This window comes from Parvibaculum sp. (assembly GCF_030694575.1).
Lineage (GTDB): Bacteria > Pseudomonadota > Alphaproteobacteria > Parvibaculales > Parvibaculaceae > Parvibaculum.
In genome coordinates, this window is the sequence record NZ_JAUYUS010000052.1 from 1 (window position 1) to 56,250 (window position 56,250).

54 protein-coding genes and 2 pseudogenes (1 of these 56 only partly in view) are annotated in these 56,250 nt (G+C 61.6%); 9 read left to right on the forward strand and 47 right to left on the reverse strand.

The genetic code is table 11. The annotated features are described in order from the left end of the window. Positions 1-307 precede the first annotated feature (307 nt). Positions 308-1,849, forward strand: a complete 1,542-nt coding sequence (locus Q8S60_RS07720; RefSeq protein WP_305278536.1) for an FAD-dependent oxidoreductase — start codon at positions 308-310, stop codon at positions 1,847-1,849. A gap of 11 nt (positions 1,850-1,860) precedes the next feature. Further along, the gene (locus Q8S60_RS07725; RefSeq protein WP_305278537.1) at positions 1,861-2,385 is read left to right on the forward strand and encodes a hypothetical protein; all 525 of its coding nucleotides are present in this window, start codon (positions 1,861-1,863) and stop codon (positions 2,383-2,385) included. Between the two features lie 240 nt (positions 2,386-2,625). On the opposite strand, the gene mtgA is transcribed toward Q8S60_RS07725, so the two are convergent. Beyond that, a complete protein-coding gene (mtgA, locus tag Q8S60_RS07730; protein WP_305278582.1) occupies positions 2,626-3,357 on the reverse strand; it encodes a monofunctional biosynthetic peptidoglycan transglycosylase in 732 nt (243 codons plus the stop codon). Between the two features lie 150 nt (positions 3,358-3,507). Here mtgA and Q8S60_RS07735 point away from each other — a divergent pair, with 150 nt between their 5' ends. After that, positions 3,508-3,741: a YMGG-like glycine zipper-containing protein gene (locus Q8S60_RS07735; protein ID WP_305278538.1), complete on the forward strand. Its 234-nt coding sequence runs from the start codon at positions 3,508-3,510 to the stop codon at positions 3,739-3,741. A gap of 56 nt (positions 3,742-3,797) precedes the next feature. Here Q8S60_RS07735 and mtnC read toward each other — a convergent pair whose 3' ends face one another. Genes mtnC through mtnB form a run of 3 tightly spaced genes read right to left on the reverse strand, consistent with a single transcriptional unit; the run spans position 3,798 to position 5,679 of the window. Then, complete coding sequence (gene mtnC / locus Q8S60_RS07740; protein WP_305278539.1) at positions 3,798-4,505, reverse strand: acireductone synthase; 708 nt, start codon at positions 4,503-4,505, stop codon at positions 3,798-3,800. Next, positions 4,502-5,056 (reverse strand): acireductone dioxygenase, encoded by a 555-nt coding sequence (locus tag Q8S60_RS07745; protein WP_305278541.1) that lies wholly within the window; start codon positions 5,054-5,056, stop codon positions 4,502-4,504. The genes mtnC and Q8S60_RS07745 overlap by 4 nt, the downstream gene beginning before the upstream one ends. Next, a complete protein-coding gene (gene mtnB / locus Q8S60_RS07750; RefSeq protein ID WP_305278543.1) occupies positions 5,053-5,679 on the reverse strand; it encodes a methylthioribulose 1-phosphate dehydratase in 627 nt (208 codons plus the stop codon). Before mtnB ends, Q8S60_RS07745 begins: the two co-directional genes overlap by 4 nt. Positions 5,680-5,931: 252 nt before the next feature. Between mtnB and Q8S60_RS07755 the strand changes: the two genes are divergently transcribed. Next, on the forward strand, positions 5,932-6,975 hold the full coding sequence (locus Q8S60_RS07755; RefSeq protein ID WP_305278544.1) for a winged helix DNA-binding protein: 1,044 nt from the start codon (positions 5,932-5,934) through the stop codon (positions 6,973-6,975). A 404-nt stretch (positions 6,976-7,379) separates the two neighbouring features. On the opposite strand, the gene Q8S60_RS07760 is transcribed toward Q8S60_RS07755, so the two are convergent. The 18 genes from Q8S60_RS07760 to Q8S60_RS07845 form a co-directional block, all read right to left on the reverse strand. Next, complete coding sequence (locus tag Q8S60_RS07760) at positions 7,380-10,220, reverse strand: response regulator (RefSeq protein ID WP_012110760.1); 2,841 nt, start codon at positions 10,218-10,220, stop codon at positions 7,380-7,382. Between the two features lie 355 nt (positions 10,221-10,575). Next, a complete protein-coding gene (locus Q8S60_RS07765) occupies positions 10,576-14,955 on the reverse strand; it encodes an NACHT domain-containing NTPase (protein WP_012110759.1) in 4,380 nt (1,459 codons plus the stop codon). Beyond that, on the reverse strand, positions 14,942-18,880 hold the full coding sequence (locus tag Q8S60_RS07770) for a hypothetical protein (protein WP_012110758.1): 3,939 nt from the start codon (positions 18,878-18,880) through the stop codon (positions 14,942-14,944). The genes Q8S60_RS07765 and Q8S60_RS07770 overlap by 14 nt, the downstream gene beginning before the upstream one ends. Further along, a complete protein-coding gene (locus tag Q8S60_RS07775; protein WP_041536555.1) occupies positions 18,873-19,955 on the reverse strand; it encodes a nucleotidyl transferase AbiEii/AbiGii toxin family protein in 1,083 nt (360 codons plus the stop codon). The genes Q8S60_RS07770 and Q8S60_RS07775 overlap by 8 nt, the downstream gene beginning before the upstream one ends. Next, positions 19,955-20,587, reverse strand: coding sequence for a DUF6088 family protein (locus Q8S60_RS07780; RefSeq protein ID WP_245545109.1), 633 nt, complete (start codon positions 20,585-20,587; stop codon positions 19,955-19,957). The genes Q8S60_RS07775 and Q8S60_RS07780 overlap by 1 nt, the downstream gene beginning before the upstream one ends. A 565-nt stretch (positions 20,588-21,152) precedes the next feature. Then, positions 21,153-21,464: a DUF736 domain-containing protein gene (locus Q8S60_RS07785; protein WP_012110755.1), complete on the reverse strand. Its 312-nt coding sequence runs from the start codon at positions 21,462-21,464 to the stop codon at positions 21,153-21,155. A gap of 1 nt (position 21,465) precedes the next feature. Next, positions 21,466-21,774, reverse strand: coding sequence for a DUF2274 domain-containing protein (locus Q8S60_RS07790; RefSeq protein ID WP_012110754.1), 309 nt, complete (start codon positions 21,772-21,774; stop codon positions 21,466-21,468). 5 nt (positions 21,775-21,779) lie between these two features. Then, the gene (locus Q8S60_RS07795) at positions 21,780-23,075 is read right to left on the reverse strand and encodes a TrbI/VirB10 family protein (protein WP_012110753.1); all 1,296 of its coding nucleotides are present in this window, start codon (positions 23,073-23,075) and stop codon (positions 21,780-21,782) included. Positions 23,076-23,084: 9 nt separating this feature from the next. Further along, positions 23,085-24,104: a P-type conjugative transfer protein TrbG gene (gene trbG, locus Q8S60_RS07800; RefSeq protein WP_012110752.1), complete on the reverse strand. Its 1,020-nt coding sequence runs from the start codon at positions 24,102-24,104 to the stop codon at positions 23,085-23,087. A 14-nt stretch (positions 24,105-24,118) separates the two neighbouring features. Then, a complete protein-coding gene (gene trbF, locus Q8S60_RS07805; protein WP_012110751.1) occupies positions 24,119-24,817 on the reverse strand; it encodes a conjugal transfer protein TrbF in 699 nt (232 codons plus the stop codon). Further along, positions 24,817-25,980: a P-type conjugative transfer protein TrbL gene (trbL, locus tag Q8S60_RS07810; RefSeq protein WP_012110750.1), complete on the reverse strand. Its 1,164-nt coding sequence runs from the start codon at positions 25,978-25,980 to the stop codon at positions 24,817-24,819. The genes trbF and trbL overlap by 1 nt, the downstream gene beginning before the upstream one ends. Before the next feature lie 32 nt (positions 25,981-26,012). Beyond that, complete coding sequence (trbJ, locus tag Q8S60_RS07815) at positions 26,013-26,738, reverse strand: P-type conjugative transfer protein TrbJ (protein WP_012110749.1); 726 nt, start codon at positions 26,736-26,738, stop codon at positions 26,013-26,015. 14 nt (positions 26,739-26,752) lie between these two features. Then, on the reverse strand, positions 26,753-29,179 hold the full coding sequence (gene trbE / locus Q8S60_RS07820) for a conjugal transfer protein TrbE (RefSeq protein ID WP_012110748.1): 2,427 nt from the start codon (positions 29,177-29,179) through the stop codon (positions 26,753-26,755). Next, positions 29,173-29,436 carry a VirB3 family type IV secretion system protein gene (locus tag Q8S60_RS07825; RefSeq protein WP_012110747.1) on the reverse strand — a complete coding sequence of 88 codons (264 nt, stop codon included), beginning with the start codon at positions 29,434-29,436 and terminating at the stop codon, positions 29,173-29,175. The genes trbE and Q8S60_RS07825 overlap by 7 nt, the downstream gene beginning before the upstream one ends. After that, the gene (locus Q8S60_RS07830; protein ID WP_245545271.1) at positions 29,433-29,699 is read right to left on the reverse strand and encodes a TrbC/VirB2 family protein; all 267 of its coding nucleotides are present in this window, start codon (positions 29,697-29,699) and stop codon (positions 29,433-29,435) included. Before Q8S60_RS07830 ends, Q8S60_RS07825 begins: the two co-directional genes overlap by 4 nt. Positions 29,700-29,773: 74 nt before the next feature. Next, positions 29,774-30,751 (reverse strand): P-type conjugative transfer ATPase TrbB, encoded by a 978-nt coding sequence (gene trbB, locus Q8S60_RS07835; RefSeq protein WP_012110745.1) that lies wholly within the window; start codon positions 30,749-30,751, stop codon positions 29,774-29,776. Continuing rightward, positions 30,748-31,167, reverse strand: coding sequence for a CopG family transcriptional regulator (locus Q8S60_RS07840; RefSeq protein WP_012110744.1), 420 nt, complete (start codon positions 31,165-31,167; stop codon positions 30,748-30,750). The genes trbB and Q8S60_RS07840 overlap by 4 nt, the downstream gene beginning before the upstream one ends. Positions 31,168-31,178: 11 nt before the next feature. Further along, positions 31,179-33,242, reverse strand: coding sequence for a conjugal transfer protein TraG (locus Q8S60_RS07845; RefSeq protein ID WP_012110743.1), 2,064 nt, complete (start codon positions 33,240-33,242; stop codon positions 31,179-31,181). 270 nt (positions 33,243-33,512) lie between these two features. On the opposite strand from Q8S60_RS07845, the gene Q8S60_RS07850 reads away from it, so the two are divergent. Beyond that, positions 33,513-33,959, forward strand: coding sequence for a hypothetical protein (locus Q8S60_RS07850; protein WP_012110742.1), 447 nt, complete (start codon positions 33,513-33,515; stop codon positions 33,957-33,959). 102 nt (positions 33,960-34,061) lie between these two features. Here Q8S60_RS07850 and Q8S60_RS07855 read toward each other — a convergent pair whose 3' ends face one another. The 7 genes from Q8S60_RS07855 to Q8S60_RS07885 form a co-directional block, all read right to left on the reverse strand. Continuing rightward, on the reverse strand, positions 34,062-35,360 hold the full coding sequence (locus tag Q8S60_RS07855; RefSeq protein ID WP_012110741.1) for a DUF2235 domain-containing protein: 1,299 nt from the start codon (positions 35,358-35,360) through the stop codon (positions 34,062-34,064). Between the two features lie 74 nt (positions 35,361-35,434). Next, the gene (gene nucC / locus Q8S60_RS07860) at positions 35,435-36,160 is read right to left on the reverse strand and encodes a CBASS effector endonuclease NucC (protein ID WP_012110740.1); all 726 of its coding nucleotides are present in this window, start codon (positions 36,158-36,160) and stop codon (positions 35,435-35,437) included. 31 nt (positions 36,161-36,191) lie between these two features. Continuing rightward, positions 36,192-37,088 carry a CBASS oligonucleotide cyclase gene (locus Q8S60_RS07865; RefSeq protein WP_012110739.1) on the reverse strand — a complete coding sequence of 299 codons (897 nt, stop codon included), beginning with the start codon at positions 37,086-37,088 and terminating at the stop codon, positions 36,192-36,194. Further along, on the reverse strand, positions 37,088-37,588 hold the full coding sequence (locus Q8S60_RS07870) for a hypothetical protein (protein WP_012110738.1): 501 nt from the start codon (positions 37,586-37,588) through the stop codon (positions 37,088-37,090). Before Q8S60_RS07870 ends, Q8S60_RS07865 begins: the two co-directional genes overlap by 1 nt. After that, positions 37,585-38,061 carry a hypothetical protein gene (locus tag Q8S60_RS07875; RefSeq protein WP_012110737.1) on the reverse strand — a complete coding sequence of 159 codons (477 nt, stop codon included), beginning with the start codon at positions 38,059-38,061 and terminating at the stop codon, positions 37,585-37,587. The genes Q8S60_RS07870 and Q8S60_RS07875 overlap by 4 nt, the downstream gene beginning before the upstream one ends. Further along, positions 38,058-38,981, reverse strand: coding sequence for an AAA family ATPase (locus tag Q8S60_RS07880; RefSeq protein WP_012110736.1), 924 nt, complete (start codon positions 38,979-38,981; stop codon positions 38,058-38,060). Before Q8S60_RS07880 ends, Q8S60_RS07875 begins: the two co-directional genes overlap by 4 nt. Positions 38,982-39,067: 86 nt before the next feature. Continuing rightward, on the reverse strand, positions 39,068-39,289 hold the full coding sequence (locus Q8S60_RS07885; protein WP_012110735.1) for a DUF2188 domain-containing protein: 222 nt from the start codon (positions 39,287-39,289) through the stop codon (positions 39,068-39,070). Between the two features lie 162 nt (positions 39,290-39,451). Here Q8S60_RS07885 and Q8S60_RS07890 point away from each other — a divergent pair, with 162 nt between their 5' ends. Genes Q8S60_RS07890 through Q8S60_RS07900 form a run of 3 tightly spaced genes read left to right on the forward strand, consistent with a single transcriptional unit; the run spans position 39,452 to position 41,745 of the window. Then, entirely contained in the window at positions 39,452-39,805 is a 354-nt protein-coding gene (locus tag Q8S60_RS07890) for a helix-turn-helix transcriptional regulator (protein WP_012110734.1), read from the forward strand. After that, positions 39,802-40,323, forward strand: a complete 522-nt coding sequence (locus tag Q8S60_RS07895) for an ImmA/IrrE family metallo-endopeptidase (protein ID WP_012110733.1) — start codon at positions 39,802-39,804, stop codon at positions 40,321-40,323. The genes Q8S60_RS07890 and Q8S60_RS07895 overlap by 4 nt, the downstream gene beginning before the upstream one ends. Before the next feature lie 15 nt (positions 40,324-40,338). Continuing rightward, a complete protein-coding gene (locus Q8S60_RS07900) occupies positions 40,339-41,745 on the forward strand; it encodes an exonuclease domain-containing protein (protein ID WP_012110732.1) in 1,407 nt (468 codons plus the stop codon). A 203-nt stretch (positions 41,746-41,948) separates the two neighbouring features. Here the strand turns inward: Q8S60_RS07900 and rlxS are convergent, their stop codons facing one another. The 11 genes from rlxS to Q8S60_RS07955 all read right to left on the reverse strand — a co-directional run bounded on the left by rlxS (position 41,949) and on the right by Q8S60_RS07955 (position 51,085). After that, a complete protein-coding gene (gene rlxS, locus Q8S60_RS07905; protein WP_012110731.1) occupies positions 41,949-43,934 on the reverse strand; it encodes a relaxase/mobilization nuclease RlxS in 1,986 nt (661 codons plus the stop codon). Between the two features lie 256 nt (positions 43,935-44,190). Further along, positions 44,191-44,862, reverse strand: coding sequence for a lytic transglycosylase domain-containing protein (locus Q8S60_RS07910; RefSeq protein ID WP_083762675.1), 672 nt, complete (start codon positions 44,860-44,862; stop codon positions 44,191-44,193). A 71-nt stretch (positions 44,863-44,933) separates the two neighbouring features. After that, positions 44,934-45,512 carry a S26 family signal peptidase gene (locus Q8S60_RS07915; protein WP_012110729.1) on the reverse strand — a complete coding sequence of 193 codons (579 nt, stop codon included), beginning with the start codon at positions 45,510-45,512 and terminating at the stop codon, positions 44,934-44,936. Further along, positions 45,505-45,732 carry an AlpA family transcriptional regulator gene (locus tag Q8S60_RS07920; protein ID WP_041535925.1) on the reverse strand — a complete coding sequence of 76 codons (228 nt, stop codon included), beginning with the start codon at positions 45,730-45,732 and terminating at the stop codon, positions 45,505-45,507. Before Q8S60_RS07920 ends, Q8S60_RS07915 begins: the two co-directional genes overlap by 8 nt. 181 nt (positions 45,733-45,913) lie before the next feature. Continuing rightward, positions 45,914-46,237 carry a DUF736 family protein gene (locus Q8S60_RS07925; protein WP_012110727.1) on the reverse strand — a complete coding sequence of 108 codons (324 nt, stop codon included), beginning with the start codon at positions 46,235-46,237 and terminating at the stop codon, positions 45,914-45,916. A gap of 640 nt (positions 46,238-46,877) precedes the next feature. After that, positions 46,878-48,608, reverse strand: coding sequence for a ParB/RepB/Spo0J family partition protein (locus tag Q8S60_RS07930; RefSeq protein WP_012110726.1), 1,731 nt, complete (start codon positions 48,606-48,608; stop codon positions 46,878-46,880). After that, positions 48,580-49,098, reverse strand: a complete 519-nt coding sequence (locus Q8S60_RS07935; RefSeq protein WP_012110725.1) for a hypothetical protein — start codon at positions 49,096-49,098, stop codon at positions 48,580-48,582. The genes Q8S60_RS07930 and Q8S60_RS07935 overlap by 29 nt, the downstream gene beginning before the upstream one ends. A 12-nt stretch (positions 49,099-49,110) precedes the next feature. After that, on the reverse strand, positions 49,111-49,308 hold the full coding sequence (locus Q8S60_RS07940; protein WP_041535924.1) for a hypothetical protein: 198 nt from the start codon (positions 49,306-49,308) through the stop codon (positions 49,111-49,113). Further along, positions 49,305-50,240 (reverse strand): ArdC family protein, encoded by a 936-nt coding sequence (locus tag Q8S60_RS07945; RefSeq protein ID WP_012110724.1) that lies wholly within the window; start codon positions 50,238-50,240, stop codon positions 49,305-49,307. The genes Q8S60_RS07940 and Q8S60_RS07945 overlap by 4 nt, the downstream gene beginning before the upstream one ends. A gap of 236 nt (positions 50,241-50,476) precedes the next feature. Beyond that, on the reverse strand, positions 50,477-50,719 hold the full coding sequence (locus Q8S60_RS07950; protein ID WP_012110723.1) for a helix-turn-helix domain-containing protein: 243 nt from the start codon (positions 50,717-50,719) through the stop codon (positions 50,477-50,479). A gap of 147 nt (positions 50,720-50,866) precedes the next feature. Further along, positions 50,867-51,085, reverse strand: a complete 219-nt coding sequence (locus Q8S60_RS07955; protein WP_012110722.1) for a helix-turn-helix domain-containing protein — start codon at positions 51,083-51,085, stop codon at positions 50,867-50,869. A gap of 86 nt (positions 51,086-51,171) precedes the next feature. On the opposite strand from Q8S60_RS07955, the gene Q8S60_RS07960 reads away from it, so the two are divergent. Then, entirely contained in the window at positions 51,172-51,447 is a 276-nt protein-coding gene (locus tag Q8S60_RS07960; RefSeq protein ID WP_012110721.1) for a DNA -binding domain-containing protein, read from the forward strand. 6 nt (positions 51,448-51,453) lie between these two features. On the opposite strand, the gene Q8S60_RS07965 is transcribed toward Q8S60_RS07960, so the two are convergent. From Q8S60_RS07965 to Q8S60_RS07990, 7 genes and pseudogenes are all read right to left on the reverse strand, one after another. Further along, complete coding sequence (locus tag Q8S60_RS07965) at positions 51,454-52,041, reverse strand: DUF2285 domain-containing protein (protein WP_041536549.1); 588 nt, start codon at positions 52,039-52,041, stop codon at positions 51,454-51,456. Positions 52,042-52,050: 9 nt separating this feature from the next. Then, positions 52,051-52,380, reverse strand: a pseudogene (locus tag Q8S60_RS18960) (transcriptional regulator domain-containing protein); the annotation flags it as partial. Then, positions 52,278-52,640, reverse strand: coding sequence for a biopolymer transporter ExbD (locus tag Q8S60_RS07970; RefSeq protein ID WP_012110719.1), 363 nt, complete (start codon positions 52,638-52,640; stop codon positions 52,278-52,280). The gene Q8S60_RS07970 and the pseudogene Q8S60_RS18960, both read right to left, overlap by 103 nt. 4 nt (positions 52,641-52,644) lie before the next feature. Beyond that, positions 52,645-52,872: pseudogene (locus Q8S60_RS07975) on the reverse strand (ExbD/TolR family protein); the annotation flags it as partial. 175 nt (positions 52,873-53,047) lie between these two features. Then, positions 53,048-54,247: an acyl-CoA dehydrogenase family protein gene (locus Q8S60_RS07980; RefSeq protein WP_012110718.1), complete on the reverse strand. Its 1,200-nt coding sequence runs from the start codon at positions 54,245-54,247 to the stop codon at positions 53,048-53,050. A 233-nt stretch (positions 54,248-54,480) separates the two neighbouring features. Next, a complete protein-coding gene (locus Q8S60_RS07985; protein ID WP_305668470.1) occupies positions 54,481-55,554 on the reverse strand; it encodes an acyl-CoA dehydrogenase family protein in 1,074 nt (357 codons plus the stop codon). Between the two features lie 23 nt (positions 55,555-55,577). After that, positions 55,578-56,250, reverse strand: the 3' portion of a protein-coding gene (locus Q8S60_RS07990; protein WP_012110716.1) for an acyl-CoA dehydrogenase family protein. 521 nt of this gene lie beyond the right edge of the window; 673 of the gene's 1,194 nt are visible here — the last part of the coding sequence; its start codon lies beyond the right edge, outside the window; the stop codon is at positions 55,578-55,580.

Consider the following 56,250-nt stretch of genomic DNA (forward strand, 5'->3'; position numbering starts at 1 on the left):
TGATCGTCCTCCATGTGATGCCGTCCCTTGCCGGGCTCGGGGCCGTCTTCCGCGAGGCGGGGACCCGGCCCTTTTCCGGGCGGGCCCCGGTCGCGGCGCCGTTGCCGTAAGGGGTGTTCTTGTTGGGATGAAACCTCGCACAGAGGCGGAACCCCGGTCCAGCCGAAAACGTCCTCGTTTCCTGCCGAAACCCGGCGTAAATTCTAGGGTGCGGTCCAACAAAAGCCCGGCCTCCGCCCTAATTCAGGCATGAACCCGGGTAAGAAACGTTCCAGAAGACGAGCCCCGCGAGGAGACCAGATCCCAGATGTTTATCGATGGACGCAGCGTTCCCGAAGGAACGGTCGTTGAAACCGATCTCGCCATCATAGGCGCCGGCGCCGCCGGCATCTCGATTGCGCGCGAACTGGCCGGTTCCGGCATTTCCGTCACCCTCCTCGAAAGCGGCGGCTTCGACTTCGATGCCGAAACGCAGGACCTTTACGAAGGCGAGATGGGCGGCGTCGACTATCCGCTCACGAGTTCGCGGCTGCGCTATTTCGGCGGCACGACAAATCACTGGGGCGGCTGGTGCCGTCCGCTCGAGCCGCTGGATTTCGAGGTCCGCGACTGGGTCGAGAATTCCGGCTGGCCGATCGACCGCCAGACGCTCGACCCCTATTACGATCGCGCCCGCGAGCTCTGCCAGATACCCACCGGCAACTTCGACAACGCCGCCGCATGGGCAGCCGATGGCGAGCCCCTGCCGCTGGCGGGCGGCGAGGTCGTCACCCGCTTCTTCCTCTACAGCCCGCCCACCCGCTTCGGAAAGAAATACCGCCCGGATATCGAGCGCGCGAAGAACATTGCCTGCTACCTCAACAGCAACGTGCTGGAAATCGTGCCGACGGAAAACGCAGCGGAGGTCGATCATCTGCGCATGGGCACGCTGTCCGGCGTCCGCTTCACGGTGAAACCGAAAATCTGCATCCTCGCCGCCGGCGGCATCGAGAATGCACGCATCCTCCTCCTCTCCAACAGCGTCCAGAAGAAGGGCCTCGGCAACGGCAACGACGTCGTCGGCCGCTACTTCATGGAGCACCCGCACATCCCTTCGCCCGCGGCCTTCCTCATCACCGACCCGGAGCTCGTCGCGCGCTTCTACCGCACCTACACCCGCACCGATAATGGCGTCATTCGCGGCTGCCTCATGTTCTCGGAAGAGTATCTCCGCCGCACGCGGCGCATGGGCACCGTCCTCACTTTCGGCATGGTCCAGCCCGTCACGGCGGAAACGGGCCGTGGCCCGGATGAAAAAGACCCCGCCGCCTTCACCATGCCCTCCGTGCTGCAGCTCGCCCGCAGCACCACCTCCAGGCCCGCAACGGGCGAAGAGCTGGGCTGGCGTCTCGGCGTCGGCTGCGCCTCGGAGCAGGAGCCGAACCCGGCAAGCCGCATCACGCTTTCGGAGCAGAAGGACGCGCTCGGCCTCAACCGCACGAAGCTCTCCTGGCGCCTGAAGAAAAACGACGCGGACAGCCTGCGCGGCAATCTCGAAGCCGTCGCCCGCGCCTTCGGCGGCTGGGGCGAGGGCCGCGTCCGCGTTCTCTTTCCCGAGCGCGACGAATGGACGGAAGCCGAAGGCTGGGGCAATCATCACCTCGGCGCGACGCGCATGGCGGACGATCCGAAGAAAGGCGTCACCGACGCGAATTGCCGCGTCCACGGCCTCTCGAACCTCTATATCGCGGGCTCGTCCCTTTATCCGACCGGCGGCACCGTCAATCCGACGCTCACTCTCGTGGCGCTGGCGCTCCGCCTTTCCGACCACCTGAAGCTTCGCTTCGCGCAGACCAACGCCGTGCAATAGGAGTTTGGGCCATGGAAGAAAATCATCAGGATACGGAACATCATGAAGGCGCGGCGCACGGCCCCGCGGTCTCCCGCCGCACGGTCGTGATCCTGGGCGGTACCGCCCTCCTCGCCGCCGCGCTCCCCGCCGCGCTCTTCCTCACGGAGCCGGAAGGCCCCACTCTCGGCGCGCGGCATTTCATTACCCTGCTGGCGGACCCCGCCAGCGCCGCCGAGCTGGGTGAAATCTGGTTCCGCGACGGCCGCCCCGGCGAGGCGCTCCCTGTCTATGAAACCCGTTTCGAAAAGCGCCTCCGCGCCCATGGCTGGAACCCGCGCATGGATATGGAGGAAACCCACAGCGTCCTCGCCGATGCCGTCCGCGCCGACTACGCGGCCAGCCGCACGGTTTCGGTTCGCGAATGGCATCTCTCCGAAACCGAAGCCGACCTCTGCGCGCTGGCCGCGTTGGAAGCCCGCCGCCGCGATATCCCCGGTACGCATTCACCCGCGGGCGACACCCCCGGGGACAACCCCGCCCCCGCCCACGGCTGACTTATCCCCTATACCTTTCTCGCACCCTCCTTACTGCCACCCTCCCCCTGCGGGAGGGTCAAAATTCGCACAGCGAATTTTGGGGAGGGGTAAGCGTGAAACCTCAGCACATAATCCGCCTACGGACAAAATCCTACCCGCTTTATGACAATCTCATGACAGTTCAATGACAGTCAAAACCCGCTTCCGAAAAAGCCCGGATTCCCGCCCTTTCCCGATTGTGACAGTCACCCGGAAATCTCAGTCGCACGGACCGTGCTTGCCAAGCCGGATGGAGTTCATCCGCGCCGAAATCGTCGCCGCATAACCGGTGTTCGACGGCCGCCGCGTCAGCGGGCTCGGCAGCACCGCCGCCAGTTGCGCCGCCTGGGCATGGCTCAGTTGTCCCGCACTCACCCCGTAATAGTGCCGCGCCGCCGCCTCCGCTCCATATATGCCGGGGCCGAACTCGATCACGTTGAGGTAAAGCTCCAGGATCCGCCGCTTGGAGAGCAGCGTCTCCAGCCACACGGTGATATAGGCCTCGCCGCCTTTCCTCAGAAAAGTCCGTCCGGGCCACAGGAAAAGGTTCTTCGAGGTCTGCATGCTGATCGTGCTCGCGCCGACCACCCGCCTGCCGCCCTTGTAGCGTTCGATGGCGGTATCGACGGCCTCCCAGTCGAAGCCGCCATGTAGACAGAATTTACTATCCTCCGCCGCGATCACCGCCCGTTGCAGGTTCGGCGAAATCTCGCTAAGTGGGCGCCATGACTTGGAAATTCCATAGCCCTCCACCGCCCGGATCAGCATCAGCGGCGTCACCGGCGGCGGCACAACCATATAGATCAAAAGGATTATAGCGGGCCCGAAAAACACCGCCAGCAGCGCCCGCGCCGCCCACAGCGCAAGCCGCGTCGGGAGGCCGCCAGGGGCGTCCTCCTCATCCCCTGTTTCCAGGCGATCGCGGCTCGGGCCTTCCGGTTTGAAATCCATGCTCACGCGCGGATCATCCGCTAGCCGCCCCTTCCGCACAAGGCCGAACGCCTTGGAAATGGCCCTTAAATGCCCAATTCCTGCCCTTCTCTGCGGGATAGGGCGACCTACCTTCAAATTCAGGCAAGACAGGAAAAGGAGGCAAAAGCGATGATGAAGACATCTCTGGCACTGACCGCCGCCGCCTTTCTCATGACGGCAGGCTGCACGGACCTCAACCGGACGGAATCCGGTGCCCTTTCAGGCGGTGCCATCGGCGCTGGCGTCGGTGCGGCTGCAGGCGCCCTCACCGGCGGGTCGGCCACCACGGGCGCCGTGATCGGCGGTGCCGTGGGTGCCGCAGGCGGCGCCTACAAGGGCTGCCGCGAAGAAGGCAAGTGCTGACAAGTCGTTGAAATCAAAAGAAGGAATGGCCCGGGAGAAACTTTCCGGGCCATTTTTCACGCCGGCTTTCCGGGCGAGATCGCCTTCTCGACGGCGCTGAAAGACCCGGCAAGCGGACCGGCCATCCACGCATCTTCCGGAAGCGCGCGGTCGATCGTGACCGTCTGCATCCCGGCCTCCCGCGCCGCCTCGATCTCGCCCTCATGGTCCGACAGGAACAGCATTTCCTGCGGTAACAGCCCGGCCGCGCGGGCAATCGCCGCATAGGACGCGCTTTCCACCTTGGCGCCGATCCGCGTATCGAAATACCCCTCGAAAAATTGTCCGAGATCGCCCTGGTCCGAATGGCCGAATATCAGCCGCTGCGCCGCTTCCGAGCCCGATGAATAAACGAAAAGGCGCAGGCCCCGGCTGTGCCACAGCCGCAGGGTATCCGCCGCATCCGCATACACCTCGCCTTTGAGCACGCCTTCGTCATAGCCCTGCCGCCAGATAAGCCCCTGCAGCAGCTTCAGCGGCCCTGCCTTGCGGTCTTCGTCCATCCAGGCCAGCAGAAGCTGCACGGCCGCCGCATCGTCGGCCTCCGCAATGCCGCCAAGCGCGCGCGCATCGGCCAGCGCCGCAGCGACCTCCTCGTCATCGGCATTTGCGCTCACGAAATCCGCAAGCCACGCCCGCGCATAGGGAAACAGCACCTCATGCACAAAGGCGAGAGGCGTTGTCGTTCCCTCGATATCGGTAACGACGGCGCGAATAGCCGTCATGCCACTTCGCTCTCGAACTTCGGAAAGCGCGTGGCGATGTCGTCGCCCGTGAAATGTCCGACCCAGCCCTCGGGCGATGTGAAAATCCGGATCGCGCAGAAATGCGGCGCGGGTCCGGTGTCGAACCAGTGCGTGGTGCCGGCCGGCACGCTGATGAGATCGTTGCGTTCGCAGACGACGCGGTAGACCCGGCCGCCTTTCCGCAGATAAAACGCACCCGCCCCTTCGACGAAAAAACGCACCTCGTCATCGTCATGCGTATGCTCGGCGAGGAATTTCTGGCGCATTTCCGCGCGATTGGGATTGTCGGGCTTCACCCTCACGACATCGACGCTCTTGTACCCGCCCTCAACCATGAGCCTCTTCACATCGGCTTCGTAGGCTGCAAGCACAGCCGCCTGATCCGCATCTTCGCCAAGCGCATGCGGCGCGTCCCAGCGCTCGAACACAACGCCGATTTCGAAAAGCGATGCGGCAATCTCCGCCCCGTCCCTCGTATCGAGCAGCACGGTCGCCGGATCGGTATCCGGATAAACGGTGAGATGGGTCATCTTGTGCTCTCCTCGTGAAGCTGCGCGGCAAGCAGAAAATCGAAAGCTTCCATATGGCGTATCGTCTCCGTCGCAGTCGCTCCCCAGACATATAGGCCGTGCCCCGCGATCAGATAACCGGGGCAGACGCTGGCACCATCGAGGCGTTCCTCGACAAGCGCGGCGAGACGGTCAGTATCCTGGTCGTTCGGCACGATGGGGATATCTATTTCCGCCTCATGCGTGGTGACGCCGGAGAAAGCCTTCAGCAGCTCCCAGCCCTCGAGCCGCAACACGCCCGCCCTTGCATGGCGCCGCGAAAGAATGGTCGCCGCCATGCTGTGCATATGGGAAATCGCACCGATGGCAGGCGCGGCGCGGTACCGGGCAAGATGCAGCGGCGCCTCGGCGGATGCACGCGGGTGCCTGGGCCCCGCGATTGCGGCCTCGATCACGCCCTGCTCGTCGAGCTCGGCCTTGTTGGCGCCGGTCGCCGTCAGCGCGGCTCTCCGATCGTCCATCCGAACCGAGAAATTGCCGCTGGTTGCCGGCACCCACCCGCGCGCGCCGGCAAAGCGCGCCATGGCGATGACACCCGTCGCGGCCTCCGCAAAGCTCAAAATCGGCGGTATCGGGCTTGGCATGAAGGCTGATCCTTTACATGGGCAGTCAAAATCGCGGCCAACATAACGGATTTGCGCGACGTTGAAACCCTGCGCAAGGATCGGAAATCCCGCGGGATTCAGCCATTTTGCGCGTCAGGTCCATTTTAGGACGAAAATGGATGTTTACATCGAACGATCTAGCTACATATATTTAAAGTTGTATAAACCTTTTTATGTGTGTCATTGTGGTTGAACGCAACCCGATTCGTCTAATCAAGAAGGTCTAGATCAATGATGTCCATTACGCAGCATCTCGAAGCTCCGGCGTTTACGGCACTTGTAGATCCCGATTGCGCGGACCGTCTTCGGGACTGGAACGCCTTCCCCGCAGCGGATGGTGACCTCAACCTGTCATGGCAGATCGCCTCCTCGCGCGGCGCCGTGAAGGATCGCCTGTTGCGCGACGAAAATATAAGGGTCGTCCTGATCGCCGCGCCATCGGAAGCCGATCCGCTGCTCCGCGACATCGCCCGCAACAATCAGCAATTGCCCGGGCGAGCATGGCTCCACGTCATCCTGCTGACGGCGGCCCACGTCACAACGCCGCTGCTCGCACAGTTGCGGCATTTCGGGTCATGGTCGGTGCTGACGGAGCCCTGTACCGCCGCCGAAATCGGCGAAGCGCTCGCCGAGGCGGCCGGAAAATCGGCCGAACAGCACCGTTTGTCGATGCTCTCCGCTGCAATCCGCGCCGATGCGGAAGATATCCTCGTCCGCACCCGGAACATTGTAGGCGCGCTCTGCAACGTCGAAGCGCCGACCGCTTTCGGCAACCTCGTACGTATCGCGGACCGCCTGAGCGGCGGCGATACCGCCCAGGAACTGCCGCCTCTCGCTCCCAGGCAGCAGCCGGCCAGCCCGGCGAGAAACACCCCTGCCGGCCCTAACCATCTGCTGTCCGAAGAAGATGCAAACCGGCACTGGACGCGCAGCCTCATCGATCTCTGCTCCGCACGGCAGAATTACTTCCCCGACGGGCTCTTCTCCGATCCCGCGTGGGACATGCTGCTCGACCTCACCTATGCACGCCTCGCCGGAAAGCGCGTTTCCGTATCGAGCCTCTGCATTGCCTCACGCGTGCCGGCAACGACGGCGCTCCGCCGCATCGGCGACCTCGTATCGCAAGGTCTCGCGACCCGCGCCCGCGACGAAGCCGACGGCCGGCGCGTCTTTGTGGAGCTGACCGAAGACGGATTTTCCCGCATGATTGCCTATATCGACAACGTCCGCGGCATGCTGTCGGGCGAGCCCCGCGCAAGGCTGCGGAAAGCATGAAGCCAGCTACTGCAGCATTCTGTCGGCCCCGTCCCTCAACAGAAGCTAACCACAAAAAAACCGCCGGACACGAAGTCCGGCGGTTTTTCTATTTGGTTGCGGGGGCCCGCAACCACCGATACTTGCGGCTGACAGAGTGTGAGATTCCGAGGGCGTGAACAAGATTTGAATAAATTCACCCACATCGGAGGATCTAGAATAGTATTATTCGGCAAATATGAGAGCCGGTGCCGACGCTGAATATAAGGCCCTCGATCTCCACCAAGCTTTGCCGCCAATTCCTGCAGCAAAGACAAAGCGGTGCGCGGCGTAAGTCTGAACAAGGTATGGCGCGCGAACATACGCGAGGTGTTCACACGCCCAGACAAGCAATCCTCCCAGCGAGCTCTCCCGCGACTGAGATTTCAGAGACGGACAGCGTGAACAGCCTCGGCATTCGCCGCCAGCCAGCCGCGCACCGCACGAGAGGCCGCGTCATGAGCCGAGAACAACGTGTCCATAAGGCGGTGCGCGGCGTCCAGGTCGCCAGCCCGGCATGCTTTTTCAAGCAACCGCGCGGCCGCGCTTTCCCGCCTGGCACCGATTTCGCCCGCCGTTCCGACAATGACATGAGCAGCGGCCATCATCCCCTCAAGATCGGCACGGCCGTTCGCCTCCCGGATCGTTGCAATCCGTTCTTCCGTGTCGCTCAGATAGAGATCGAGCAACTCTCGCAAATCCGACATCGAGAGCACAGACAAAAGGTTCTCCAGTGACGCCACATCGAGGTCGGCGAGTCCTTCCTCGATTGCCAAGGTGGCAGGATCGCCGGATAGCTCTTCATTCGCGACTGCGTCGGACGCAGGCGGCTGCGCGGGCAACGCGGCGGACACTTTGGCAAGCTTGGCGAAAAGAATGTCCCGGCGCACCGGCTTGGATATGTAGTCGTCCATGCCGCAATCCAGATATTTCCGCTCGGCGCCTTCCATCGCATTGGCCGTCATCGCGATGATGGGGATGTCGCATTTCGGCGCCGGCAAGGCTCGAATGCCCCGCGTGGCGCCAACGCCATCGAGCTCCGGCATCTGAATGTCCATGAGCACCACGTCGAAATGCCCACGGCGAACGGCATCGACGGCCTGCAATCCGTTCTCCGCAATGGTCACGCTATGCCCCAGCTGTTCGAGCATCGCCAGAGCGACCTTCTGGTTGATCTTGTTGTCCTCCGCCAGCAGAATCCGCAAGGTACGGGCGGACGTCGCCGCGCCGTCCTCAAGCACGTCTCGATTATGCGCTGAACTCGAATCGACGAGCGGCGCTCCGCTATAGACGCGCATCAGACAATCCAGCAGCTCATGCTGCCTCAACGGCTTTTCAACGCGGGCATCCAGCGTGTCGTTTTCCTCGTGAAGCTTGCTCGCATGAGAGCCTGCCGATGAGACGAGTACCAGCTTCATATCGGCGAGATCGGGATTGTTGCGAATGCGCGAGGCAAGGTCTTCGCCCGAGATGCCGGGCATCATCTGATCGAGGAAGGCAATGTCATATGGATGACCGGCATGCCATGCCCTTTCCAGCTCGGCCTGCGCGGCAAAACCATCTTCGGCTCTGGTGACGGTAATGCCATAGGTGCCCAGTTGAGAGGTCAGGACGTCGAGGTTCACTGGAACGTCATCGACGACCAGCACTTTGAGCTTCTCGAGATAGACAGGCAGGCGGCTGAGATCGGGCAGGTGGGCGGCCGAGCGTACAAGCGATAACTGGAACCAGAACGTCGAACCCGCCCCGACCCGGCTGTTGACGCCGATATTGCCATCCATCAATTCGACGATCTGCTTGCAGATCGCAAGACCCAGGCCGGTGCCGCCATAGCGCCGTGTAACGGAGCTGTCAGCCTGGCTGAATTTCTGAAACAACCTGCCGCAGACGTCCTCGGGAATGCCAATGCCCGTGTCATGCACTTCAAAACGCAGATGAGACGCCTTTGTCTGGGGATCCTCGACGCGGTAAACCGACACCCGCACGGCGACGCCGCCCTTCTCGGTGAACTTGATGGCGTTGCCGATGAGATTCAACAGGACCTGGCGCAGACGCGCGGGATCGCCGCGGTAAATGCCCCGCGCGGCCGGCTCGATATAGGCGCCGAGATCGATCTGTTTTTCCGCCGCCCGCGCCGCCATCAGGCTGATCGCGCTTTCGACCGTGTTGACCAGATCGAAGTCGATATGATCGAGCTCGAGACGACCGGCCTCCAGCTTGGACACATCGAGAATATCGTTGACGATGGTCAGCAAGGCTTCCCCGGACTCTCGAACGGTCTCGGCGAATTTTCGCTGCTCGGCGTTCAACGCCGTGGTGAGCAGCAATTCCGTCATGCCCAGTACGCCGTTCATGGGCGTACGAATCTCATGGCTCATATTGGCGAGAAAGTCGGACTTGGCGCGATTTCCCGCTTCAGCCTGATCCTTGGCGGCGATCAATTCCTGCTTTGTCGCTTCGAGTTCGGCGATATAGACGCGCATGCGTTCCGCTTCACCAGACGCGCGTTGAGCCAGATAATTGTCCACCAAGGCGCCGACCAGGCCGAGCGCAATGATCAGGAATGTAACGGTCGCGATCGCGATGGCGATCATGCCGGGTTCCGCGACAACATCCGTTACGACGATGGTCGGGTCCGGCACATAGGTGAGCGCCGTCATTGCCGTGAAGTGTGTGGCGCAAATCGCGATGGTGAAGAGAAGCGATCCCACCAAGATGCCACCAAGTGCAGGAACGCGCATGGCGGCATGCATGGCGCCCGCGCTCGTCAGTACGCCGATGACGACGGCCGCGACGACATAGTTCATATCCCAGACGGGATCGGCCGGAATCCGGACGGCGGTCATGCCCGTGAAATGCATGGCGCTGATGGCCGCACCGATCAGGGCACCCCCGGCCAAGGGGCCGGGCCTCCCGAGAACAATCGCAAACCCCACCCCGCACAACACGATGGCGATCAAGGCGGAGAAGAAGGTCAAGCCAATCTCGTAGTTCACGGGCAGGATGGACTTGAACGCAAGCATCGCGACGAAATGCGTCGCCCAGATGCCGCTTCCTGCTACGCCCCCTGCCGCCATCAGCCAGAGCGTCCGCACTCGGCCCTGCGCGAGTTTGGCCCTGCCCAGCATGTTCATGGCGGTGAAGCAGGCGAACAGGCACAAGCCGCCCGCCAAAACGACGAGCCCTAGATCGTGTTCCTGAGTGATGCAGCCAATGACCCTCAACATGCCCGCAAGCTAGCGAGACATGTTGAATACGCGGTTAATTCTCTTAACGAGTTGGATCACACGGCGACGGACAGGACCGCGCTCAAACAGAGCTTTCGCGTGCTTTTCGCCTCGGCCGAGTGTCTCATCAATGTTGGCCACCTCCCTCCAGCCGAGACCTGCATCCGCACACGATATCCGACGGCCGGTGGTGTCGTGGTGAGTAGCCCCTCGTCACAGCCGCCGATCATACGGCCATAGCGTGCTTCGCTTCTGCTCGGTATGACCGGACTAGCGGCTTTGCGATAGGAGAGCTGGATGCAGTCACGCGCTTACTTTCGGGCCGAAATTTCGCCCGGATCGTTCGCTTGCCGAATCAGTTTCCGTCCTCTGCATCGGGATCTGGGGTCAAGATCGGCCAAGGGCGACCCGACGCAAGATCGGGATGGCGTGGTTCCGATTCTGGAGCGCCGTACTCGTCCCGGAGCTTGTCTATGAGGTTGAGAAAGCGGGCGGCGGGGTCATCCTTGCCGCCGCTGCCCGTCATCGCCAGCAGCTTCCGGCGCAGCTCGACCGCCGGGACGGGCACGACATTGTACGCACCTTCCCAGTTCTCTGCCGGGACGTGCTCCGTGACAGCGCTTTGGATCGACTGCCACGTCGTGAACGAACGTCCGGTTTTCATCTCAAAATCGATCAGCATCAATACGCCGTCCGTGTCAGGGTCTTCGGCAACTGCGCTAGCTAGCAAGGCAAGCTGCTTCGTTGTCGGCCCATTCTTCAGGAGGTCATGGACATAGGCGCGGACCTCGGAGAACTCCGAAATCAAACCACCCAACTCACGTTGCCAACGCCACCCGTCGTGTGACTTGTTGTCGAGCGCGCCGCTGATCGTCAAGTCAACAAGGCGGCGCGCGGCGGATACGGTGCCGAACCTCAACGCGGTCGCGCGCCACCCATGGTTCTGGTAGAGACGCGGATCATCTTCTGCGAGCGTGAAAATCACATCTTCTGCGTCGTCCGAGGACGAACTGCCGAGTCCGCGGACCATCTCTTCGAGTATTCGTGGATGGCGCTGAGCATCCGGCATGCCGCGCACGATGGCGGGCAGATCGGTGACAGGCGTGGCAAACGGCAAAAGGCGCAACCAATCGCGTAGCTGATACGCGTCGCTTTGTGTCAGAATCCAAGTCTCCTTCTCGGCCGCCTCAAAGGTCTCAGCTATGCCGTCGGCCACGAGCTTGATGTCGATGTCCTCGCCAGAGAGGACCAGCGACAACAACAAGCCTGCGCGCGCCTGCCTCGGCGCGAGAGAAATGAGCTTCTGGATCGTCGCGTCACGCTGGCCGTGGGGGAGCCGTGCTCCTACAATGCCGAGCGCGACCGCCAGCTTCACTTGCGCATCTGACGAACCATCGACAATCAAGGTCTCGATTGCGCCGAAGATCGCCTCCGCCTCGATCGATGTCGCGGCGGGATCGGCGGCGCGGGCGTCCCGGCGCGCTTCCACGCGCGAGAAGTCTACGCCGATGAGGAACTTTTTGTCGTCCTTGGGTTCGTTTGCCTCAACCCACTGGGCAGCCAGCACACACGCCGCCAGCTCGCCAAAATGCTCATCCGTCAGGTATTGGCGCATCAGCGCAGCGGTCTCCGACGCATTGATTGCCAAGAACGCACGTTGGTACTCGTGCATGTGCGGATGCTGTGCTTCGTGGACCGCGTCGCGATCCTTCCAGCCGCTGGCAGTCGCTTCTTCGCGGAAAGCCCGATAACGACGTAAATTGTCGTCAAGCATGCTTTTCAAGAGTGGAAGATGTGCGACGGACGGTGCGTGGCTCATCATCGTTGCAATGGTAGCCACTCGCCAGCGCTTCTCATCCCCAGCGGCGAGCATACGCTCAGCCCATTTGCGCGCGAGCACACCGATTGCAGCCAAGCCTTCTTCGCTAAAGGGTCGCGCCCGTTCTTCGTCACCGTTGGTCTCGCGGGAAAACAGCTCGGCCAGTTGGACGATTTCCTCATTATCGGCATCTGCCGCCCGCGCCTGAACGGCAGCCACCAAACTTGCGCCCGGCGTGTGGCCGATACGGTCTCGCAGACCGTGATAGCGATCACCCGCAGACTGATCGTATTTCCCGCTGGCGTCGCGCACGACTTTCCCAGCGGCAAGATACGCGTCGATCAGCCGTCCGACAGCGATTGGTCCTAGCACTGAGGCGGCAGCTTCAGCGCGGTCGTCGTGGCGGTTTGTCTCTTCGAGGGAAATTCCGAGCAGCTTGTCGTCCTCAAGGGAAAACCCGGCGGCGGCAAGAATATTGTCCGCGCCGTAGAAGAGATTTCGGTGCTCGCGCACGCGACGCAGCAACCCCTTAGCGAGAGCATGCGGATAGCGTTTTCGCACTTCATACAAAAGGTGGAATTCGCCATCGCGCTTCCGGTCGATCTCCATTTCAGCAACAATCTCAGCGACCTCGGCATCGCGATCATCTCCCTCCGGCGCGTAGACGAGCGTGCGCAGGCGCTGGAAGTGCGAAGTGCCAAAAGCTTTGCGCCGCTCACGCGCGCGCTGGAGTTCCCGCTGGACGGCATCGACTGCAATATCGTCGAGGTGACCCTTTTCGGCGAGGATGTCGTAGGTCGCGTCGCCGGCGTCAGCGAGCAAGTCGGCGACGTGGCGATCCGCTCGCCGAAATGAAAGCGCATCGACCACTGTCGCCTTCACGTCCGGGTCGCCGTCAGTCTTCGCGATTGCGGTCGCAAGGTCGAGGCCGTCGATTCCGCCATGCGATGCAATTTCATGCAGTACGTTCTTGCGGATTTCCGGTGGCAGCGCTGCGATGCGCACCGGCGCGTCGTTCCCAAGCACGGATGGGCGAAATCGCTTCGCCGCCCGGAGAGCGGACAAGTGCACTTGGGTGTTCGCGTGCGAAATAAGCGGCCAAAGAAGATCGCCGAATTCCGGCCTGCCGGACGCGACCATGAAACGCACCGCGCGATCCACCTTGCCTGGCGCGTGCCACTGCTCGGCGAGGTTCCGCATTTCGGTGCCGATCGGTGCCCATACCTCGTCGGTGGCGCGGAAGATCATCTCGCCCGCGAGGACAGGATCGACTTCAAAGGCCGCGCGGATGGCGGCACTGCATGCGGCCTTATGTACGGCGTCGCCGCGCGCGCTTCGTTCGACAGCGAACAGGACTGCTTCTTCCCACGGGCGCTGATCGAGCACGTCTACCTTCAGATTCTCGCGTGCTGCTGGATCGCTAACGGCCTGTAGCATCAGTCGCTCGACGTAGTGCGAGGCGTACCATTCCTGAAATTGCTGGTGCTGGAATGAGTAGCCCGGCATGTCGCCGGAGCGCGTCAGAACATGATTGCTGACAAGCGTGTCGAGCAACGTGTCGGGTTGTGTGGAGATGGTGATTTGTCCGTCGTCCACCAAGACCCGCGCGGTCTCAGCGACCGATTTGCGCGCGTTGCTGTCCGTGATCGCCGTGTTGGCCGTTGTCGTGGCGAACACGGCGAGGCCATCCAAATAGTCCTGCTGGAAGCCGAGGGCCACGGCATGAAGCGCCGCCGCACGGCGGGCTTCCTGCTCGTGTGCGGCAATGAAGCGTCGTAGCACTTCTTCCTTTGTTGTCGGAAAAGGCGCGCCCTCTGGCAGCGAAAGAAGTGCCGTGAGGTAGAGTGGGATGGTCACAAGATCCCGGACACCCGCTGTCCGCCACGCCTGATCGACGAGTTGTACGCCAGCCTCGCCCCGCATGCCGCGCGCGATCTCCATTTGCTGCTCGTCGTCAAGCGGCAGTAAATCGACCCGCGTCCCGCCGAACGGAATGTCGAGGGCCTGTTTGCGCGTGGAAATGACAAGACCGAGCTCCGGCAATTCAGCCTTGAGAGCAGTGATTTGCACGCGCGCGCGTTCGCGTGCGGCGGCATCCAGTTCGTTCCAACCGTCAAGAAGTAGCACGACGCCGGGTTTCGTGGCGACGGCGCGGAAATCCTGCTCTGAAATTCCGTTGAACGCAGGTCGTTTGAGAATGGATGCGAGCAGCGCTCCGCCTTCGGTGGCCCAATCTCCCAGCGGTACGATGAGTGGCGTGCCGTTGCCGATTTCCAACAGACCATCGGCGACCTGAAAGAGGGTTGTCGTCTTTCCCATTCCGGGTGCCGCGACAAGGATAAGGTCATCCAGCGTGGTCACGGCGTTGGCAAGCGCGCGCGTGCTGAGCGCCTCGTCCACGTGCTTCACCTTTAACGTCAGCGTGAGCGCTACGTTCGTGCCCGGCCATTTGGGTGTTCGACGGAACACGGCCAAGTCCGCAGCGGCAGCTTTTTGAAAGCGTGCACTGATTTCCGAAAACGTCGGCGGCATGGTCGGACCGAAGGCAAGCTTGTCGATAATGCTGCGCCACATGTCCTCAGAGTGCTTCTGCTTCCAGGTATGCAGAAACGCCTCGGTAAAAATGGGATCATCTGAATCAATCGCCTTTGCACAGTCCTGGCAAAGCCAAATCCCATTCTCATGCGATTTCCGTTGCTCTGGGGTCATATCGGCGCGATAGCGGCGCGCACCAACTCCGGGGGCTGCAGCACAGATATGAGCGGCAACTCCGATATTCACTTCCTTTGAGCCATCGCTGGTCGGCGCTGACGTCAGCTTCCTGCAACTTGGATTGCTACAATGATACCGGGCTTGCTTTGCTAGGCGATTCTTGGTCGCCTGAGAGAAATCGTCCCTGTTTTTACTCTTGGTCATCGGCGGTCTGCTCAAATTTGGTCGCGTGTACATGTTCTATATTTTGTCCGCCGGTGGACATATTGCCGGTCTCGGCTGAAATCAAAAGCAGAGACAGATACCCCGCTGCCTCGGCGAAATTGCTTGAAGATCCGCCAATCGCAGCCTGCGCGTCAGCAGCAAAATCGATCTCCCCAGTTCGCAGATGCTCGATCAATTCAGACACATCCGATCGCAGAGCTGGATCAAAGGCATCGAGGCGTCGGATCAGTTCTTCGTGCTTTCTGGCGAAGGCGGCCTCCAAGCTCCGACGGGCAGCGATCTCTTCTTCAGGACGAGTCTCATTGCCGAGCCATTTTTGATCCATTGCTCCAAGTTCGCTAGCAAGGCTCAGCACCTCCCCAAATATGCTTGCCATAGCAGTTGGGGCCTGTGGCAATCCGAGTTGTTCCGCCCAGACGGCAGCCCCTTCCACGTCGGGAAGGAGGGTCCGGTAACCAGACTTCGCGAGCGCCGGGAACGCGACATCCGCAATGTAAGGCATGATTGTCAGGTGGACAGACGAGCCCACCAATGACCGCACGAGTTCGGCTTGTTCAGCGAGCGTGACCACCGCATCTGCAATGTCGGGCGCAGGTATTAGCGCGAGAACATCTGCTGGCGGCCACGGGAAAATACCCTTGGCGTTAACGCGAAGATGAAACTGTGCGACGACCCCGGCTTCCTCTGCCAGGCGCTCAATTTCTGCCTTTCGCTGAGCTAGTCGTGTTTCGCCGGCAGCTTTGGCAGAGAGGGATACGAGCCGAACTGAGTTGCCTACTCGCGCGCCTTTGCCGCGTGCCGCCCAAGTTACCGCTGGCGCTTGCTTCCTTTCGTGGGCTTCTCCAGCCAGAAGTCGCAACGCCTCCAAGAGCGTCTTGAGTCGGATAAGCATTGGCGAGGGACCGTCGGCGATGAGCTGCCAAGGCTCTTCGGCAATTGCAGTGTCGACATCGGCGATGAGATCGGTCAACCAAGCAATGTATGCGCCAGCTTGGTCCGGCAGTATCGCGAACCTCTTGACGAGATTGACGCTTGCGCTGTGCAGGAGGTTCTGAAACTTGGTGACGGCTGTACTAGCCTCTCCGCCTCCCGCGCCCGACGCTTCCAATGACGAAACAGCAGGAGGTGTCAGCGCTTCAGTATCCGCGTTGAGTGAATTCAGCCTGTCGGCGAGGCTACCGAGTGCATCCTTTCCTCGAAAATACGCGTCGAAGACCTTCTCCAACGTCGGCACAAGGGCCTCGAGAATGGCCACGCCTCTTGCAAGATAATCGCTATAGCTCGGAGCGGCGACGCGGCGGGAGATCAGATCCCGCCAGCGCCGGTTCCATTGAGGAACCGACGGTGGAGGAAGATTCTCTCGGGGAATCCGCTTTGTCCCGAGCGGCAACTGGGCAAGGCCTGCCAATTCGCCACTTGCGGTAATAGCGTTGGACACCGCAATGTCAGCCGACGGACACAGTGCCAATATCCGCTCGCACAAACTAACAACCGCGTCGTGCGGATTTTTCTGTACAGAGCCGGCAACGTACCAAAGATCGCAACGGACGATCACTCCATCATCGGCATCTTCGATTGTTACAGGCCCGGCCCAAGCCGTCTCTGCTTGAACCCGTGCGAACAGCGTCTCTTGCCCGACCTCCGCTACCCAATGACTGGCAATCTCACGATCCAGGGCGGACAAGGTGCCCATCAGAGAGCCCAAAAGATCGAGATTGGCATACAAGAGGCCTTCTGGAGCCTGCATGAGACTGGTCCGCACCGCGGCTGGCAATGGCATTCCGATCAACGCTGCGAGAATCTCATCTAAGCTCACCAAATCCGCTGTCTCGATCAGGGCCGACAGGACAGAGAGCGACATGCGCTCCATCAACAGGCGGCGAGGGTCATCTTCCGGCGAACCTTTGATCTGCGAAAGTCGATCCGCCGCGGCCTGGACCTCCGGGATGATGGTGAGACTACTCAGGCTAGTACCGGCGACCCCGAACATTGCGGCGTTCGTGACTTGCGTTCGCGGCAACACACGCGCTTCGGGAGTGTCCAGCCATTCGTCCACGCCCGAAGAAATGAGGCCCGAACCGAGGCCCCGAAGCGCTGAAGCCAACGCCCGCGCATCCTGTTCGTCCTCCAAGCAGGCAATCAAGCCATTGAGCACCGCTGGAACAGGCAAGCGCCGCGCAGATAGCGTGTCCGCGACCAACGGCTCGAGATCGGCGGCGGGCACACTTGCAATCGTCCGTTCGAAACTCGTTTCGAGGGTCGGCAACGTTGTTTGGTGCGCGAGCTGCAGCAATTCTTCGGATCGAAGCTGGTGTAGGCCGGTGACTGCGCCCGGCGCAGGTGAACGAACCAGATGTTCCTGGATGAGGCGTTGTAAGGCGCGTGACAGATCGGCGTCACTGACCGAGAGAGCGCGTGCCAATCGCGATGCATCGACTTCAGCATTCGCTGCGCCTGCCCAAGCGCCGGATCGCAGAATATCCAGTTCAAGGGAACGCTTCGGATCTGAAATTCTGGCCGCGACTTGATCAGCGAGGAGTTCGTGCATCCTTCGCCCGCGCGTCAGGATATGGACATATTCTAGAAGAAGGCCATCGCTCATCTTCCACGGCTCGCGCCAACCCGCCCAGTTCGTCTTTTCAGCTTCGCGCAGTTCTCGCCAGAGTCGTTCTGCGAGTTCATCATCGGGATCGGCGCGTATTTCAGCTGCACGTGCGCGCTCGGCAATCAGCGTTACATCTTCTTCCCGGACCGAACCGAGCAGTACGACGCCGGGTACGGACATCGCTTCTTTGAGCAAGGCGCCCCAGCTTTCCGGCCCGTTCCGTCCGATATCATCCATGACGAAGCCCAAGGGACTGTCTTCTGAAGCGCGGAACGTCCGGACTAACTGGCGCAGAGAAGGAATATCCGCCGCGCTCAGACGACGGATACGAAACCACCGCACCGTATGGCTCAACGTGTTGGCGACCTCCCACATCAAAGCAGATTTTCCGGCCCCTGACGGTCCGACGATCAGCGCGGCCCGGCGTTGTTCAATACCTTCCACCAATGCTGATCTGCTTTGGGGCCGCTCGGATACCAGTCCCGCCGCGAGGTGACCGGGTTCTACATCGACCCCAAGATAAAAGTTCGGATCATTGAGCGGTGTGAGGAAATCGACCGGTTCGCAGACGCCTTCCCTGAGGGCCTGTTCGATCGCGTCAACATCGATAGCAGCCAAGACATCGCGGATTGACGTTTCGGTATCGGAGATCGAAAGGCCGCGATAACTCTCCGGCGATAACCTGCCATTGGCGTCTGCCAAGGAACCCACGCGAACAAGCAGATCGGCAAAGCACATCTGGGCCGCGATCGGAGCGCAGCCCAGCCGATTTGCGATCAAGCTGATCGCCCATTCCTGCGGTGAGGTCGCCACGGTGATCGACGTTCTCGGAAGAAGGTCGGAGGCCTCACTGAGCTTTGAAAGCCTAGCGCTGATCGAGCCTTTGATTGAGCGGACTGCCGGTTGATCTTCGAAGGGGACGAGGCCCGCCACCTCCCGCTCAAGAACGAGTTCCAGTCGCTCCGGCCGCGGTGCCGAGCCAAGCGACCGTTTCCACAGATCTTCTATATACCCGACGGTCTCGCCTTCCGTATAGTCTCCAAGGTGCTCACGTCGGCTCTTGATCTGGACAAAGCTCTCTGCGTCGCCACGCAGCTCAACATCGTCACCGCCTTCCGGAATCACTATGGCGGGCGCTCGCTGACCGGCCCATATTTCTACCGCTAACCAAGCGGACACGGCATCCTGGTAACGAAAGCCCCGGCCTGCATTGGATCCGGCCCTGGATGCAGCCTTGGCCGGTTTGGACGATGGCTTTGGATCACGGCGCGGCTTCGGGCTTTTTGTCTTCTTAGCCATCTTCCTGGCCGTCGCTTTCTTCAGCTCCTTCCGCCGGAACATTCAGAGCCGTCTCAAGTTCAATGATATCGTCGACAATCTCTTCAAAGGCCGGAGCTTCTCCGAAGATCATGCTCGACATGGCGCGATAGTCGCGGCTGAGGTCGTCGAGCATCTTGCCTTCGGGACGAAGAGAGAATGTGGGTGGCGTTGCCGTCGCGAGATCGAAGGCTGGGCGATTGAAGAACATGCGGGCATGGGCCACGCAGTCGGCGCCCAGTTCGCGGTCTTTCAAGGCCCTCTTCCCGGCTTCTGAAGCCAGCAGTAGGTGTAAATCGTAGTAGTGGCGCGAGACCCGCTGACCGTTTCCTTTGAGTTCCCCACGATTATCGAACCAGCGCCGAAGCCCATGCAGGATCACGACCTTGTCCCAAAAGGTCCGTTCCGGATCGACCGTTGTGACGTTACCGACACCTAAGTCGATATCTGGGATATCGCTTTCCAGATACGGCCGGATGACTCGATCCGAATTGGGATCGAGAGCCGACTTCGCGCCGGACTCGATCTTTACAGCCTTGCCGACATATGCATCTTCGGGCGTTGCCGTCGGATAACGCACATAGAGCGCCTGACTGTCTTCAGGGTCGGGCTCAATTCGGAACTGTTCCGCGCTTAACCCATTGCGTTTGGCCGTTTCGCCTATGATCGCGGACAGCCCCGTTAGGCACGGTCCATTGATGTAAGCCTCGCAGGCTGCTTTGATCGCATCCAGAGCTTTGCCGCGTTTCTTACCGCTGAGAGCTTCTAGTTCCGTGATAGAGGCTGCTTCTCCCAGATCGTCACGGAAGACAGTGACATCGATATCCTCCGAGAAACGCTTGATCAGGCCAAGCCCTTTGGAGAGCGATGTGCCGCCCTTGAACAGCAAGCGTGGCCGGTCTGCTAATCCATTGAAGAGCGCATCAAGGGTCCAGCAAACCCAGAAGTCCTTTTCGACGTTCTGGGGCGTCGTACCGAGGCGTTGGGCTGTCGTCGTATAAAGACCCAGCCGTGTCTCATCGTCTGCTGCGATGACCTGGTCGAATGCAGAGTTCATCATGTGCCGGCCTGTTCTTTCAACATCGGCCGCAACAGATTCTGCATCCAGCTCGGCAACGTCGACAGGCCAGCCAACAGGTCAGCCCGGAGCGCCTGTCCATCTTTTGGGTTCTGAAGAATTGCGTTCAGGCGGCGCTTAAGAACTGCATCGTCATCGACCTGACCCATGGTGTCCCGTAGCCAATGTAGCGCCTGAACAATGCGCATGGCCGGCCTTCCCGCCCAATATAGCTTGCTTGCAGCGGTTGGCTTGAATGTGATTCCGAGCTGGCCAAGCGAGACCGATTTGAGCCGCGCATCCGCGTGCACGACGATCTTCGCAGGAACTGCATTCGTAAGCCCCAGATCATTGGCGGCGGTCATACCGTCGACGAGTACGCGGATCTGGTCCCGCCGGGCGATAGCCTCAATCACCTGTCGTGGGTCGGGAGGATTGCTTTTCTGTGTGAGAGTGTTGAACGACGGCTTGTCGTAAAGCCCTCGATCGACCCGCCGCAGATTTCCGGCGCGTGTCAGTCGCTGCAGTGTCTTGTCCACGGCGTCGCGCCCGCCAAGATCGAGGAAGTCTCGTGGCGTCCAGACCCCTCTTGGCGCACCACTTTCGATGCGCCTCAGGATCGCGGTTTTCAAGTCTGATGCAGTGTCCGTCATGTCCGAAATATGTAGTATTTTTTCGGACAACCTTCAAGGAGTGCGTCCGAAATCTGTATGCAAATTTCGGACGTATGCCATAATATAGCTATAATCTTCCCTCAAACACTGGCTTTAACTAGGCCGCCATTCAGACTTTTGGACAGCTCATCAAGTAAGAGAATCTCTGCGCAAAATGGACCAGCTTCCCGCCCGGTTCCATGTGCCTAAGGAGCGCGTGGGTGACCTCTCGTTGCGAGCGTGACCTGGATCATTGATACATATCCTCACAGCTCAGAACCCCTAGTCCAAGGATTTGCATCACAGAAGGTTGGGACAGAGATAGCCCTGCCACGACCGCTCAGGGGACAGATATCGATTTGCCCATTTGAAATGGCCACGTGTCTCGGATGTCGCTTTTTCTCGCGGGCCAACTGTTTCCAGGAGTCCGCACAAGGAGCGGAAATTCGAACATAACTTTCCGAACTGATCCCGTATTGGCCGACGCTCATACTCATCTGACCAGCGATCTTAAATTCGGCTCGAACCGCATCCGAGCCATTCTTCAAGTCGTTTCCCACCGCCGCCAGACGAGGTGAGCCTCCCGATTCCCCTCCGTCGGGAAGAGCGCCGCGTGAAGGGGCGCCGCCAGTACCGGATCGTCGAGCCGGACACTCAGATACTCCTTCTCACCGCTCCGCTCCCGCCAGGCGGCGCCGATCTCTGAGCGGCCGACATAGAGCTTGAAGGCCGGCGCCCGCTCGCTGTCGCGATTGTCGTTCGGTACGAAGCGCAGCTTCGCATCGATAGTGAGGGTTCGGATCGTGCCGGACCAGCCTCCCTCCTTCGTGGGCGTGAACATCCCTATCACAGACATCTCAATCCTTCTTGTCCGTTGGCAGCAACAGCGTTCGAGGTGCGCGTCTTCCCGATCCCGGCTGAGCGATACCAGATCCCTTGCCCTCTCCTTCCGGCAACGCCTTCCGCGCCTTGGCAAAGCCGCGATCGGCCTCCAGAAAACTCTGCAGCATGTAGGGGATGAGCTCCGATACCGACTCCGCCTCGCCATAGGTCTCGCGATAGAGCGCGGCATAAGCGTGGAGCGCCTTGTTGAGATCGGGCGGCGCGGTGAAGGTGATCTTGACCGGCGTGCGGTCGGGCAGTTTGCCGAGTTTCAGGTCGGGCATGGATGTCATCCTCGATAGGGACGCAGGATCAGGTCCTTCTGCACGATGACGCGGATCGGCCAGCCGGGCCTCACCGTGATGGTCGGCTGGATGTTGAGGTTCTTCTCGGTGAGACGCTGACCGGCCTGCGAAACGTTCTGCTGCGTCGACTGGCGGATCGCGCGCAGGAGATCGCTCTCCTCGCTGCCGAAACTAAGCTCGGTGCCGACACTTAAAAGTGTCGCCAGCGCCACGCCCTTGACGAGCGCCCATGTGTGGTAGTCGACCTTATCGGCGACGCCGGCATAACCGGCGGCATCCGTTGCCGGCAGATTGTCGATCACGATCGAAGACCCATCCGGCATGATGATGCGGTGCCAGACGAGCAGCGCCCGCGACTGACCAAAGGCGACGACACTGTCGTAACTGCCGATCAGCCTCGATCCTTGCGGAATAAGCAAAGTTTTCCCGCTCACCGTGTCGAAAATATTTTCTGTGATCTGGGCGACGACAAGGCCCGGCAGATCGGAATTCAACCCCGTGATCAGGCTCGCAGCAATGACGCTGCCGGCCATCAGCTGATGCGCCGAGACCGGTTCCCGCAGTGCGTGGCGGTTATAGATGTCTTGGTCCGGTCCCCGGTTCAGGAAATCGAGCTTGCGCTGCTGATGGTTCTGGTCCCCCTCCGCTGAAGCTACGGAGGACAGGTCGCGCTTCGGATCGAGATGGAGGCGTTCGTCGACTGCAACAGCTTGGAAGCCTGTGCTGTCTCCCGCGTCTGACATCCTCGATTGTGAAGCACTGCCCTTCCCGCTTCCGCTTCCCTTCAATTGAAAGAACACACCGGCTTCCGCCGCCTGCCGCGCCTGTTGCGCAAGCCGCAATCGTTCGGCGCGGGCGTCGTTCTCTTCGGCGCTCGGCACGAAGTTTGGGCGGAGACCGGCGCCGCTGTCGATGCCGAGTTCGGCTTCCTGCCTGACGATGGGACGGCCGAACTCGCCGGGAAGCGGTGCGCCGAGTTCGGGGATAGGCTTCGGGATCTCGTCATAGCTCTCGGGCAGCGCCGCCAGTCCCTCCGCCCTCTCCTTCCGCTCCGGGTGGTAGAGTTCCGAGCCATCCGGTCCCATGAGACGGAAGCTTGAGCCCTCCAGCGCCAGAAAGGCGAGCGCGAAGATCGTTGCTGAGCCTGCCGCCGCGGCGCCGATGACGACGCTCCGCCGGAAGCGCGTCACGCGGCGCGGCTTTGCACGCAGCGCCAGCGTTTCGGGATCGACTTTTCCGGGCGGGGGCGTTTGACCCTGAGGCGAAGCGGGACCGGCCATGGCACGCTCCTATCGTCCCGGCCGCAGCCGCGCGGGGCGGTTGTCGCCCGTGTTCACCACCCTGTCCGCGCGGCTGATGCGTACCACCTGTTGCGGTGCCTCGCCGAGCCGCAGTTCCGCCGCCGCGAAGAGCCGGTCGACAATGTAGTAGTGGCCGCGCATGCGATAATTGACGAGTTCGCTGCCGCCCGACGGGCCGACGACGAAAAGCGGCGGCGCCTCGCCCTGATCGAGCCGCGCCGGAAACTCGATATAGACTTTCGCGCCATCATCGAAGGCGCGGAGCGGCCGCCAGGGCGGATCGTCGCCCGTAATTTCGTAGCGAAAGCGGAGCGCGGCGAGATCGACGCCGCCCGCAATTGCAGACGATGCTTCGGCCCTCGCATTCCGCGCCTGCAGGGCGAGCAGCTCGTCCCGCGGATAGGTCCAGGAGAGCGCGGCCATGGCCGTCGTCTCGGTGCTTTCGAGCGCCAGATGGTAGGCACGTCGATCGGTGGTGATGACGAGATTGGTCTCGAGCCCGGCGGCGAAAGGCTTCACCAGTACATGAATACGTTTGCCGGCGCCGCTGCCACTTACTGTGTCGCCGATCACCCAGCGCACCGTATCGCCGGCCGAGACGGCGATGAGTTCCTCACCCGGCTGCAGCGCGATATCGCTGACGCGCTCCGGTGCCGCATAGAGCCGGTAAAGCGCTCCTTCGGCGAAGGGATAGACCTGGATCGCATTGATATAGCCATCCCGCATAGGTTCGATCAGCGCCACCTTGTTGGCGGCGTCGACCCGTTCCGTCGGCACCCGCTTGTCGGGCTTCGGTTTTGCCGTATCGAGAGGCTGCAACTGACCCGGCAGCGGCAAAGGCTCGGGCATGGCAACAATCTCGACGGGTTTCGGGGCCTGAGGTTCGAGCTGTGCCGGTTGCAGATCGGCCGCGTCATAGCGGATCTGGGGCGGCGGCACCTTGTCGGCGCAGGCGGTTAACACAAGCGCCGAGATGCTTACCATCAAGAACGAACGGATCGGGGTCATCTGGATCTCCTTCGTCAGGGGGCTTCACCGGGGTTGAGTTCGCGCGACCAGTCGAGCGCTTCGACATAAAGACCGAGCGGGTTTTTCCGGAGCGTCTCGGCATCGCGCGGCGGTCGAATGGCGGTGGTGAGGATCGCGGTCCAGCGTGTCGTCGCGGCGAGACTGCCGCGCTCGTAATGCCGCTCGCGCCACTTGACCTGGAAGGAGCGCTCCGAGACGCGGACGACGCTCGTCACCTCGACGGACACATTGCGCGTGCCGACCGATTTGAAAGGATCGCTCTCGCGCGCGAATTCGTTGAGGAATGTCGCCGCCCTGCCCGTCGCGTGGTCGTAGGCTTCCAGCCAGTTCTTCCGCAGGACGATCGGATCGGAGGAAAGCGAGCGGACACTCGAGATGAAGCGCGCCAGCACAAAGGCGATCTGGGCGTCACCCGGCGTGTAGCTCTCGACGGCGGGCCGCACGGCGCGAACCTCGCCCGAACGCTCGATCTCGACGACGTAAGGGATCACGTGGGACTGCAGCGATTGCCAGTAGAGGCCGGCCGACAGCCCGGCGCTGAGTGCAAGCGAGCCGAAGGCCATCAGCCGCCAGTTCCGCGCCTGCACGCGCGCCGCGCCGATCCGCTCGTCCCAGAGCTGCGCCGCCTTCTGATAAGGCGTGACCGGTTCGGGGGTCCGGCCATATCGCTCGGTAGCGCGCTTGAAGAGCATCAGGACCTCCCATCATCGAAGGAAGGATTGGCGCCGGCGCCCGGCCGGTCGCCTTCGCGGATCGCCTGAATCGCGGTCTGGGTATGGGTGCGGCGGCGCTGCTCGGCGCGGAGACGCCGCGCCCAGTCGGGCGTGCCCGCCGCCATGCTTGAAGACATTCCGGCGGAGGATGATGCGGCCATGCCCGCCGCAGACCCCATCGCCGATGCACCTGCCGTCGCGGTGCTCATGCCGGTGCCGGCCCGAAGTGCCGAAAGTCCGGTACCACCCCCTATCCGCGCGGCGCCAAATGCGGCTCCGCCTGCAAGCGCCGCACCAGCCGCGACGCCGCCGGTCGCGCCGACCGCCGCGCCGGCGCCGAGCTGCGGCGCGCCGGAGACGAGACCCGCCGCGATGCCCGGCCCGAAGATACCGAGACCGAATAAGGCGAGCGAGGCGAGCACCAGTGCCATGGCGTCGTTGAGGTTGGGCTCGCGGCCCTGAAGCGCCGTCACGAAATCGGTGAAGAAGCCCGAACCGATGCCGATGATGACCGCGAGCAGCATCACCTTGACGCCCGAGGCGACGACATTGCCGAGCACGCGCTCCGCCAGAAACGCCGTTTTGGTCCAGAGCGCGAAGGGCACCAGTACAAAGCCCGCCAGCGTCGTCAGCTTGAACTCTATGATGGTGATGAAGAGTTGTACCGCGAGAATAAAAAAGGCGGCGATGACGACGGTCCAGGCAAGTACCAGCACGATGATGGTGACGGCATGGTTGAAGAAACTTGTGAAGCCCATCAGCGAGCCTGCCTGCTGCAGAAGCGGCCAGGCCGCCTCGAAGCCGATGCCGGCGAGATAGCCCGGCCGGAGCAGATCGTCGGCGGTGAGTTCGTTCTCCGCCGCACGAAGCCCGAGACCTGCGAAGGAGCGGAAGATGATATCGGCGAGGCCTGCGAAATTATTCAGGATCAGTGCGAAGACGCCGACATAGAGCACCTTCCGCAGGAGGCGACCGAGCACATTGCCCTCCTCCATCGCCCAGAAGAGACCGGCCAGCGTGATGTCGATACCGATCAATATCGCGGTCAGGAAGGCGACATCGCCCTGCAATAGCCCGAAGCCGCTGTCGACTGCTTGCGTGAAGGCTTCCATAAAGCGGTCGATGACGCCGAGATCGTCCATGCCCTCGTATCTCCAATCTCACTCTTCGTTTGTCACTGTGCCCTGTAGGCTTTGCCCTCGCCCATGAAGCGGTCGAAGCTTGCGCGGGCCTGTTCCTCGGCCTGGGCCTTGCGCGCTGCGTCGAGCGCCTCGGCGCGGTATTGCGCCGCCATCAGGCTCTGGATCTGAAGCTGCTGTTTCGTCGAGAGCGCGAGCAACTGGTTCGCCGCCTGCTGCGCCTGAAGCACACCGACCGCGCCCTGCGAGGCGGCGACCAGCGAGACGAGCGCCGCCTGGTCGCTCTCGACATTGCGCGCGATGCCCGCCTGCAGGCGCATCGTGTCGCCGTAGGCCGACATGGCATCGCGCCAGCGTTGTTTGGCATCGGCGAGAAGCACGTCGTGAGTGACCTCCGCGCCATAACGCTCGGGATAGCTCTGCTCCAGCGCGGCTTGCGTTGCCTCGATGGTGAAGGCGATGCCGCGCGCCTGATCCATCAGCTGACCGATCCTTGTGAGGCCCGAGACCATGCCCTCCAGTGTCGAGAGGTCGAGACGCTCCAGATTGCGCGCCATATTCTCGAGCATCACGGCCTCGTTCTGGAGGGAGCGGATCTGGTTGTCGATCTGCTCCAGCGCGCGCACCGCCTGCAGCAGGTTCTGCACATAGTTCGTGGGATCGAAGACGGTCATGGCGGCGGCGGGACGTAGGCATGCCATTACGAGACCAGCCGAGAGGCAGAGAACGAGCAGCACTGCCCGCAGTGTCGTGCATGTCATGAGCATGTCTCCGATTAAGAAGTTTTCGCTGTATGGATGTCGATGAGATCGGCGGCCCAATCGAGGCCCTTCGCGGCGAGAAATCTCTTCGCGAAACCCGCTGACCCCGTCTCATTCAACACACGACCGATGAGTTTCCGGTCGGCGGAAGAAGACGCGCCGCAAAAGGTGAACGCCACGGGACCGAGCCCGAGTTCGAAAAGCCGGTTGCCGCGGCGGGATTGGAGATAGTAGTGCCGCTTCGGCATGGCTTCCGCGATCAGCTCGATCTGGCGCGTGTTGAGACCGAAGCGCTCGTAAGCCGCCCGCGCCTGCGGTTCGATTGCGCGGTCATTGGGGAGGAATATCCGCTGCGGACAGCTCTCGATGATAGCGGGCGCGATGGCGCTCTCAGCGATATCGGCAAGCGACTGCGTCGCGAAGATGACCGCGACATTCTTCTTGCGAAGCGTCTTCAACCATTCACGGATGCGGGAGGCGAAAAGCGGGTCGTCGAGATAGACCCAGGCCTCATCGAGAATGAGAAGCGTCGGCGCGCCGGTGAAGCGTTCCTCAAGGCGATGGAAGAGATAGGTGAGAACCGGCATCACCGCGCCCTTCTCGTGCAGCAGTGCTTCCATCTCGAAACACTGGATGCCGGAAAGCGCGAGCCCGTCTTCTGCCGCATCGAGCAAATGCCCGAACGGACCTTCCAGCGTGTAAGGCGTGAGCGCTGCCTTGAGCGCGTTCGATTGCAGCAGGACGGAGAGGCCGGTCAGCGTCCGCTCACCGCACGGCGCGGAGGCGAGGCTCCTCAACGCCGACCAGACGGCATCCTTCACCTCCGGCGTCACCTCGAGTTTCTCATGCGTGAGAAGCGATCCGATCCATTCCGCCGCCCAGCCGCATTCCGCCGCTTCGTCGATTCGGGCAAGCGGCTGGAAGGCGAGCGCGGTCTCGCCCTCGCCCGAGCCCAGCGCATGATGGGCGCCGCCCATGGCGAGAATGGCGGCACGCGCCGAGAAACCCTTGTCAAAGAGATAGAGTTGCGCGCCTTCGTAGCGCCGGAACTGCATCGCCATCAGCGCCAGCAACACCGACTTGCCGGCGCCGGTCGGACCGACGATCAGCATATGGCCGACATCGCCGATATGGGTCGAAAACCGGAAGGGCGTTGCGCCTTCGCTTTCGGCATGGAGCAGGACCGGACCGTCCAAATGCGCGTTCCGCGCCGGTCCGGCCCAGACCGACGACAAGGGCATCAGATGGGCGAGATTGAGCGTATGGACGATCGGCTGCCGGACATTGGCATAGACGTGACCCGGCAGACTGCCAAGCCAGGCTTCGACCGCGTTGACGCTTTCGCGGATCACGGTGAAGCCGGCGCCGGTGACCGCGCGCTCGACAGCACGGCGATGCTCGTCCGCGACTTCGGCATCCTCGTCGGCGACGGTGATCGTCGTCGTCAGATAGCCGAAGCTCACATGATCGCCACCCAGCGCCTGCAGGGCGAGATCGGCATCGACCACCTTGTTGTCGGCATCCGTGTCGAGAAGCGGCGCCGGTTCGTTATAGATGACCTCGCGCAGGAGCGCGGTCACCGACTTCCGCTTCGCGAACCATTGGCGGCGGAGTTTGGTGAGTTCCCGCGTTGCAAGGGTCTTGTCGAGCGCGATGAAGCGCGTCATCCAGCGATAGGGGAGCGCCAGATGATTGAGCGCATCGAGCAGCCCGGGCCTTGTCAGGTTCGAGAAGCCGAGCACCGTCAGCGTCCGCAGATGCCGCGCGCCCAGCATCGGCTCGAGGCCGCCACTCAAGGCCTCGTCGGCCAGCACCGCGTCGAGATAGACCGGCGTCTCGGGCGGCACGATAAGGTGTCGCTTCGAGGAGACGGCGCGGTGGAGATAGGTGAGCGTCTCCGCATCGTCGAGCGGACGGAGCTCCGGCATGAAACCCTTGAGGAGATCGGCGATCCGGTCGGTCTCGGCAATGAAGCCGTCGAGATCCTCCCGCCAGTCGCGGGCGCTCTCCGCCCTCTCCTTCTCGATGAGCCACCGCTCGGCCCGCGAAACCGTATCCGCCGGCGGCATATAATAAAGGGTGAGGTGGCAGGCGCTCTCGAAATGTCCCGCCCCCTCGAAGCCCGCGCGGCGCTCGCGATCGACCAGCCAGGAAGCGGCGTCGGGAAAGACGCTGTCGGGATAATCCGCCGCCGCGAAACGCTCTGCCTCGAAAAAGAGCGCCCAGCCCGAGCCGAAGCGGCGCGCGACATTGTTGAAGCGGGCCGAAACGCCGATCAGTTCGGCCTCCGTCGCGCTTTCGAGGTCCGGGCCCCGAAACCTCAACGTCCGCTGAAACGCACCATCCTTGTTGAGGACAACGCCCGGCGCCACGAGTGCCGCCCAGGGCAAGTGATCGGCGAGGCGGTCCGGCTTGCGGCGGTACTCGGTTAGGTTCAGCATGAGAGAAATCCCTTCTGCCGAAGATGGCGCGCCAGCACCTGCCCGAATTGCGGATCGCGCTTTGCCGCGAAGACGCAGAGCGTGTGACCGGCAAGCCAGAGGACGAGGCCCGCGATCCAGAGTTGAAGACCGAGACCGAGCGCAGCCGCCACCGTGCCGTTCAGGATCGCGACGCTGCGCGGCGCGCCGGCAAGCAGGATCGGTTCGGCAAGAGCGCGGTGGAGCGGTACTTCGAAGCCTTCGAGATGCGCGCTCATGCGATCACCGCCCCGCCGCCGAAGGAGAAGAAGGAAAGAAAGAAACTCGAAGCGGCAAAGGCGATCGACAGGCCGAAAACGATCTGGATCAGGCGCCGGAAGCCGCCCGCCGTATCGCCGAAGGCGAGCGTCAGCCCGGTCACGATGATGATGATCACCGCGACGATCTTCGCGACCGGGCCTTGCACGGAATCGAGGATCTGCTGCAACGGCTGCTCCCAGGGCATGCCGGTGCCGGCGGCCTCTGCGGCACCGATAAACATGAGGCTCAAGAACAGGGACAGCGCACCGGTTCGGACGAGACGATGGGGCAAGCGCATGAGGCAGTCCTTTCAGGTCAGACAGAGGGGCGATGCGGGCTCGTGGTCTCAGTGACGAGATAGTCGCCATTGGTGTCGAGGCCGGTCACTTGGGCGATGCAGCCGACATGGCGGGCCGCCCCTCTTCCCTCGATGAAGGCGACGAGATCGATCGCTTCGGCGATGAGACGGCGCGGCACGACGGCGCTCGCCTCCTGGACGAGCTGTTCGAGCCGGTAGAGGGCGGCGCGGGCGGAGTTCGCATGCAGCGTCGCGATGCCGCCCGGATGGCCTGTGTTCCAGGCCTTCAGCATGTCGAGTGCCTCACCGCCTCTCACTTCGCCGACAATGATGCGGTCGGGCCGGAGGCGAAGCGTCGAGCGGACGAGATCGGCCAGCGAGACCACGCCCGGCTTCGTGCGGAGCGCCACGCAATCGGGCGCCGCGCATTGCAACTCGCGCGTATCCTCGATCAGGATGATGCGCTCGTCGGCCGTCGCCATTTCGGCAAGCAGCGCGTTCGCGAGCGTCGTCTTGCCCGAACTCGTACCGCCCGCGATCAGAAGATTGCGCCGGTCGGCGACGGCATCGCGTAAAGCGCTTGCCTGCTCGGGCGAGAGGATGCGGTCGGCGATATAGTCCTCCAGCGTATGAATCCGTGCGGCGGGTTTGCGGATCGCGAAACAGGGTGCGGGCGCGACGGGCGGCAGCAGGCCTTCGAAGCGTTCGCCGCTTTCGGGAAGCTCAGCGCTCACGACCGGGTTGCCGGCATGGACTTCGGTGCGAACATGCGAGGCCACAAGCCGGATCACGCGTTCGACCTCGGCCGCCTCGAAGCGCACGCCGGTGTCGACCCTGCCCTCGCCCAGCCGGTCAAGCCGGAGGCTCCCGTCCGGATTGACCATCACCTCGACGACCGAGGGATCGGCGAGCGCCGCCGCGATCGCCGGTCCCATGGCGGTCCGGAGCATCGAACGGCGCCGTTCCCTCGCTTGCGCTTCGGCGGGACCGCTCATGGCGTCTCCTCCATGTCGGCGCCGCGCAGGATCGTGTCGCCGCTCAGATCCCGCCTGCCGCCCGCAAGTTGCCGGCCGACCCGGTCGATGAAGGCCTCGAAGCGGTCGCGGCCGACGGCGCGGGCCGCGTGATCGGGCTCGGGCAGCGGCGCGGTGACGGTCAGTTGATAGCGGACGAAGAGCCCCAGGCTCTCCATCACGATCGCGAGGTCGCGCTCGATGCGGTTCAGTTGCGCGCTCATCCGGTCGAGCCGGAGTTTGAAGAGATCGTCGAGCTCCTTCGCGCCGCGGCGCGCGAGATAGGCGCGGAGTGCATCGCTGACGATGGCGGATTTGGATGAGCCGGGCTTCGCGGCGAGTTTCTCGAGCTCTTCGCTGAGCGCATCGTCGAGATAGAGATGATGGCGGGGCTTCATCGCATGCACCTTCAAAATCCAGGGAGCAGTTCTTGCGAGGCGCGGTGACGGTCGCCGTCGCTCCCCGCATTGGCCGCATAGGCGCGCCTGATCGAGCTGCGCCCGCCGCGTTTTCCTCCATCCATTGCCCTAGGATCGGTGCCCGCATCGCCGTCATCGTCGAAAAGGCCGAGTGTCGCTTCGCGGTGCTCGCGCCGTTTCGCGACCTCCTTCGCGGGCCGGCCCGGATGGCGCTGCTGCTGGAGACCGCCTTCCTCTTCCGCCAGTCCGGCATCGGGATCGGGGACGCTTGCGGTGGCGAGCCGGTGATCGAGCCCGCGCACCTGGCCGCTCCAGTCGTCGGGACGCGGAGCGGGCCTGTCGCGATAGCCATTCTCGGCAAGGACCGGCGCCGGCTTCACCCGCTCGGTGAAGTTCTTGTCCTCGTAATAACGGAGCTTCTTCGCTCGAATGGGCGCAAGACCCGAGACCAGCACAAGCTCGTCTGCCGAAGGCAATTGCATCACCTCGCCGGGCGTCAGGAGCGGCCGCGCCGTTTCCTGCCGCGAGACCATGACATGGGAGAGCCAGGGCGCCAGGCGGTGCCCGGCATAGTTGCGCTGGGCGCGCAGTTCAGTCGCGGTGCCGAGTGCGTCCGATATCCGCTTCGCGGTCCGCTCGTCATTGGAGGAGAAGGCGATCCGGACATGACAATTGTCGAGGATCGCATTGTTCTCGCCATAGGCCTTGGAGATCTGATTGAGCGACTGGGCGATCAGATAGGCCCTGATCCCGTAGCCCGCCATGAAGGCGAGCGCCGTTTCGAAGAAGTCGAGCCGCCCGAGCGCCGGGAACTCGTCCAGCATCATGAGCAGCCCGTAGCGCCGCCGCTTTGCCGGATCGCCTTCGAGCTTCTCGGTGAGGCGCCGCCCGATCTGGTTGAGCACGAGCCGGGCCAGCGGCTTCGTGCGCGAAATGTCGGCCGGCGGAATGACGAGATAGAGCGAGACCGGCCGCGCTGCATCAACGAGATCGGCGATCCGCCAGTCGCAGGCCGAGATCGTCGCCGCGACGATCGGGTCGCGGTAAAGCCCCAGAAACGACATGGCGGTCGAGAGCACGCCGGAGCGCTCATTGTCGGACTTGTTCAAGACCTCGCGGGCGGCGGACGCCACGACGGGGTGAACCTCCGGATGCTCCGGTGTTCCCAGATGATTGGTCGCCATCATGGCACGCAGCGTGTGCTCGAAGGAGCGTCGCGGGTCCGACAGGAGCGTCGCGACGCGGGCAAGCGTCTTCTCTTCTTCCGCATAAAGGACATGCAGGATCGCACCGACCAGCAGCGCGTGGCTCGTCTTCTCCCAGTGATTGCGGCGTTCGAGCGCGCCTTCCGGATCGACCAGGATATCGGCGATGTTCTGGACGTCGCGAACCTCGTCCGGGCCTTTGCGCACTTCGAGCAGCGGGTTGTAGCGGGCAGAGCGTGGATCGGTCGGGTTGAAGAGGAGGCAATGGGAAAAGCGGCTCCGCCAACCGGCGGTCAGCTGCCAGTTCTCGCCCTTGATGTCGTGAATGACGGCCGAGCCTGTCCAGGAAAGAAGCGTCGGCACGACGAGACCGACGCCCTTGCCGGAGCGCGTCGGCGCGAAGGCCATGACATGCTCCGGTCCGTCATGACGGAGATACTGCTCGCCAAGCCGCCCCAGAAACACGCCGGCGGCGCGGAAGAGTCCTGCCCGCTCGATCTCGCCGCGCTTCGCCCAGCGCGACGAACCGTAAGTGGTGACGAGCTTGCCCTGCCGGGCGCGCCAGAGAGAGCCGGCAATGGCGACCGCGCATCCGGCGACGCCACTCGAAGCGGCGATCGCGCCTGCCCGCGTAAAGACGCCCGGCGCATAGGCCTCATAGGCATACCACCACTCGAAGAGCCGCCAGGGATAATAGACGGGCCATGAGAGGAGGATGAACCAGGGCGCGCCGAGACGTGCCTGGAAACCGAGCGCGAAGGCTGCCCATTGCGTCGCGGTCCAGACGCCGAGAATGACGATCGCGAAGACGATCAGCGCCTGACCGATCAGAAGTTTTGTCGGGGTCATCCGTCTCTCTCCATCGCGCCATAGCTCGCGAAAACGAGAGACAGGATTCAATCGGAAGAAGGATTCTGAAAATCGCCTTTATCTGCGCTCTCGCGCGACGACGAGCACTGACGGAAAAGAGAGCGTTGAAGAGAATGCATGAACGTGAGAACAAGGACTCTGGAAACGCGGAATCGAGAGGTGTAGAATCCAGCAACGAGCGTCGATGCACGAGATCGTTTGCACCGCCCCGATGAAACAAGACCTCACCGCGACGGATGGAGATCCGATATGATCGCCATGCTTCTGCTCACCGCCTTCGGGCTCGGCGCCTTCTGCGTGCTGCTGTTCAGATGCGCGGTCTATGCGCTTCCCGTCATGGTCGGACTCTGGACCGGCTATTGGGCGGTCATGTTTGGGGCGGGCTTGGTCGGTGGCGTTCTCATCGGCTTGGTCGTCGGCGGTCTTGTGTTCGGCCTCGGGCAGGCCGCGCTCGCAACGAGCCATTCGTCGGTGCTTCGATTCCTGACTGTAGGGGTGTTCGCGGTACCTGCGGCATTGGTCGGCTACGGCATGGTGCTGGAGATATGGCAGCTCACCATGCCGATGAGTGCGTGGCAGTATGTGTTTGGAGTCGCCGCAGGCCTAGCCGCAGCGTGTTCGGTGGTGATCAGATTTCTTGATCCGGAACCCGCACCGGTCGTTATGAAGAATTCTAATGCTCTACACCGTCCCTGAAGACCGCTCCGCGCTAGAAGCCCACGCTCCCTCACCCGCGCCAGATCGTGGGGGTTTGATTGCGCTGAACTGCGCCCACAATTTTTCGTCTAAGAGCCATTGTCACTTTCGCTTCGCCGAAATTGGACCGGTCATGGATTCAATCCGATAGGGCAATCTCAGATTGACCGGGCGATCAGACGGAACCACGCGGAGCCGGTCGACGACCGAGATGTGAACGAGGCTGTCGGGTGCGATAAAGCGCGGTTCGCCTCGGGGGAGATAATAGCCCCACAAAGTATGCCGGTCGTGCCAGTCACGACGGCGCACATTTTTCGGCCACCATTCGAACGGCCACCACATCTTGTTCAACGAGTGATGCAACCGGCCTTTGGGGTCGGGTGCAGTATAGCGCCGGGCATGTTTGCGCTCCTTTCCGAGGACGATGTGGTTGAGCATGGTGCGCCGAATGCGAAGCCCTTTGTCGGCGGCCTGCTCGAGCATCCATCGCAACGGATACTTGGACAGCGCGCTTTCTTCTTCCACAAAGCCGCCGCCAATATCCGAATGACAGCCCGCAAACCAAACTTGCCGGCTGTCTTGCACCGGAATGGTCTTGCTTTGGGAATGACGGTTGGGTTTGAATTGCTGCGGTTCGATCCAGCGCTGAACACGGAACATGCGGCGGAACTCGTCAATTGCTATCGCCTGACGAAGCGTGGAAACCGCTGGATTCGTCGAAGTGAATGGTAGCTCCTCGAGCCGCAGCTTCGACCAAAACAGACGGCCTGGCACGATCACCGAGGCCACAGAATCCCAGAGCCCAAGAAAATGGATGGGCACGCATTGCGGCAGGGCGATTTCGTTGAACTCGCGAGCGACTGCATAGTCATCAACTGCACTGGCCTGTTTATAGGCCTTGAGTGCATAGCTTGCGAAATTCACCTGATGTTCGCGCAATAACCCGATGAGGTAAATGACGCCTGCCACGACGCTCACGGTATATGCGCCCCGACTGAACCCGAACAAGAAAATCCGATCGCCATCACGATAGTGACGCGCGAGGAAGCAATAGGCATTCAAGACATCTCGATCGAGTCCATGCCCGGTCGCCATCTCAAAAGTCGACCTCAATTTCTGCTTCCACTTACCCCAGTTGTTGGGCATGGAAACCGTGCCAATGCCGGGCTGGTAGAAAACGATCTGCCGTTCACTCTTCTCGGCAATCCGATAGAGCTTCAATACGTTCGACAACTGCTTGCCAATCTCATTGCTGGTGCCGTCGCAACACACAACGAGGTTGCGGCCCAGCATTACGCCGCCTGGGGTGGTGTTCTTGCCCTTCTCGCTGCTGGGTCGGCCCAGCTGGCAGGCGCGTTCGATATGGTCATGGTTAGCCATAGGGCTCTCGTTCTTGGCCATACATCCAGATCCTCGAACTGACTGCGCGCATCAATATCTTCAATCGACGTCATCGGCACCCTAGAAACGGTGTTCTATTTAGTCAGCCACTTAGCGTACGCCTCAATATCGATCATTGGCACGGTACCGCTGAATTGCAGCTGTGAGATCAGCTTGAATAGGAATGCCGTGGCGGGCTTATTCTCGTCTACGAACGAATACGCCGACGTTGACTGATCGAAGAAAAAATGACCGTGCGCAGCAATGCACCCTATATCGAGCCGCCCGTCTTCCAGGTCAGCAATCAATGCTTTGTCGAGTGACAATCCCAATGCTGGGTTCCACTCGCTTTCGAAGGTGAGCAAACCACCTAAGATCGGAATTAGGGGCTTAGCCGGGTAGGTGCCCTTCGCATAAGGAATAGGCAGGCTTGTCCGGTGTAGACGACGAACGCTTGCGACCTTCTCCTGAGCGTATGCGACTAGAGAAGCATCTGCCGTCTGCTTGGCCTCGAGAACGGCATAGACACTTTCGGCGGGGACGATTGTTTCATTCTCATAAGTGAAGATGAAGGGAGAATACTGGCGATCAAAGATCACCACATCGATCTGCTGGCTGAAGTTGCCAAGGCTATCCACCACATGCGCCTTGGCCGCTTGATATCGCTTAGGAAGATATGTCTCTAGCAGGCTGATCCAAACGTTCTCGCTGGCGTCGCCTTTCGTTCCAGGATGATTGAAGGATTTTCGTACCACCGCGAGACGCTGCTGAATATCTTCATGCAGCGAGGAAAGGAGTTGGGATAGAGACCATTCCGCCATCCGAAACCTCTGTATTTATTGGCCCCGACCGTCAAGATAGCGGGAACTTCGGCCCAAAAAGATCTCGCCACGCCCGGAGCGCTTCGCCATTTCGACCGCAACGTGTATGAGCAATTGCAAGCGTGGCTTGGCGCTCTGCCGCGCGGAGAAGATCGCATGCCCGCGCTCTGCGCGCGGTATCCATCCCGTTGCTAATCGCCGGACCAAGACCTGCCGGATCAGGCCACTCATCAAGCATTCGATCTGCAAGCGTCGCAAAAAAACCCTGCACCTCACGGTCGAAGCTTCCACCCCACCCGCCATGCAGGCACTGAAGCGCCATGACCTCGAGAAGGAATGAGGGCTTTACCGGCTTCTCACCGTGCTTCGGATGGTTGTTCCAGTACTTCACCATCCGCACCAGCCCCTTCCACTCACTGGAATAAGCTTGGTGCGCTGCGGTCGCCTTTGCGGCGTGCGTTTGTGGATTTGTCTTTATCCATTTTTTGAGTTCATCATCGGGAATCTCGAAATCATCACCTACATCAAACGCCGGAACGACATCTACGCTGATAACACGGTAGTCAGTGTTGTCGTCGGTGTCGGCCGTGACCCCAAAGTCGATGTTGATTGATCGATTTTGCTTCCTGGCGTTGTCGCCGTATTTTTCGACCAATGCATCATGGAAATCGGTCAAAACCGTTGATGGCGCCTTGGACCGATAGTGATCCTCGGAGGACTTCAGGACGAAGAAGATGTCGACGTCCTTGAGAGGCTTCGTCTTGGTCCAACGTGCATATGAGCCTGTGAGAAAGCTCCGATCGATCTTGAACTTAGTATCGATGTAGTCTCGCACCTCCGTTTGGCGTGCGGATGCGTTTTTCTGCTCTTTGTCGTTCAGCTCAAGACGGCTTTTGAACTTTCTGAAGGCTTCGTCGACCGTGAGCATCAAGCTCTCCTCAGATATGATGTGCGAGCGCCGAGGCCACTGTGTTCAACTGTGGTGCCAAGGCTTTGACGGACCATTCCCTCTGTCGAACGTCCGCTGGTCCTACTCCATCCGATCACGTCAGGCCTACCGGGCTTCGTGTGCACAAGCATACGATAGCGAGCCTCGCTTGGTGCCAGACCAGCCTTTTTTATCGCATACTTGAGCTGCTCGGTGTCGGTCCAGAAGCTACCGTCTCCATCCGACGAGCCATAGGAGATATCAATGTCCCAGCGAAAAATCAGCGTGTTCGTCTTCGGGTCATAGATCTCAAGCTTCACGGTCTCAAGGTCGCCGGTGCTCAGCCAGGTCTGAATACCGCGCATGTTGGTCTCCCAATCGCCAACGAACTCCGATGGATTCAGCCCGCTAAGACGAATGATGTCTTTCAGGCTTTTCAGGATATTGTCCGCTACATATGTGACGGAGTATGTGTATGTGTTGACGGCGACGCTTGTCATGAGCCGAGGAATCCTTTCGAGTCAAAAACAAGTGTCTGGGATTTCGTTGTTGCCGACTCGTTCGCACCGGGGACAGTTGCGTCGAGATCGCGAGCCGTAATGCGAGTGCTGTGCTGCTTCAGGGCGCTCTGAACCCAGACGAGATCATCAGCCAGGCAGGGAAGCGAAATCCTCCAGTCCCCTTTCAAAGGTTCAAAGCCGAGTGGATCCTCATTGGCATCAGAGCCCTCGATCGCATCCTCGTCATAAAGGCAATAGATGCGGGTGCGGGGGCCATCGCAGGTCACGGTAATCGCGGCATCCTTCGGCGCTTGATCCGCGATCACGCTGGCGGCGGTGCCAACGACAGCAAGAAGCTCAGTACGAGCATCGCCGGATTTTCCCTGCGTCAGAAGGTCGACGATCGCTATCCAGGTTTGTGCGGCATCACGCCCGGGAGTGCTCCTGAAAGTGCGGCTTGCAACGGTGCTCATGACGCTCCGCCTCCCATGATACGTCCCGCCTTGGCGGCACGAGCGGCTGCAAGCAGGTCGTCGATCGTCACACGTTCCGGATCCATGGCCGTCTTCTGATTGCTCGCCAGTGCATTGGCCACCATCTTGCGGATGGCTCGCCCGTCGAGACCAACGCATTCGGTTGCGCAGCGATCAAAGCCCGCAACACTCGGCAATCTTGCGATAGCTGGGTAGACCTTACCGAGGCCCGTTAGACAATCCCTCAGAATGCGTGCGCACGCTTCGCGGTCCGGCAAGGGCACATGGACGACAAGGTCGCAGCGCGACGTGAACGCTGCGTCGACAGCTTGAGGGAAATTGCTAGTAGCGAGAAACAGCAGGTTCGGATGCTTCTCGGCAAGGGCGTCAAGCTGGACGAGGACCGCATCGGTTGCCCGATGAATGTCGATCGGGTTGGCTTCGAGACTCATCTTTGAGCGGTCAGCTGCCAGTGTTTCGACTTCGTCGAGAAGAACGATAGTCGGTCCTCTGACGGCAGACTCTGCAATTGACTGCGAAAACAACTCCGATACGGCCCGTTGAGTTTTACCCATCGCTGAGCTGGTCAATGCATGTGGCTCGACCTCGAGCAGGTGGAACCCGCTTCCCTTGAACGACTCGGCAGTACGATGCGCCAATCCGCGAGCGAGAGAGGTTTTCCCCGTCCCTGGCGGCCCGACTAGAAGGATCACGCCATGCAAGGGGATCACACTTCGATCGACCTTGCCGCGCATCGTGAAATTCAGCATCGCCTGCGAAAGGAGCTGCGCTTTCAGGCGTTCTTCAATGATTATCGATTCCCAAAGAGCGCCAAGCTTGGGATCCGGAAGCCGCCGCATCCGCTGGATACCCTTCGGTCGATTGAAATCCTCATCTTGCACCGCAGCCAACTTCTGCATCGTCGATCCCTTCGTATCGCCTGTGTGGCGCGGGTAAACATGTTTCAGGAAAAATGCCGCACCTGAAAGGGGTCCGGCGCTATGGATCAACCCTTCGGAGGGAAGGGATCGGTGCCGTAGGAATTTGCATCCCTGATCCGGCCGTCCGGTCGATGGATGATGACCTCACCCCGCTCGCGGATTGCGGTGCTGCGCGCCGCTTCCGTGGCCTGGGCCTGAGTTTCGTGGGTCGACCCCGCGCGCGACGTTCCCTCACGGCGCGTCGCCCAACCGGAATCGTGTGGAACAACATGGATGCGTTTGGACACTCTACTGAATCTCCTCTACTTGCCGCTGATCAAGCCCTGCGCTTACCGGCTGCTTACTGATTCCATAATGTGGAAATGTTGTCAATAAGCACATTGCAATGTGCTTATTGAGCACATGTTTGTGAGATTGACATCGAGACTCACGTGTAGCAAACATGAGGCATGTCGGACGGAGCTATTTACAAGGCGTTCGGGCGGGCCGTCGCGACGCGGCGGAAAGAGCTCGGATTTACTCAAGCCGATCTGGCTGGCCGGGTGGGTATGTCGCGCGCGTCTGTCGCCAATATCGAGAGTGGCCGGCAGAACGTGCTGCTGCATCACGTCTACAATCTCGCCTCGGCGCTTCAATTCTCAAAAGTCTCAGATCTGCTGCCGACCCAACTGAAACCTGCGACGCAGGAGGACTTAGACATGATCCTATCGGACGAAACTCTAACCGCGCGTGGCAAAGCCCAGGTCACCGACCTAATCGCGAGCGCGTTGGCCCAACGCAGTTCTACAAAGGCGGCGTCGTGAAAGCGAACCCAGAGAGGGCCAGAGAAGCCGCCCGCGCGGTCTTGCAAGACTTCGGGGTAAAAGGTGTGCCTGTTCCGGTCGAGCGCATTATCAAGACAAGAAACATTGTTCTTCAATACGCTCCGCTTGAGGAAGACCTCTCCGGAATGGCCTATATTAAAGATGGAGTTGGGATCATCGGGGTCAACGCCCTGCATCATCCCAACCGGCAACGATTCTCGGCGGCACATGAGTTGGCTCATCATGTGCTGCATGCGCCAGAGATTCAGAAATCCGTTCATATCGACAAGGGATTTCGCGTCTTGCTGCGTGACGACGTCTCTTCGCAGGGCATTGATCCGTTGGAAATTGAAGCCAACGCTTTCGCATCTGAACTGTTGATGCCGCAGGAATTCTTGATGGACGCGCTGGACGCAAGCGGTCTGGATATCGAGGATGATTCGGGCATTGAAGCGTTAGCCCGCAAATTTAGGGTAAGCGCCTCTGCGATGCGATATCGCTTGGCGGGCCGCTTCTAGGCATAGGTGGGCCCGGTGAGTTTCGTCTTCTTCGATACAGAGACAACCGGCCTGAGGCACGGCTTCGATCAGATCGTTCATTTTGCTGCCATTCGGACCGACGCCGATCTCAATGAGATCGACCGATTTGAAGCGCATTCTCGACTTCTCCCACACGTGGTGCCTCACCCCTTTGCCCTGTACACAAACGGTCTTTCTATCGGGAGGCTTACCGATGATGGGCTTCCGTCACATTATGTCATGGTCCAAACCATCCGACGAAAGCTGTTGTCATGGTCTCCATCGATCTTCGTTGGATACAACTCGATTCGTTTTGACGAAGAAATGTTGAGACAAGCGTTCTTTCAGACACTCCATCCGGCCTACCTCACAAGCAATCATGGCAATTGCCGTGCTGATGCCCTGGGGCTGATGACAGCTGCAGCGGCGCTTTCTCCAAGCTGCTTGCTGGTTCCGTTTGGAGCAACGGGCCGCCCGACCTTTCGACTGGAGCAATTGGCGTCAGCGAACGGTATCGAACATACCAGAGCTCATGACGCGATGGCCGATGTCCTAGCCACGCTTGGACTATGTCGCTGCGTGTACGAGCGCTCATCAGAGCTCTGGCAGCGTTTCGTGCGATTTTCGAAGAAAGCGACAGTCGCTGATTTCGTTGACAGCGAGGATGCGTTCATTCTCACAGAATTTTTTAGCAATGAAGCTTATCATGCACCGGTCGTCTGCTTGGGCAGAGATCCTGAACAACCCAACGGTCGTCTATGCTTGAGGCTAGATGGCGACGTTGGTCGTTTCTACACGATGTCAGATGAGGATTTGCGGGTGGAGTTGGCTCGGAAGCCTAGCCCCATACGACGGTTTCGAATTAATGCCGCTCCGACTCTGACAGCGCTCTACGACGCGCGGGATCAGATGCTGAATGGTATCGATTTAGATGAGGTGGAAACTCGAGCTCGTCGAGTGAAAGACGATCCAACGTTCTGCGCCCATCTTATTTCGGCCTACGCCTCAATACGCGGACCACATGCGCCGTCCCGACATGTCGAAGAGCAAATTTATGACAGGTTTCCAGGACCGGACGACGAAGCTCGCATGGAAAGATTCCACAAGGTCGGCTGGCGAGAAGTGTTGTCCATCGTCCAGAGCTTTGAGGACGAGCGCCTCCGATGCTTCGGGCTCCGTCTTGTCTATTTCGAACATCGTTCTGTCTTGCCGGAAGAGATACGCCTCCGTGTGGAGCGCGAACTGACAGACCGACTTGTTGAGGAAGAAAGCGGTGGGTTGACACTTCGGCGGGCACTCCAAGAGACAGACGCTCTTCTGGGTAGCGACTACACCGACACGAACGGAATTCTTGCTGACTACAGAGCATACCTCGTCGATCGAATTACACGCGTGTCCAATTTTCGGCACAGCATTTCGTGATTCCATTACCCCACCTAGTTCTCGAGTCCTTTGGTAACAGACATCCACTCTTCGCGACTAAATCAAACTGATCCGATCTATATTTAGCTAGGTGCTGCCAATTTTCCGGTGCCGTCTCCCATAGTTGCTGTTTTTCTGTCATGTACGGTCGGTTCTCCTCGCCGGCAACCCAATCGTCCGCTTCCCGCGGGGAATATAAACAGCTATGAAACCCCCGGCCCTCTCCGCCTCCCGATCGTCCACGAGACCCTCCCTTCCCGGACGACCCCTGCGACCTGCCTCCCGAGATGCCGCTCCAGCACCGGCCGCCAGGGTACGAGCGTGAACTCGCGCGATCTTTCGATCACCGCGAAACGCCCGCTGGCGAGATCGACATGCCGGCGATAGGTGCCAGTCGCCTTTTGCCCCAATTCTGCCTCGGCATAGGGTAGACCGAGCTCGCCCGAGAGCTGTTCCGCTACACGCAGCAGCTCGCGCCGGCGCAGGATGCCGAGCATGTTGGCGCGATAGACGATCCGGTCCTGTTCCTCGCGTGCCAGTTCCTGCCCGGCCAGCCATCGCCGACGCATCGCGAGCGCGTCGCGCACCTCCCCGCCGAAGCCCGCCTCGCGCAAGGGCTCCGGCTTTTCCGCCACAAGCTCACGGTCAAGCCAGGTCGCGCCATTGGCGGTCACCTGCCGCTCGAGCGGCCAGGCGGAAAGCGTCTCGACAATGACCGGGCTCGATCTTGCCTGACCGCGCTCGAAGGATGCGGCGCGTTCCAAGTGATCCGGCGCGATGACCCAGCTTCCGTCCGGCTCTCGCTCGACCAGCCCGGCAATCCTCCGCATCGCTTCCAGCCGCCGGATATGGGTTTCGGCGAAGGCGCGTGACGCGGTTGGGTCGTGGCGGAGATGCGCCTCGATGTCGTAGCGCCCGTTATTCGCCGCCGCGACCTCCGCAATCGTTCGGTCGACGGTTCTCTGTCCCACCGGCTTCGGCCTGATCGCGACGATGGCGCCGTCCGGCAGCGCGTCCACCGTCTCCGCCCCACCGATATCGACGTAATGCACACGACCGTCGATCCCGTCGACGATCAAATAGTGACGGTCGTTGAGTTCATTCGACAGCCCTCTGGTGACAAGACGCCCGACGACGCGTCGCTCCTGCCCGTTCGCGGTTTCATGAACCGCATAGTCGGAGGGGACCCGCGCGAGCCCCTTCTCCGTCATTTCGCGGTGAAGCGTCTTGATGATGTCGCCGCGCTCCCCCATGCGGCGGAGCGCCGGTTCCAGGTCCCCGGCAAGCTTCCACGTTCCGGTGGCGATCTCCTCCGCCAGTCCCAACCGTTTCAGTTTCTGCAATCGCCCGGCCCGCAGGCTTTGCCGGAAGGCGTCGCCGACGGTCGCCCCAGACCGAACACAGCCTTCGCCGTCCGCGTCCTTCAACAGGCCGCGGTCGAGACCCGTGAACCGTTCCTGTTCGACCTCCCGCGCGAGGTTCGCCTCGATCTCGAGATCGCTGCGGGGACCGAGATCGAGGGTGACGATTTCGGCGGCGCGCTCGCGCATGCCCGTCGAAAGATAATCCCGCGCGATGACCAGGTCCTGTCCGCGCTCGTCCTTGCCCCGGAGCATGATGTGGGTATGGGGATGGCCGGTGTTGTAATGATCGACCGCGACCCAATCGAGACGCGTTCCCAGATCCTCCTCCATGCGGGCCATGAAGCGCCGCGTGAAACCCTTCAGTTCCTCATATTGCGCGGCGTCCTCGGCCGAAACGATAAAGCGGAACTGGTGCCGGTCGCCGTCGCAGCGTTTCAGAAACGCCTTGCCGTCCGCCCGGTCGTGTTCGGCATCGTAAAGCTCGCCCGGCTGCCCTTCGCGCGTCACGCCGTCGCGCTGGATATAGCGGAGATGGAGACGGGCCGCCTTCAGGCCCTGCCCCTTCAGCTTCACGATGCGGGATTTGACGACCACGCGCCGCGCGCGGAAGGCGGCATGGGTTCCGCGCGACGCGAGCACGCGACCGATGCCGGCGCCGCGGCCGATGCGATTGCCGTGAAAGCCCGAGCCCGGCGACGCTCCACCGAAGCGGCGTCCGCCCGCCAGCGCCGCCGATTTCAGCACGCGTTGCTGGTAGCGCCGCTCGGCCTTTCCGGCGCGCGCCCCGATCCTGCCGAGACGTGGCTCGAAGCCGTCGTCCTGCATCGTCTCCTCTCCGCGATTGTGACCCATCTTCAAGATGATCGGCTTTCGCCGCGTAACAAGACGGCGCCATGAAGACCGAAGAGGCACAGGGACTTGGCGCGGCCATGGCGCCACGCCTTCGGCGCATGGCGCCGTCAAAAGAGATGTGCAGACAGGAACATAAGCCGCTCATGGCGCCGTTCTTTTATCTTGCCCTCCCGCGATCCAGAACCGGCCTCACGCTCACCGGCGCTTAAGTACTTTCTCCTGGGACTGACTAACGGAAGGTGCCGGAGAGCGGCGCGAATAGATCGCCATCAACGGCTGCGGATTCGCCCTGCAATTTGCCGCCCGAACCGACGAACAGATGCTGTTCCGAAGGCCGCTTCGGATCGCTCGACGAGCCGATTTCGGCACGCATTTCATGCCCGCCGAGCGGAAAGAAGAGCGACTTTCCTGACGCGAATGACGCTCGCGCGGTCATTCTCTGGACGACTTTTCTGTCGTCTGCGGCGACCAGATCGATACGCGGCAGCAATGTAGTGAGATAGACAAGGGTCTCCTCGGGAAGCGGTTCCTCGCCTTTCAGACACGCCACATAACGCGTCGGTCCGGCATGATAGGCGGCGAAAAGTCCCGGAAAGCCGAAGCGGTCGCGCATCTCGCGGAGATAGGCGGTGCCCGCCAGAATATTGTCGCGAGGATCATGCGGATCGGGCCCGAGCCCGTGGCGCGCACGCAGTTCGGCATAGGTCGCGGGCATCAGCTGCATCAGGCCCATCGCGCCTGCGGGCGAGGTGATCGGCGCACCGTCCAGCACGGTCCGGCCACCGCTTTCCGCCTCGATGACGGCCTCGATCCAGTCCACCGGAATGCCGAAACGCCGCGCGGCTTCGACGATGAGGGGCCGCCATTGCGCCATGTCCCCTGCTTCCGGCTCGACCGCCATGCTCACCGTGAGGAGCGGTGAAAGGTCATGTTCAGGCTCGGCGTTGCGGATCGCATGCGCGAGAACCAGCGTCAGAATATCCATAGCGGCACCAGCCTGCCGATGACGAGCCGCCGCTCAACCGGCCCGAAATACCGCCCGTCGAAGGAGACGGGTTCGCCTTCGGCGAGAAGAAAAACGTGATAGCCGCCCAACCGCTCGCAGCCCTGCCAGCGCGACATCGGGCGGCCCGCGCCGTCTTGCTCTAGCCGCCGCGCCGTGTGCCGTCCGTTGATATAGAGATCGTTGCCCATCATGCAGACCGTGTCGAAACGGGAGGCGACAACGCGCTTGATCAGCAAGGCGTCCCGCGCGAGGTAGTGCCGTTCGTCGGCAAGCTGCCGCACTTCATCGGGCAATCGCGCCAGCACCAGATCGCCCCGAACGAAATCCTGCGAGAGACGCAGATAGAGCCCGCGCGGCGCGCTGGCGCTCGCGTTCCAGACGAGACGCGGCAGCGGTTCGAAGAGCGCCGTTGCGCCGATCAGGCCGACGCCGAACACCGTCCAGAGAAGAAGACGCCTGCGGCGGCGCGGATGTTTCGGGCCGCGCGGAGACCGCATGGGAATCAGCGCGCCGCTCTCGGCGATGAGGGAGAGCCGCTCATTCATCGGAGGTCGAGCGCTTTGCCCGCTCCCGCGACCAGGCGTCGAGATCGTCGATGTGATAGCGCACATAACGGCCATGCTTGCGGTATTCCGGGCCGCCGCCGACGACGCGCATCTTTTCCAGCGTGCGCTCGGAGAGGCCGACATAGTGCGCGGCCTGCGGCGTGTTGAGAAAGGGGCTGCCCTTCTTGGCGTTCGCAGCCCGGGTCGCGTCGTCATCCATGAGGCACCTCGCATGTGATCCACGCGCGAATCGCGCAAGGACGCCCCACCACGGCAAGGATCGGGAAAAGAGGTCCGGTGACCGAGCGGCGAATATCCGGCCACGTCGTTTCGCCAGCGCAACAGATCGCAGAAGGGCAAAGCCTCCGCGCCCGGAGGGACGCGGAGGCGAGGCGTGACCGTCAGTCGACGGGATTCCAGATCAGCGCGAAGGTCTCATCGTCGTCCTGACCGGCGGCGCGGCCGAGATTGGCGTAGAGCCGGCGCGGCCCGAATTCCGGGGCGGCGAGGCTGAGGCTCACATAGTCCCGGCCCGAAGTTTCGCCGGTACGCGTCCAGCCCGCGCCGATCTCGACGCCCTGTGTGAGGACCCGGAAGTCCGGCTGTGCCTCGGCGCTTTTCGCCGCATTGGGCACGATATCGATCTCGACGCGGATGGTCAGCGTCTTCAACTGGCCCTTGTAGCCGCCGCTCGACTGCTTGGTGACATATCCGATCGCAGGCATGGTCTTTCTCCTTCGATGAACGCCGAGGGGTCCATTCCCCTCGCGATGGCGAACCCCGATGGGCGCGGCAGCCGCCCGCCGAACCGGAGGCCGGAGCGCAAGCGAAGGACCCGAGCGGCGGGCTTTATTGAAGCGAAGCGACCGCGAGGAGCGCGCGACAGCGCGCGGGGAAAAAAGCCCGGCGCGACGGTTTCGGGCGGGCGGCAGCGCCCATAGGTCTCGCGGCTCAAGCGAGGAAATGGCCCCTTGACGCCTTACCGAAGGGGGAAAGAGCCCATGCAATCCATGCGCACCAAGCCTCTTGAGGCGGACGGGCCGTATGATGAAGGCCGGAGCGATAGATCGATTCAACACCGAGGCAACACGCCGACGGCACCGGAAAACGCTCACGCGGGGTGTGCGTATGACGCGGTAGATGCGTGGCGAAGGACGGGCAAACAGAGAGCCCCGACTCGCCACCGGAATGCGGCCAAGCGCGCCCGCATCGTGTTCCCGCGTGCCGCTTGACGACACCGTAGCTGTCTCTGAAATCATGTCCACGATCGTGCCCCGTCGCGATACCGGAGCGCGGCAGGCGATGCACAACAAGCTGTTCGCTCATGAAAAAGAGCGGGCGGCGAAGAAGCCGCCCGCACAAGTCTCAGGTCTTCCCGAAATATCCCGCGACGCGATCCCACGCCTCGGCGGGCGGGAAAGCTCCGTCCTCGCGATAGGACCGGGCCGGGACATGCATCCAGCGCGGCAGCCATGTGCCGACCTTCGCGCGGCCATTCGCGCCCGCGAGACAATCGCGAATGATCTGCTTCTGCACCGACGCCTTCTCGGCGACATTCTGGTCGGCGACGCTTTTTCCGGCGATGTCGGCCAGCATGGCATTGATCGTGCCCCGGTCGCGCAGCAGCTCGAAGAAGGTCTCGTCCGGCTCCCAGACCGGGCCCATGTCGCGCTTCAGCACCACCGCCAGCGCCTCGACCGCCGCGCTCCCGACCTGCAATGTCTCGCCCATCACGGTGACAAGCACATTCATGATTTCCTCGTCGTTGAGCATCAGAAGCCTGGCGAAGAGGGCGACGGTTGCTGCGTCGTCGCCGTGCGGCGCGGTGAGGTTTTCGCGCTCTTCCGGCAGACCGAGCAAGGCCCGGATATTGGCCTGCCAGCCCCGGAAGGCACATTCGGCGACATTGGCCGCGAGGCTTTTCGCGATGGCGTCGGACGCCGCTTTCTGCGGCTCAGGCGTCACCTGCCAGAGCGCCGATCCGGCGATGGCATGGGCGAGCATCAGCCGTAGCGCGATGCCGGGATGGTCCAGCAGTTCGGCACGGACGGCGGCATGGCGATGCAGTTCGATATAGTTGCGCATCGATTTGGTCACCTCGGGCCGGGCGGCGCGAACCTCCGCCGCATCATCGCTCGCGCCCTCCTGTCTCGCCTTGCGGCGCGCCTCCGCGCGGGAGAGATAGCCCTCGTGGAAACCGACCTCGCCGCGGCCTGAGACCTCGACATAGACCTTGCCGCCCTTTTTCTTCGACACCTTCTCGTAGTCCCATGCGGGGAAGCGGACGCCGGGCTCCATGACGATGACCTCACTCCAGCCCGCCTCGCGCAGCGCGTCTGCCTTGGCCGCAATGGCCTCGCCCTGCTTGCGCCAGAAGAGGTCGGGATCGGCGAAATACCCTTCCTCGCCGAAAAGATCGGCGACGACCTCGCCTTCGTAAGTATCGAGCGGGAAGAGCGCCGCGCCGGTCGCAATCGACTGGCCGCCGAAGAGCCATTGCTTCAACCGATGGCCCGTCGGGCAGGCGCTCCGGTCGGTCTTCCAGAGTTTCCACCATTCCTTCTGCTTCGCCTGCGAGGCAAGCGTCAGATGGCGGATCGATGCGGCATCGATCTTCTCCGCCCGATAGGCTTCGCGGATCGGTGCGATCAGCGTGCCGAGCGCGAGACGGCGCTTCACCATCAACTCGGTAAGGCCGAAGGTCGCGGCGATGTCGGCGACGGATTTTCCCTCGCGGGTGAGCCGCGCGAAACACTCATACTGGCTCATCTCGTCGGGATCGAGACGGGCGATGTTCTCGATCAGCGAGGCTTCGAGCGCGGCCGCATCGTCGCCGGGCTCCATCACGGCGCAGGGCAAGGGTTCGACCTCACCCTGCTCTTCCTTCACCGCCTTGGCCGAGAAATAACGCCGCCGTCCGGCGACGATTTCATAGGCATTCGCTTCCGTCTCGACGGGGCGTACGAGCAACGGCTGCAGGATGCCGCGCGCCCGGATCGAGGGCAGGATGTCGTCGATATCGGGCGGGCGTTTGCCATGCCGCATATTGATCGCGGCGGGGCGCAGTTCATCGATCGGGATGTGACGCAGTTCCATGGGTCTCTCCTTTCGGGTGCTCTTGGGTGGGGCTCGGGCTCTCCGCCGTTTCATGGGGCAGAGAGAAGTTCGACCAGTCGGCGAGCGCGTAAGTGCCGCCGTCCGCATCGATATGAAGGCCGGGCGTGCCGGGCGCGGCGCCTTCGGTGTCGTAGTCATGGACATGGACGATTGCGCGTCCGCCCTCGATCTCGACCTGCTGCACGGTGCCGCCGGAAACCGTAACGGTCACGGCGACCGGCTCGCCGCGCTCCGAAAAGCGCGGCGGCACGGGAAGCGAGGAGGCAAACTCCCGCCACGGATCAGCGTCGTCGCCTTCGGCAACCGCATCAATGAAGGTCGGGCCGCAATCATCAAGCGGTTTCCAGCCGTCGCTCTCATTGGCCGCGACGATGGCCTTCTCCAGCGCCGCGTCGAACGTCTCGGCCTCGACCGTCACGGTGTTGGCGTAATAGGCGGCAAAGCCGCATTGCACGGTCCATTTCTTCATGGGGCGTCTCCTTCAGAACAGGCTCAGCTGGTTGCGCGCGTCCTCGTCGAAGAGGCCGATGTTCAGGGGCTTCTGGGCCTTGCGCGGGCGCAGCGGCGCGGCCATGAAGGCGGCCAGCCGGTCGCACTCCCGGATCGGTGCGACACCCGGCATGAGGCACTGCTCGCCTTCGGGCGTCGTTTCCACATCGAGAGGCGGGTGCCCGCTCATGCCGCCCTCCCCTCGCCCGGCTCTATGCCCTCCGCGCGGAACGCCAGCAGGAAATCTGCTGCCTTGGAGGCGAGGCTCGCGGCGCGGAAGATGGCGCGGTCGTCGTCGCGCAAGAGGTCGAGCCATGAGGCGATGTAATCAGCATGTCGCACGGTCGGCACGATGCCGAGCGCGGCGCAGACAAAGGCGCTTGCCATTTCGGCGACGAGTTCCTCCGCCGCATAGGCGCGCGAGCCGAAGCGCCCGGAAAGATCGCGCGCCAGCCGCGAGGGGTGACCTGTCCAGTGGCCGAGTTCGTGGAAACAGGTGCGGTAATAATTGACCGGCTCGTGAAAGGCCGCTTGCGGCGGCACCTCGATGCAGTCGAGGCTCGGCATATAAAAGGCCATCGCGCCGCCGACATGAAATGCCGCCCCGGTCGCCGTGATCAGCGCCTCGGCGGCGGGCACGGTCTCGCTCTCCGGCAGTATGGCGGGCGGTGCAAGCAGGTCGTCCGGCAGGCCGTCGCATTGCGCGACATTGAAGACGGTGAAGCGCTTGAGGAAGGGGATGCTCCGGGCCTCGTCGCCGTCCGCCGCCGCGCGTTCGCGCTCCGCCTTCGGCGTGAAGCGGTCGGCATAAACGAGGGTCACGCCCTTCTCGCCCTTGCGGACATGCCCGCCGAGCGAGAGTGCCTGCCGGAAGGTAAGCCAGTTCTGGACGGTAAAGCCTCGCTCGATGACGGCGCTCCAGAGGATCAGGATATTGATCCCCGAATAGGCGTTCGCCGTCGCCGCATTGCGCGGCAAACCGAGCCCGGCCTTGGCCCCGTCCCAGGGTTGCACCCAAGGCACCCGGCCCGCTTCCAGTTCCGCGACGATCTTTGCCGTCACATCGGCATAAAGCTGCGGCCCCGCCTGCCTCCCGGCCTGACGATTATGTTCTCCGCGCATCGGCCAGCTCCCGTCAAATCCCGCCGCGTCTCTCCCGGAAGCGGGATGGGCGGCGAAAAGCGACCGGAAGGCCCGCCGTCAGAGGCGGGACGCACCGAAGGCCGGAACGGAGTGGAGGACCCGGAGCGCAAGCGGAGGGTTGCGGCCTGCCGCGGCGGGCCTAGAAGGGAGCGCCGCCCATCACGCGTGACGGGGAGACGCTTCAAAGAAAGACGCCGCGCGAGAGCGCGGCGACCTTAGCCCTTGGGCTTGTAAAGTTCCTTGAGAACGTCACCGGGATCATCACCAAGCGCCTGCACGACGTCGACGAATTCGATGATATCGAGACGGCGTTCGCCGCCTTCATATTTGGCGACAAAGGACTGGGTGCGCTTGAGCCGCGCGGCGACATCCGCCTGCGTCAGGCCCTTCGCCTTGCGAAGCTTGATCAGCAGCGCCAGCAGCTTTCGTTGACGCGGCGTGCGAAGGGTCTTGGACATTCGGCCGGACCGGCTGGAAGCGAAACGGTCCGATCAAATAATCCCAGTTTCGGATTATCCCATTTTAGGATATTTTGATGCGGTGCGAACTTGACTGATGGGACGAGATCGCCCTTCGCCACATCCGAAAAACAAGGTGATCGAGTCTCAGCCCGATCTGTCCGGACGCAGGAGATCGAGATGACTGACACCCAACGCGGTCGCGAGTTCATAAAGCGTCACGACGGTTGGATTGCGGCGGCCTTGTTCGAGCCCGCTGATGTATTGCTGGCTGAAACCGGAAATCTCGGCGAACTGCTCCTGGGTCAGACCCTTTTTGAGCCTGATTCGCCTGACATTGCCGCCGACCGTCTTGCGCATATCCATGCGCCAAGGTCAGCGGATTACATACTTTAAGTTTATCAACTATAATATGTTATCTGGTAACAACGGAACAATGAGCGGAGCGGGACATGTCCAAACCGGAACTCAATCCCGAGATCGCCGACGATGTCCCCTGGTCGGAGACCATCACCGACTATGACGAGCGTCATCTGATCGTCTATCTGCGATTGCTCGACGCGGTCGCGGCTGGAGCGTCGGATGAGGCGATGTCGAGGACCGTTCTGGGCATCGACCCCACGCGTGAGGCCGAAAGGGCACGCAACGCGTTGGCAAGCCATTTACGCCGCGCCAGATGGATGTCGGAAAAAGGCTACCGTCATCTCCTCAATGCCGGCGCGCACTGAGTTCCTTCACCGCAGCAATTTCAGATAGCCGCCATTCATGAGGTCACGGCCACGCCTGATGGCGCGGCGCACTTGGTCGCAGAGATGGTTCCGCGGATCGCGCCAGTCCGCCTCGACACGCTCCGCACCGAACAGCGCAATCGCGACCTCGCGCTGGGATGCTCCAGCGAGATAGCCGTCCAGCGCCTGCAGAACTCGGGAGAGGCGTCGAGCGCCAAGGTCCGGCGGATAAAATTTCGTTCGTAGCGTCTCGGTGCACACAAGGTCGTTCAGCCGCCTGAAGCCGCGCCATCTTGTCTCCGAATAGGGCGTCATGGGCAAGACGTTCGCAAGCACCTGCACCGGGCGCGTAAGGCATTCGCCAGTAACAGACAGTTGCAGGAACCGGCCCTGGTCGGCGCACAGAAGATGTTGAATGTCTTCTCCGGGGATGAGGACATTGCGGCATCGCAGGCGGCTTAAATTCAGAAACCGGCCCGACACGTGACCGACATTCTGGCTCGCAACGACCGGAAGAACACTCGGGCAGAACTCCGGCATCCAGAAAATATTCGCCTCGCGCGCGTCGCGATCGGGCGTTTCGAAAAGGAGCAAGCCCCATTCCCGTGCCTCGGACATTTGGTCGCCGGCGGACCAGGTCTCATCGGGCGGGCTGCCATCCGGCGGCCACGTCACGCCAAGATTTGCAGCCGCGCTCCTGTAGGCGCGATTGCGGCGCAAAAATTCCCACGCAAGCCCATGCGCCGATAAGGCCTGAAGCCACTCATATTGCTCTGTGTTTTGCCATTTCATGGGACCGGTTCGAAAAAGAGATAAGTCGCCGGAGCCTTCTATTCCGGTTCGGATATGGTCAATGGACCGCTCATCTGGTGAGGACGATCCATATCTGCGCGAGTGACGTGGGGTTCGGGTCTTTGACCGTCGCGAAGGCATTGCGCGCCGGGGTCCGGGACGGGGACACCGTTCCAGAACACCGTGCCGTCGAAGTCGAGTTCGAGATCGACGACCTGCGGCTCCGTCTCGGGCGGCGGGGCTGACAGGTTCTGCGGCATGTCGAGCTTCACCGCATGGGTCTGGATCGGGATGGTGATGATCAGCATGATCAGCAGCACCAGCATGACGTCGATCAGGGGCGTCGTGTTGACCTCCATCATCACGTCGTCTTCCTTGCCGTCGCCGACATTCATGGCCATGGGTTCACTCCTGCTGCGCCGCGCCGGAGACGGGCTCGGTGATGAAGGCGACCTTCTGGATGCCGTCGCGCTGACAGGTGACAGTCACCCGGCCGATGAACTCGAAGCCCGCATTCCGGTCGCCCCGGACATGGACTTCCGGTTGCGGCTCCAGCACCGCCACTTCCTTGATCCGGTCCAAAAGTTCGCGATTGTCCGCCATCTTCTCTTTGTTCCAGAAGACGGCGCCTTCGCCGTCGACCGCCGCACGATGTTCTCCGGCCGCGCCTGGGAGACGACAAGCACCTCACCATGATCGAAACCCAGTTCGGCAATGTCGATCAACAGCTCAAGCGCTATTCGCGGACGGCTTGAGCCTGAAGGGTTGGTGGACTGACATAAAAAAGGGACGCATCCCGGATGGTCCGTCAAAGTCCCAGAACGGCCTTTGCGATGACATTGCGCTGGATTTCGTTCGAGCCGCCATAAATCGAAGCGGCGCGACCGAAATTATAGGCACTTGTCACGCTCACCGCATAGGCGGGCCCGATGGGCGCTTCATTGGCGATTCCCATCAAATGTTCCCTCTGGAACGGCATGGCGTAGAAGGCGGCTGCTTCGACGGCAAGCTCCGACAACGCCTGCTGAACTTCGGTCCCGACAATCTTCAAGGTCGAAGAAGAGGGGCCCGCAGGGCGGCCCGCCACCTCCTCCGCGACGATCCTCAGATTGGTATATTCGAGACCCGTAAGCTTTACCTCGATTTCGGAGAGCCTCGTCATGAATGCCGGTTCGTCCGCCAGCGCCGCGCCATCGCCGAGCCTTTCCTGTTTCACGATTTTTCTGAGGTGCGCGATCTTGCGCTTGGACTCAGGAACACCTGCAATGCCGGTGCGCTCATTGACGAGCAGGAACTTCGCGTAGGTCCAGCCCTTGTTTTCATCGCCGATGCGATTCGTCACCGGCACCTTGACGTCAGTAAAAAAAACTTCGTTCAAGTGATGCAGGCCATCGATTGAAATGATGGGCTTCACCTCGATGCCGGGCGTCTTCATGTCGATCAGAAGGAACGAGATACCTTCCTGCGGTTTAGCGGTCTCATCCGTTCGCACGAGACAGAATATCCAATCGGCTTCGTGGGCGTACGACGTCCAGATTTTCTGGCCGTTAACGATGTAATGGTCGCCCTGGCGCACAGCCCTAGTCTTCAGCGAGGCGAGGTCCGATCCGGATCCCGGCTCCGAATAGCCCTGGCACCACCAGACATCGCCGGTAAGAATGCCCGCCAGATGCTGCTTTTTCTGGTCTTCATTGCCGAAGGTGTAGATCACCGGGCCTACCATTGACAGACCGAAAGGCGAAAGACGCGGCGCGTTAGCGGCGGCCATCTCCTCATTGAAAATATGCTTCTGCATCGGCGTCCATCCGGTGCCGCCATACTGCTTGGGCCAATTGACCGCTACCCAGCCTTTCTCGAAGAGGTCCTTCTGCCAGCGCCTGAGCGCACCGCGCTCGCCAGACGCGCCCACTGTCTCTCTCTCCGCGAGCTCCCTGGGGAGTTTTTCCGAAATGAACCGGCGGACTTCCGCGCGGAAGGCATCGTCCTCTTTCGTAAGCTCGATATCCATCTACAGACCTTTCGCGGCGACGATCCGGGTGATTGTATTTTTATTATAATGAATTTATCCGGGTGGGCAAAAGACCGAATTGTCCGCCTCTTTCAAAAATTTCGGCGAAAGGTTCGCCGCGATAAATCCGCCTCTCTCCCCATTGCCGGGCCGATGCGAATATTACCGCGTCGTGAGTCGCGGCAACACTCATCGACAACCGTATCCATGCTTCCCGATACCCGGATCGGGGTCTAGGCAGCCCAGCCCTGCAAGCGCGCCGCTTCAAGACGAACCAGCTCCGGCCCGCCCAACAGCTGCCGATCGAAACCAATACGCTTGAACCAGTAATGCAGGCCAAGCAGATCGGTGAAGCCCATGCCGCCATGAACCTCGGTCGCGGTGCGCGCGACGAAGCGGCCCACTTCCGACAAATGGCTCTTGGCATGACATGCCATGAGGCGCGCGTCGCCCGGCACCTCGTCCAGCGCATGGGCCGCATACCACACCAGCGAACGCGATGGTTCGAGAGCGGCCGCCATCTCGGCGCAGAGGTGTTTCACGGCCTGAAACGACCCGATCACACGGCCGAACTGCTTGCGCTCTCCCGCATAAGCTACCGCCTTCTCGATCATCATCTGACCCGCGCCGAGGGTGTCGGCGGCAAGCATGACCCTACCGGCATCTATCACCCGCGCAACCGCGTCGGCGCTGGATAGGCGCAAGGGCTCAGCCGCGACCCGATCGAAGACAAGTTCGCCAACCGATCGGGTCTTGTCGATGGTGTTGAGCGCCCGCCGCGACAAACCCTTCGCGTCGGGCAAAACGAGATGAAGTCCATGGTCGCTGTCGGCCACGATGTAGAGATCGGCCTCAGCCCAGTCGATCACGAAGAGGGACTTGCCCGTGAGCGTTCCCTTCCGGGCTTTCACGCCGGCACCTTCGCGGATGCCGATTCTTTCCGTGACGGCCACGCCTGCGACAATCTCGCCCGCGGCGATTTTTGGAAGCCACTTTTCCTGCTGGGCCTCGCTGCCTGCAAGCATCAGCGCGAGCGGCGCCATGACGGCGGCCCCAAGGAAAGGCAGCGGCGCCACATGCCGACCGAACATCTCGTAAACGATCGCCGCGTCGAGAAACCCAAGACCCATGCCGCCAAAATCTTCCGGAATCAGCATTCCAGGGATACCCAGCTCGCTGGCGCCCGCCCACAGGGACCGCTGAACGGTATGCGTGTTCCCGGCGGCAAGGCGTACCTTGTCAAGCGGCGCATTCTGTTCAAGAAAACGGCGGACGCTATCCTGCAACATGCGCTGCTCTTCCGACAATGCAAATTCCATCGGATAAATTCCTATTTTGCCAGCTTCGGTTCGCGCGGCATTCCAAGCCCACGTTCCGAAATAATGTTTTTCTGAATCTGCGCCGTACCGCCGCCGATGATGAGCCCAAGCTGAAACATGTATCCCCACTGCCACGAGCCGTGGCTGCGCAGATAGGGGCTGTCGTCGTAGAGAACGCCAAACTCTCCCATGACGTCGATCGCGAGCGCCGATATTTGATGGGTAAGTTCGCAGGATTGAAGCTTCACGATCAGGCGCGCCAAGCCGGAATCTTCGCCCTTGCTGGCGCTGGTCAGCAGCCGGAGCCCATTGAACTTCATGGCGGCAAGTTCTGCCTGAAGCCTTACCAGGCGGTCCCGGAAAATTGGATTGTCGATGGCCCGCTGCCCGTCGACAGTCTCCTCGCGCATCAGATCGACAAGGGCCTGGAACCTGGTTTCCATAGCGGCCGGATCACCCAGCATTCCGCGTTCGTGTTTCAGCGTTGCGTTGGCGACGAACCACCCCTGCCCGCGCTGGCCGACGATCTGCGTCTTCGGTACGCGCACATCGGTGAAGAAGACTTCGTTGAATTCGGCATGGCCCGTCATGGTGGTGAGCGGACGGACTTCGATGCCGGGCGTTTTCATCGAGAAAATCAGATAGGAAATGCCTTCATGCTTCGGCTTGTCGGGCTCAGTGCGC

Excerpts from the sequence above, each read along its gene's own strand:
- Q8S60_RS07720 (WP_305278536.1), top strand. The coding sequence starts at position 308 with ATGTTTATCGATGGACGCAGCGTTCCCGAAGGAACGGTCGTTGAAACC.
- Q8S60_RS07725 (WP_305278537.1), top strand. The coding sequence starts at position 1,861 with ATGGAAGAAAATCATCAGGATACGGAACATCATGAAGGCGCGGCGCAC.
- mtgA (WP_305278582.1), bottom strand. The coding sequence starts at position 3,357 with ATGGATTTCAAACCGGAAGGCCCGAGCCGCGATCGCCTGGAAACAGGG.
- Q8S60_RS07735 (WP_305278538.1), top strand. The coding sequence starts at position 3,508 with ATGATGAAGACATCTCTGGCACTGACCGCCGCCGCCTTTCTCATGACG.
- mtnC (WP_305278539.1), bottom strand. The coding sequence starts at position 4,505 with ATGACGGCTATTCGCGCCGTCGTTACCGATATCGAGGGAACGACAACG.
- Q8S60_RS07745 (WP_305278541.1), bottom strand. The coding sequence starts at position 5,056 with ATGACCCATCTCACCGTTTATCCGGATACCGATCCGGCGACCGTGCTG.
- mtnB (WP_305278543.1), bottom strand. The coding sequence starts at position 5,679 with ATGCCAAGCCCGATACCGCCGATTTTGAGCTTTGCGGAGGCCGCGACG.
- Q8S60_RS07755 (WP_305278544.1), top strand. The coding sequence starts at position 5,932 with ATGATGTCCATTACGCAGCATCTCGAAGCTCCGGCGTTTACGGCACTT.
- Q8S60_RS07760 (WP_012110760.1), bottom strand. The coding sequence starts at position 10,220 with ATGTTGAGGGTCATTGGCTGCATCACTCAGGAACACGATCTAGGGCTC.
- Q8S60_RS07765 (WP_012110759.1), bottom strand. The coding sequence starts at position 14,955 with ATGACCAAGAGTAAAAACAGGGACGATTTCTCTCAGGCGACCAAGAAT.
- Q8S60_RS07770 (WP_012110758.1), bottom strand. The coding sequence starts at position 18,880 with ATGGCTAAGAAGACAAAAAGCCCGAAGCCGCGCCGTGATCCAAAGCCA.
- Q8S60_RS07775 (WP_041536555.1), bottom strand. The coding sequence starts at position 19,955 with ATGAACTCTGCATTCGACCAGGTCATCGCAGCAGACGATGAGACACGG.
- Q8S60_RS07785 (WP_012110755.1), bottom strand. The coding sequence starts at position 21,464 with ATGTCTGTGATAGGGATGTTCACGCCCACGAAGGAGGGAGGCTGGTCC.
- Q8S60_RS07790 (WP_012110754.1), bottom strand. The coding sequence starts at position 21,774 with ATGCCCGACCTGAAACTCGGCAAACTGCCCGACCGCACGCCGGTCAAG.
- Q8S60_RS07795 (WP_012110753.1), bottom strand. The coding sequence starts at position 23,075 with ATGGCCGGTCCCGCTTCGCCTCAGGGTCAAACGCCCCCGCCCGGAAAA.
- trbG (WP_012110752.1), bottom strand. The coding sequence starts at position 24,104 with ATGACCCCGATCCGTTCGTTCTTGATGGTAAGCATCTCGGCGCTTGTG.
- trbF (WP_012110751.1), bottom strand. The coding sequence starts at position 24,817 with ATGCTCTTCAAGCGCGCTACCGAGCGATATGGCCGGACCCCCGAACCG.
- trbL (WP_012110750.1), bottom strand. The coding sequence starts at position 25,980 with ATGGACGATCTCGGCGTCATCGACCGCTTTATGGAAGCCTTCACGCAA.
- trbJ (WP_012110749.1), bottom strand. The coding sequence starts at position 26,738 with ATGACATGCACGACACTGCGGGCAGTGCTGCTCGTTCTCTGCCTCTCG.
- trbE (WP_012110748.1), bottom strand. The coding sequence starts at position 29,179 with ATGCTGAACCTAACCGAGTACCGCCGCAAGCCGGACCGCCTCGCCGAT.
- Q8S60_RS07825 (WP_012110747.1), bottom strand. The coding sequence starts at position 29,436 with ATGAGCGCGCATCTCGAAGGCTTCGAAGTACCGCTCCACCGCGCTCTT.
- Q8S60_RS07830 (WP_245545271.1), bottom strand. The coding sequence starts at position 29,699 with ATGTTTATCGGTGCCGCAGAGGCCGCCGGCACCGGCATGCCCTGGGAG.
- trbB (WP_012110745.1), bottom strand. The coding sequence starts at position 30,751 with ATGAGCGGTCCCGCCGAAGCGCAAGCGAGGGAACGGCGCCGTTCGATG.
- Q8S60_RS07840 (WP_012110744.1), bottom strand. The coding sequence starts at position 31,167 with ATGAAGCCCCGCCATCATCTCTATCTCGACGATGCGCTCAGCGAAGAG.
- Q8S60_RS07845 (WP_012110743.1), bottom strand. The coding sequence starts at position 33,242 with ATGACCCCGACAAAACTTCTGATCGGTCAGGCGCTGATCGTCTTCGCG.
- Q8S60_RS07850 (WP_012110742.1), top strand. The coding sequence starts at position 33,513 with ATGATCGCCATGCTTCTGCTCACCGCCTTCGGGCTCGGCGCCTTCTGC.
- Q8S60_RS07855 (WP_012110741.1), bottom strand. The coding sequence starts at position 35,360 with ATGGCCAAGAACGAGAGCCCTATGGCTAACCATGACCATATCGAACGC.
- nucC (WP_012110740.1), bottom strand. The coding sequence starts at position 36,160 with ATGGCGGAATGGTCTCTATCCCAACTCCTTTCCTCGCTGCATGAAGAT.
- Q8S60_RS07865 (WP_012110739.1), bottom strand. The coding sequence starts at position 37,088 with ATGCTCACGGTCGACGAAGCCTTCAGAAAGTTCAAAAGCCGTCTTGAG.
- Q8S60_RS07870 (WP_012110738.1), bottom strand. The coding sequence starts at position 37,588 with ATGACAAGCGTCGCCGTCAACACATACACATACTCCGTCACATATGTA.
- Q8S60_RS07875 (WP_012110737.1), bottom strand. The coding sequence starts at position 38,061 with ATGAGCACCGTTGCAAGCCGCACTTTCAGGAGCACTCCCGGGCGTGAT.
- Q8S60_RS07880 (WP_012110736.1), bottom strand. The coding sequence starts at position 38,981 with ATGCAGAAGTTGGCTGCGGTGCAAGATGAGGATTTCAATCGACCGAAG.
- Q8S60_RS07890 (WP_012110734.1), top strand. The coding sequence starts at position 39,452 with ATGTCGGACGGAGCTATTTACAAGGCGTTCGGGCGGGCCGTCGCGACG.
- rlxS (WP_012110731.1), bottom strand. The coding sequence starts at position 43,934 with ATGCAGGACGACGGCTTCGAGCCACGTCTCGGCAGGATCGGGGCGCGC.
- Q8S60_RS07910 (WP_083762675.1), bottom strand. The coding sequence starts at position 44,862 with ATGGCGGTCGAGCCGGAAGCAGGGGACATGGCGCAATGGCGGCCCCTC.
- Q8S60_RS07915 (WP_012110729.1), bottom strand. The coding sequence starts at position 45,512 with ATGAATGAGCGGCTCTCCCTCATCGCCGAGAGCGGCGCGCTGATTCCC.
- Q8S60_RS07920 (WP_041535925.1), bottom strand. The coding sequence starts at position 45,732 with ATGGATGACGACGCGACCCGGGCTGCGAACGCCAAGAAGGGCAGCCCC.
- Q8S60_RS07925 (WP_012110727.1), bottom strand. The coding sequence starts at position 46,237 with ATGCCTGCGATCGGATATGTCACCAAGCAGTCGAGCGGCGGCTACAAG.
- Q8S60_RS07930 (WP_012110726.1), bottom strand. The coding sequence starts at position 48,608 with ATGGAACTGCGTCACATCCCGATCGATGAACTGCGCCCCGCCGCGATC.
- Q8S60_RS07935 (WP_012110725.1), bottom strand. The coding sequence starts at position 49,098 with ATGAAGAAATGGACCGTGCAATGCGGCTTTGCCGCCTATTACGCCAAC.
- Q8S60_RS07940 (WP_041535924.1), bottom strand. The coding sequence starts at position 49,308 with ATGAGCGGGCACCCGCCTCTCGATGTGGAAACGACGCCCGAAGGCGAG.
- Q8S60_RS07945 (WP_012110724.1), bottom strand. The coding sequence starts at position 50,240 with ATGCGCGGAGAACATAATCGTCAGGCCGGGAGGCAGGCGGGGCCGCAG.
- Q8S60_RS07950 (WP_012110723.1), bottom strand. The coding sequence starts at position 50,719 with ATGTCCAAGACCCTTCGCACGCCGCGTCAACGAAAGCTGCTGGCGCTG.
- Q8S60_RS07955 (WP_012110722.1), bottom strand. The coding sequence starts at position 51,085 with ATGGATATGCGCAAGACGGTCGGCGGCAATGTCAGGCGAATCAGGCTC.
- Q8S60_RS07960 (WP_012110721.1), top strand. The coding sequence starts at position 51,172 with ATGTCCAAACCGGAACTCAATCCCGAGATCGCCGACGATGTCCCCTGG.
- Q8S60_RS07970 (WP_012110719.1), bottom strand. The coding sequence starts at position 52,640 with ATGGCCATGAATGTCGGCGACGGCAAGGAAGACGACGTGATGATGGAG.
- Q8S60_RS07980 (WP_012110718.1), bottom strand. The coding sequence starts at position 54,247 with ATGGATATCGAGCTTACGAAAGAGGACGATGCCTTCCGCGCGGAAGTC.